Raw genomic sequence first — 57671 nt, 5'->3', positions numbered from 1 at the left:
GACATTTTGCCGGCAAATCTCGTCAAAAATTTTTGAATCGAGGGAAGCATAACACTCAAAAGCCATTGTAATACCTACAGGTACAGACGGAATCACAATGAATTTCCTTGCCAGTGCAGAATAATTGTCTGTCTTTTCTCTGAGTAACGCTATTTTTTCTATCAGCTCATCATGAGTAAGATTTTCATTATTTATCGGGGCAGATGAGAAAAAATTATACATTCCATCTCCTTTACAAGCTTTTCTTTTGATTCATGCTTTATTTCCTTGGGAATACAGACTTCCTAAAGCCTGTCCATAACAAATAGAACTGTTTCTGGTTAAATCATCCAACCACTGTATACTCTTATCAGCAAACAAAAGTACGACAGTAGATCCTAATTTGAAATAGCCCATTTCTTCGCCCTGGCGTACTGACTTTTCTTCCTGAGTGAGAGCAGTCAAATCCAGGTGATACTGGTTGCGACAACGCTTGATATCCCCATGCCACCGCGTACCGATAGCCCCCACAATGGTAGCGCCCACCAATACCATAGCCATCAAACCCGCCTTGGTGTTAAAAAAAGCAACCAGACGTTCATTCCGCGCAAACAGCTGAGGAATAACTCGCGCGGTCGCTGGCTGGACTGAAAATAATTTACCAGGAACATAAATGAGTTCTTTCAGCTTGGCATCAATAGGCATATGAATACGGTGATAATCCTTGGGCGATAAATAAAGCGTGGCAAAACAACCGTTAATAAACTTCCTGGTTAAAACCGAACCAGCCAGCAACTCATCCACCGTGTAATAGCGCCCTTTAGCCTGCAAAATCTGCCCTTTTTCTATTGTACCCAACTCACTAATCACCCCATCCACTGGTGACACAACATCGGCCTGTGCCAATGGTCTGCATTGCGGTTTTAAATGACGAATAAAAAAATCATTAAAGCAAGCGTAATTCACAGGATTCTCATCCTGTGCTTCACTCATATCTACGCCATATTTTTGAATAAAATAGTGAATGAGTCTGTTTTTAACAGCAGGCGCTTGTACATTGGCTAACAAACCAGCAATAGTAGTTACCGCTTGTTTGGGGATAATAAATTGTGGAAACGTTTTTAAATAATCTTTAAACATACTAGTCGCTATAAATAAGGAAAAACGAATAATACCGCGAAAAAACTAACATTCATATTTACTCTATTTTTTGTAAACATTCACGTAATGATCTTAACTTAAGGACAGTTTCATTACCTGATGCATATCCTGGATTCCACGAGACAAGCCGTGGAACAAGTGTCCTTCTTAAGTTGACGCCGTTGGGCTTGTTTATTAATTCTTATTTAATAGAGTCTTATGAGCTACGTTACAATTATAGCTGACATCGAGCGACTTCTAACCCTGAGCTTGATACAGTATTGGGTTGCAATTCATCTGATTCTTTCAGAACTAATTTAGCATAGTGACTTAAAGAATTCAAAAAAGGAGCACTTTTTTCATCGATTTGTGACACTACTTGCCTGGTTTTGATTTTAATAGCAGGATAATTTTTTGATTCTATATGCATATACTTAAGAACCTTCTCAAAAACAGGATCATTCGCGTTAACCATACTTTTCATTAACTCCAGGATTTTCTTGAATAGTTCTCTATTCAAAGCAGATTCGCCATTCTTTTCACTAAAAATAAGAGCAAGAATGTAAGCATTACTTCGTTCTTTATACTTTTCAGATTGAAAATAATCACGAACCAGAGGAGCTCTTACTCGTGGACTTAAAAAACTGAATAAAAGAGAAGGCTCATAACTACTTAGAACCTCCTCAACAATACTCTGAAATTTTTCCCGAACTAGCGTATTAATCCAGCTATACATACATTTATAAAATAATTCGATATTATTTTTTGAATACAAATGGGTAAAATTCACATTATTTAATACTCGATTCTGAGCACTTTTACTAAATAATTTTTTATCAAATTTTCCTGTTTGGCAGGCAAAATGAACACTCAAGAAATGCATATAATGGATGGGATCTCGTCGCTCTTGTCTCATCATGTCCAATACCATAAGGGCTATCATTCGTTCAACTAATAAAGTATTTAATGAATTGTCTTCACACCCCCCCTCACTTAAAATAAGTGCTAAACAAGTCGCATTATCTTCTTTATTAGTAAACGCTTTCAAATAGCCTTTCACTTTTTCGCTACGCCGCCCTTTATAAAGAGAAACAATAATTCCCTCAATGTAAGCAACTAATGCTTCTTTCTCAAAGTATTGATTAATCCATAGGAAAAGAGCCTCAAGACAAGTTTCTACAATAGCAGTATCAGTATGCTCAAATCGTTTTTTTAGTGGAATATTTTTAGGTACCAAGTCTTTAATGTAAGAATTTAATTTATGTATAATTTCATTAAACTGAAAAGCTGTTTCTTTATCCTGAGTTAACACAGATTCTATAATCTTCACATCCTGAGCAATTAATTTTTCAAGTCCTTCAAGATAATACCTGGTACTAGGTCGACCAGTATCTTTTTGTTCCCAGGCAGAATACGAACAGGCATAATTTCTTATTTTTTGAATAAGAATGTTTAATTGATAACAACTTTCACGAACCTGATTTTTTGATACATAGAGTGTCTTTTTTTCCGTATTAAAAATTTGCCATGAATCTTCCAACGAGGAATCATCATTTTTTATTTTTTCTTTATTATTTTTGGGAGATAAAGAAACCTCTTGTCGTTTTTCTGCCAGCTCTTCTTTTAATTGAATTAAGTCAGTAAGAATTATTGCTAAATTTGGAGTATGCGCCGTTAACCATATATTATTATAATAATGCTGCTCCATTTTTTTTAAATTATAATAGCCTTTTGGTGCAACACAATAAGCATCTACAATAGGCCAATTCGCTTTATTAGTTACATCCTGTTTTTTTTCTTTTTGAGATTCCCAGCACTCACGCATTTTTTGATTTTGTTTATCAGCCCATTGCTTAATTTTTAAATACTCTTGCGGCATGGTAGACAAAAAATAACCAAAACCCATAACAGAGACACCCTTATCATTTTTCTTACAGCCAGGATAAGAGACTGTTAGCTGATAAAACTCATTATGTTCTTGCTCCAAAACACGTACTATATGGCTAACAAACGAGTCATTATTTGTATTTTTGTTAAACAAATCAGGATATTCCTGCTCTAATTTTTTAACTTTATCAGAATCAAGAGAATGATAATTCAAGGGTAAATCACCCAGGTAGTCCTCAAGATGGACTCGTAACATATCCGTATCAAAAGTCATTAGCTTTTTTAGCAAAGCACTAAAGAATTGTTGCTGAAAAGAAACCGTTTGATCTCCAAGCTGGAAGGAAGGGTTCATTGCCAATTGTCGTATAGCTTCCACAGTATCAGCATGATAACATTTATAAAGATTAGCATTCAGCGGTCTAATGTTTGCAGGCCAATGGGTCCTTCCTTCTATGTTGGGAAAATTATCAAATTGACAAGATTTAAAACTCATAGCCTTTTTAGGCAGATCTCTTAAGTATCCATCAATTAATAAACGTCCCCCATTCATTATATGAGTAATATCGTAATGAAACATATCCAAATCAAAAAATCCGGCCAACCCAACATTATAGGGATGGGAATCATCTGCTTTTCCCCATAACAGAGCGGCTAATATTTCAACAAAATTTCCTTTTAACAACTCTAGACACGAAACGGATTCAATTAAGGGTTTAAAATCAGGAAGAGCAAACGATAACGTACCAACTATTTTATCTTCTTCATCAAAAACCAAACGCTCTTCAGCAACCCTGTTTCCTATTGCAAGACGCATATCAACACTAAAACCCACGCAGTACATAGCAAGCGTTTGAGAATAATTATTGGCCAGTTTTTTATAAAATCCTGTCTTTTTTATCCCATTCACATCTACGAATTCAACTTTTACTACTTCATGCCCGGAAGGCGTTAGTGCTCCATCTGTAACTATTTTTAACTGACCCTTATAAATAGCTTTCTTTGGCAAAGGCATATACGCCCTTAGTGTGTAACTGTAGAGAATTCATATTAAGTAAAAAACACTGATTAATTCAATAGCTTTTTAAATGTTAACTTGTTTTTCCACAAAACATGACCCCTATATATGAGTCAATATTTTAAATGGTCTGTTTGATATCAGGCGTCTCAAAATACATATCAATTAAGAATAATTTCGTGCAGAAAAAAACGTTAATGGAGAATAAGTGTTATAATTACGCAAAAAAATCAGACTCAATAAGGCTACCATATTCACAAGAAAACCGGGCAACCAAAAGACGCCCTGTTGTATCGCCTGTTCGGCTACAGGTAAACTCGCCGCCCCAAGGCTTGCGGCTAACGCCCAGACTGTTGAAACCCCACGACAACGACATTGAGCTGGTAATTGCAAATAGAGATAATAATAAAGCGAAGCACATATTAATGCATTCGCCACCGCATAACCCAATAGAGCAATCAAAACAAACAAGGGCTGTGCATGAAAGGTGAAATAAAAAAGTAATGGTGCTACGAGACTGACCAGTAGCATGCTGATCTGCATTAAGCGAAAAGCCTGATGTGGTTTGCTAAAATAAGCCATCGGTAATGCTAAAACGGCGGAAGCTAATTGGGCAAGCGACCCTGTCCATGCACATTGGGTTTTACTCCATAGTTGTTTGTCTGTAGCAAAAGAAACCCAAAATACATTGCACAGATAAACAGTCACGCTCACAAAAGCGCCAATAATTGCAATATTTAATAAACCGCGCCAATGAATCTGCCATACTTCATTAAGGCTGATGGAGTTTTGGTGAAACTCTGGTGATTCAGGCAAGCGCTTGCGTAAACGACAAACCCATAAAGAAATAGCAGCAACCAAAGCAAAAACTACTCGCCACATAGCCGATAATTCACCGTATTGTAAAAGTGCTGCCATGGCTCCTCCCATAAATAAACCTAGCGCGCCACTCGCTGCGACCAGACTACCAGCCAGCAGCGGCTTATGGGGGTGATGTTCAACCAGAAACATCGCCGAGGTGTTAATTTCTCCTCCCAAGGCTAGTCCTTGAGCCATACGTAAAACTAACAATCCCCAGGTAGCCCACACACCAATCTGCGCATAGCCTGGTAATAAACAGATACCTAAAGTAGCAACTCCCATTAATGCAGCAGAAAAAACCATCGGTTTACGTCGTCCACTTAAATCAGCTTCACGGCCAAATAACCAACCCCCTACAGGACGGGCCAAATAAGCAGCTGCAAAAAGAGCGAAGCTTAAAGTTAAACTGTAAGAAGAGGGAGGAAAAAAAAGATCCGCAAACACTGTTTTTGCCAGATAAAGATAGAGACTAAAATCTAACCACTCCAGAAAAACAAGGGCTAAAACGAGGAATAAAGCGCTTTGCTTCATAAAACATAATTTCCAATAATTCAGTAACTGATCAATACGGGTATTTTCCAGACAAGGGCCAGAACCTTACTAAAAACCAGCGAATGAAAAGCCAAAATGATTAACTCTGATGCCTCAACACAATACCCATTTTTTTATATTATCTTCTGCTGTATCTTTTGTTTCTAAATAAAGGCAAGTATTTTACCATCTCTTGATTTTTCTTTAAAATTAAAAAGTCTTTTTTTAGCAATTTAACCTTTCCAGGACTACTTTAACGTGAAAAGCCTCACTAATGATTTAAATTTATGCATTATAATCTAACTTCATACCTTCCAGGGTTAATTTTTTTGATAAAATTCGTCTTGTTACCAGAAATAGATAAGTATTTATGAATTTTAATATAATTGGTGCTGGACGCTTGGGTAAAACACTAGCCTATGCGTTGATAAATACAGGCGAAATTCGGCTACAGGCTGTCTGCAATGAACACTTTCATCAAGCCAGACTTGCTATAGAACACATTGGTGCAGGGATTGCTGTGTCTTTATTAAAAGATTTACCACCCGTTGATTTAACTTTTTTAACGGTTAACGACGATGTTATTTCTTCTCTTGCCAAACAGCTTGTTAAAGAAAAAGGCATAACGCCCGGCAGTATCGTTGCTCATTGTAGTGGAGTTTTAAGTTCCGACGCCTTAATTTCTCTGCGAAACCTGGGCTGCCAGATTGCAAGCATTCATCCTCTTAAAGCATTTAAAGCGGGTACTCTGGATAAAAATGCCTTTAAGGGATGTTTTTGCGCTGTTGAAGGGGACGAAGCTGCTGTCGATACTCTATCTCTTCTTTTTGAAAAGATTGGCGCGAAAATTATACCGATAAAACCAGAGGCTAAAACCACTTATCATGCTGCGGCTGTTATTGCCTCGAATTATTTAGTCACCTTAGCGGCTGCTGCTAGTGAGTTGTTTGAGAAAGCAGGCGTGTCTGGCGAATTATCCTCCCAAATAACTACTGACTTAATGCAAAGCAGTCTGGTTAATATACAACAAACACCGACTCTTACCGAAGCATTAACCGGACCTTTGCTGCGTGGAGATCTGAACACTCTTCGTAAACATTTGGATGCTTTGGAAGGAACATCCCTAAAAGCACTCTATTGCACAGCGGCCCTTGCTACCTTGCCCCTCACTTATTTAAGCGAAGAGCAAAAAACCAGGATACATAACCTGATAAACAGTCAAGAGGAGGAATGTTTCACGGGAAACGATTAATAGTAATAGCTCGTCCTTTCAGGGGATGACCTCAATAAAAATCACAGGAAGTGAAATAATTTCAAATAAATCAATCGCTTTTAGAAGACACTTCCAAAGCCGTCACATTTTGCAAACCACGTGGTAAACAATGACCACGCCGCCCTCGCTCACCAAGATAATGATTAAGATCAGCTGCTTTTAGCGTAAAATGACGTTTGCCGGCATGAACAGTTAGTGAATCTTCAATAGCGAGCACTTGTACATCCACAACCAACTCTTCACGCGCCTTAGCTTTTGCCGTTGGGATATTAATCAACTTGTTACCCTTTCCACGAGAAAGTTCGGGTAATTCGGTGAGAGGAAAAACCAGCAAACGTCCTGCATTAGTCACCAGAGCAAGAAAATCAGTTTCTTTTGCGTTAATTAAACGAGGAGATAACAGGCGACTATTTTCAGACAGTTTAAGGCATGCTTTACCATTGCGGTTTTTTACATACAAATCTTGTAATTTCGCTATAAAACCATAGCCAGCATCACTGCTTAACACGACCCAATCATTAGCATCGCCAGCAATAAGCGCTTCAAATAAAACACCTTCTGCCGGATTTAATTTACCGGTTAATGGCTCTCCCTGCCCTCTCGCCGAGGGGAGAACATGACAGGGCAGGGCGTAAACTTTCCCTTCGCTATCAAAAAATAATACCTGCTGATTACTACGAGCGTTGGCTTGTGCCTTAAATTCATCGCCCGCTTTATAGCTTAATTCACGACCATCAATATCATAGCCTTTCGCCGCACGAACCCAACCTTTTTGTGACAGAATCACCGTAACAGGTTCATTAGGTAAAATATCTTCTTCTTTAAGCGCTTGTGCCTCCTGACGTTCAACCAAAGGGGAGTGTCTGTTGTCGCCATATTGATCTCTATCGACAATAATTTCGCTCTTAACCAACCCTTTCAAGCGATGTTCGCTTGCCAGCGTTGATTGTAAGGAATCCCGTTCTGCGCATAATTCATCCAGCTCTCCTCGCAGTTTTATTTCTTCCAATCTGGCAAGGTGGCGCAATTTCATTTCAAGAATCGCTTCAGCCTGTCTTTCACTCAGGGAAAAATGACTGATTAATCCTTGTTTGGGACTTTCATGCTCCCGGATAATTGCAATCACTTCATCAATATTTAGATAAGCGGTAATTAATCCTTCCAAAACATGGATACGCTCCAGCACTTTATCCAAACGATACTGTAATCGTCGCTTTACCGTTGCTACACGATAGGTTAGCCACTCTTGCAAAATAGTTAACAGATTTTTTACCCGTGGTTTGCCGTCCAGACCTATCATATTGAAATTAACACGGTAACTTCGTTCCAAATCAGTAGTTGCAAATAAATGAGACATTACACCGTCTACATCAATCCGATTCGATTTGGGTACGATAACGAGGCGCGTAGGATGCTCATGATCCGATTCATCGCGTAAATCCTCAATCATCGGCAATTTCTTTTGTTGCATTTGTGCGGCGATTTGTTCAATTACCTTTGCTCCGGAAACCTGATAAGGCAAAGCAGTAATAACAATCGTATGTTTTTCCTGGCGATATAGAGCACGCATTTTCACAGAACCATGCCCTGAGCCATATAAGGTTCGAATAGCTTGACTTGGTGTAATGATTTCTGCTTCCGTAGGAAAATCAGGCCCTTTTATATAATTGCAGATAGCATCTAAATCGGCTGCTGGATTATCAAGCAAATGGATACAGGCATTAGCTACTTCAGTTAAATTGTGGGGTAAAATGTCAGAAGACATGCCAACAGCAATACCCATTGCTCCATTGAGCAGAACATTAGGCAAACGCGCAGGCAAAAGCGCGGGTTCTTTCAGTGTACCGTCAAAGTTATCAACCCATTCCACCGTGCCCTGTTGCAGTTCAGCCAAAAGTAGATCTGCATAGGAAGATAAGCGAGCTTCTGTATAACGCATAGCGGCAAATGATTTAGGATCATCCGGAGATCCCCAGTTGCCTTGACCGTCAACGAAAGGGTAGCGATAAGAAAAAGACTGGGCCATTAAAACCATTGCTTCATAACATGCTGTATCACCATGCGGATGAAATTTACCTAATACATCCCCTACTGTACGTGCAGATTTTTTATACTTGGCTGTCGCTTTAAGACCAAGCTCTGACATCGCATAGACAATACGTCGTTGCACTGGTTTTAAACCATCAGCAATATGAGGTAACGCTCTATCAAGAATGACATACATCGAGTAGTCAAGATAAGCTTTTTCAGTAAATTCAGTAAGCGGCTTACGCTCTATGGCATTGTTCATGAAATAAAAGTTCAAATTGTTATAATCAATAAGATCATCCTAGTGCAAGTAAGACTAAGAAGGCAAAATTATTTTAGCAATTAATCTGATCTGTTGTGAATAACAACAGGTTGTAATAAGTTTGTATTAATTTCTAATCTCCGGCGTGGATAGATAATTTATCTTCCTGCCATCATGAATAATTTTCATTGAATACTGACTTAAAATCAATGAAGTAACAGGTTATGAAAATTATGTCTGACATATCAACGTGCCTACCCTATTGTTACAGGTTATTTTAATGTGTCGCAATCGCTCTGGAAGATAAAAGTCGAAGCTATTTTATTTGATGCAAATCTATATTGTGCAGCAGGTATGTTTTTATTATGGAATCCGTCCGTGTTATCTATTACTGTGGAATCCAGAATGTACACCAATCCTGAACCCCACGGTAAAAGTTATTTGAGATTTTTTCTGACTTTTTTAATTGCTCTTATTTGAGCGACAGCACGGGCAAGTTCCACTGCTGCAACGGAATAATCCAGATCGGCATTTTTACTGGCTATGGCTTCTTCAGCCTGTGCTTTAGCGGCTAGTGCCGCTGCTTCATCAAGCTCTTCAGCACGCTCCACCGTATCAGCCAACACCGTCACATAGCGTGGTTGAACTTCGAGCATCCCGCCAGATACGTAATAAATTTCCTGCCCCCCTCCTTGCAAAGTCACCCGAATTTCACCCGGTTTTAAAATGGTCAGGAGAGGAGCATGGCCCGGAACAATGCCTATTTCTCCCAAGTCGCCAGTCGCCACGAGCATTTCAACAGGACCTGAAAAAATTTCCTGTTCGGCACTGACGATATCCAAGTGGGTTGTTATTGCCATGTCTGTTTGCCTCATAGAGTTTTAGCTTTCGCAACAGCTTCCTCGATACTACCCACCATGTAGAATGCCTGTTCAGGTAAATCATCATATTCACCGGCAAGAATTCCCTGGAATCCTTTGATGGTATCTTTTAAGGAAACGTATTTACCAGGCGAGCCTGTGAATACTTCAGCAACGAAAAATGGCTGAGAAAGAAAACGCTGTATTTTACGTGCGCGAGAAACAACTCTCTTATCTTCTTCAGATAACTCGTCCATACCAAGAATTGCAATAATATCTTTTAATTCTTTATAACGTTGTAAGGTTTGCTGAACCCGGCGGGCTGTATCATAGTGCTCTTGTCCGACAATTAAAGGATCTAACTGTCGTGAAGTAGAATCCAACGGATCTACTGCGGGGTAAATTCCCAATTCAGCAATTTGCCGTGATAAAACAACTGTTGCATCCAAATGGGCAAAAGTCGTAGCAGGAGACGGATCGGTTAAGTCATCAGCAGGTACATAAACCGCTTGAATTGAAGTGATCGAACCTGTTTTAGTAGAGGTAATCCGCTCTTGCAACATACCCATTTCTTCTGCCAGCGTAGGCTGGTAACCTACCGCAGAAGGCATTCGACCGAGCAATGCTGACACTTCTACACCGGCTAACGTATAACGATAAATATTATCGATGAATAACAGAACATCACGGCCTTCATCGCGGAATTTTTCAGCCATCGTCAAACCAGTTAAAGCAACACGCAAACGGTTTCCTGGTGGTTCATTCATTTGACCATAAACAAGAGATACTTTATCCAGTACATTGGAATCTTTCATTTCATGGTAGAAATCATTACCTTCACGTGTCCGCTCACCCACCCCGGCAAATACAGAATAACCTTCATGCTCATGAGCAATATTACGGATTAATTCCATCATATTAACGGTTTTACCTACACCAGCACCGCCGAAAAGACCTACTTTTCCACCCTTGGCAAAAGGACAAAGCAAATCAATTACTTTAATACCTGTTTCAAGTAACTCCTGACCGCCTGCCTGCTCTTCATAGCTGGGTGCCTGACGGTGAATAGCCCAATGTTCTTCCGCATCAATGGGGCCTGCTTCGTCTACTGGTCGCCCTAATACATCCATAATACGGCCAAGCGTTTTTTTACCTACAGGAACCTGAATTGGCTCGCCTGTGTTTTGTGCTTTTACGCCGCGACGCAAACCATCGGTAGTACCCATAGCAATGGTACGCACAATACCATCACCTAACTGCTGCTGAACCTCAAAAACCAGCTCACCTTCAACGAGCTTTAATGCATCGTTTACTTTGGGAACATTGTCACGTGGAAATTCAACGTCGACAACTGCACCAATAACCTGAACTACTGTTCCTAAACTACTCATCATCTACCCTCTTATAAAGCGTCTGCACCACCGACAATTTCAGCCAACTCTTGTGTAATGGCAGCCTGTCGGGCTTTGTTGTAAGCTAATTGAAATTCTTTAATTAAATCACCCGCATTGTCTGTTGCACTTTTCATCGCAATCATCTTTGCTGCCTGTTCACAAGCAATATTTTCAACAACAGCCTGGTAAACTTGCAGCTCAATGTAACGTTCCAACAAAGCGTCCAACAATTCTTTTGCATCGGGTTCATAAATATAATCCCAATGGTGGCCAAGATTTTTACTATCTTCTTCCGCCACAGGCAAAGGCAATAATTGTTTGACTGTTGGTTTTTGCGTCATCGTGTTAATGAATTCATTATAGACAACATGCAGCGCATCAATTTCGCCTTGATAAAACGCGTCCAACATAACCTTTATTGCACCGATAAGATCTTTAATACCAGGCTTATCACCTAGCTGATCTACTGTAGCAGTTACTCGTCCACCCACGCGCTTGAAAAATGCCTGACCTTTTCGACCAATAACGCAAAGATCTACTTCTTTACCTTCCTGTTGCCAATGATGCATGGTTCGGATAGTTTCACGTAACAAATTGGCATTCAACCCACCGCATAAACCACGATCAGAGGTCACCACAATAAGACCTATTCGCCTGGTCTCTCGATTAATCATAAAAGAATGGCGATATTCTGAAGTAGCACGAGCTATATGCCGAACTACATTATATATCTTCGTTGCATAAGGCTTTGATGCACGCATTCTATCTTGCGTTTTACGCATTTTGCTTGCAGCAACCATTTCCATCGCTCGAGTAATTTTTTGCGTGTTTTTTATACTCGCAATCTTTGAACGGATCTCTTTCGCTCCAGCCATATCTCGCTTCGCCTTTAACTAACAGGTTGCAGATTTAAAAATACAATCTGTATCATCAATTAAGCCTTTAATCGTATAAAACAATCAAAGACTCTAACTTACCAACTACCACTGTGTTTGAATTCTTCTACAGCAGCCTTTAACTGTGCTTCAATATCGCCATCATAAGCACCTGCTTCGTTAATTTTTTGTAACAAAGAAGCATGTGAAGCACGCATATAGCTATGAAGGGCATGCTCAAACGAACCCACTTCTGCAACAGGGATATCATCCAGGTAACCTTTTTCAACTATAAAAAGGGACACTCCCATTTCGGCCACTGAAAAGGGTGAGTATTGCTTTTGTTTCATTAATTCAGTAATGCGTTGCCCGCGTTCTAACTGTTTACGGGTAGCATCATCCAAATCCGAAGCAAACTGTGAAAAAGCCTCCAATTCACGGAATTGGGCAAGAGCCAAGCGTGTACCACCACCTAATTTTTTCATGATCTTCGTTTGTGCCGCGCCACCCACACGGGATACAGATAAACCCGAATTAATCGCTGGACGCACACCTGAATTGAATAGATCCACATCCAGAAAGATCTGACCATCGGTAATTGAAATAACGTTTGTTGGTACGAAAGCAGACACATCTCCTGCTTGCGTTTCAATAATTGGCAAAGCGGTAAGTGATCCCGTTTTACCTTTCACCGCACCATTAGTTAACTTTTCAACTTCTTTTGCATTAATTCTCGCTGCACGCTCTAACAAACGTGAGTGCAAATAGAAAATATCCCCAGGATACGCTTCACGTCCAGGTGGGCGGCGTAGTAATAAAGAAATCTGCCGATACGCCCAAGCCTGTTTAGTCAAATCGTCATAAACAATCAGAGCATCTTCCCCTTTCTCCATGAAATACTCGCCCATTGAACATCCGGAATAAGGGGCAATAAATTGCAGAGCAGCGGAATCAGAAGCACCCGCAACAACGACAATGGTGTGCTCCATAGCGCCATTTTCTTCTAATTTACGTACAATGGCTGCAACGGAAGACGCTTTCTGACCAACAGCAACATAAATACATTTAACGCCAGTCCCTTTTTGATTGATAATAGCGTCAATAGCAATCGCTGATTTCCCCGTTTGGCGATCGCCAATGATCAGCTCACGTTGACCTCGACCAACCGGGATCATAGCATCTACCGCTTTAAGACCAGTTTGTACAGGTTGATCGACCGATTGTCGTGCAATTACACCAGGAGCAACTTTTTCGATGGGTGACATCTTTGTAGCGTTGATCGGTCCTTTACCATCAATTGGGTTACCCAGTGCATCCACTACCCTGCCTAACAGTGCTTCCCCGACAGGTACTTCAAGAATGCGGCCTGTACATTGGCCTGTTTGACCTTCCGATAAGCTGGAATAATCTCCAAGAATTACTGCACCCACAGAATCACGTTCCAGGTTTAATGCCAAACCATAGACACCGCCAGGAAATTCAATCATTTCCCCTTGCATAACATCAGCCAGACCATGAAGACGAACAATACCGTCTTTCAAACTTACAATTGTTCCTACATTACGGGCTTCGGAAACAACACTGAACTGTTCTATTTTTTGTCTAATTAATTCACTGATTTCTGATGGGTTTAAAGCTACTTGTTCTGACATGAAATCTATCCTCTCTATTACGCGGCTAAATCGCTACTTAGCTTATTTAATTTTCCTCGCACCGAACCATCAATAACCAAATCGTCTGCATGAACAATCGCGCCCCCCAATAACGACTTGTCGATGTGAAGATCAAGTGTTATTTTGCGCTGTAATCGTTTGCTCAGTGAATTGATTAACTGGTCTTGTTGTGCTTTTGACAGTTCAGAAAAACTCGTTACTTTTACTTTTAAAGTTTTTTCTTGTTCAGCACGGAGTGCCTCAAACAAAACTTTAAGATCAGGTAATAACATTAATCGCTTGTTACTTGCCAATAAAGCTATCAGATTGTGAACTGCGAACTTTTCTTTTGATTCCGATTTTGCAAAAAGCGTCTTAAACAATTCGACCTGTTGCTCTTGCGTAGTAGCAGGATTTCTAATGAACGCCGTTACCTGGTCATTCAATACAGCAACAGCCAAAGTGTGTAAAATATCAGACCATTCACCTAATTTATTAACAGCCAATGCATGTTCAAAAATTGCTTTTGCATAAGGTCTGGCCATCGTAGTAGTATCCGCCATATTTAAATCTCTGCAATCAAATTATCGAGCAAAGCACTATTTGCCTGCGCGTCAATTTCACGATGAAGAATTTTTTCCGCACCCACAATAGCTAACTGCGCAACTTGTTTGCGTAAGTTATCTTTTGCCTGATTAATTTCCTGCAATAGTTGTTCTTGCGCAATTTTTGTCTGTCTCTGCGCTTCAAGTTTTGCTTCTTCTTTTGCTTCTTCTATCAGTTGAGCAGCACGACGATTCGCTTTCTCAATAATATCTGAAGCCTGTACTTTGGCTTGTTTCAACTCATCTTTAACGCGATGCTGGGCCAATTCTAATTCTTTGCGGCCACGCTCCGCTGCTGACAGTCCATCAGCTATTTTATCCTGACGCTCTTCCAGTGCTTTAGATAGCGGAGGCCAAACAAATTTCATGGTAAACCAGACAAATGCAGCAAAAACAAGCATTTGTACCACTAACGTTAAATTAATATCCAAGATAATATCTCCCGTAGCATGCAGGGCGCGATGCGCCCTTATCTGGTGTTATTTAAGAACCCAAGTTGCTGAGGAAGGGGTTAGCGAAAGTGAAGAACAACGCAATACCCACACCAATCATTGTTACCGCATCAAGAAGCCCTGCAACGATAAACATTTTTACTTGTAACATGGGAACCATTTCGGGTTGACGCGCAGAGCCTTCCAGAAATTTCCCCCCAAGTAAACCAAAACCAATCGCTGTACCTAAAGCCCCCAAGCCAATCAGCAGAGCGACCGCGATAACAGTCATACCTTGAACTTGAGCTATCAAATTTGCAGCTTGCATATAAATCCCCTTAATGGACAAAGATTAAATTAAAACAGATTAATGGTCTTCATGAGCCAGACTGAGATAGACAATAGTCAGCACCATAAATATAAATGCTTGCAACGTAATCACCAGAATGTGGAATATTGACCAGGCAAGCGCCAGTAAAAATTGCGCTATACTTAACGTGGCTGTTCCCATTACCGAAGAAGAGGTTGCATTCAAAGTCAGCAAGGCTATCAGAATAAAGATCAATTCGCCAGCATATAAGTTACCAAACAGCCGCAAAGCCAATGAAATGGGTTTGGCAATTAAACCTACTAGTTCTAACAATAAATTAAATGGAATAAGTGCTGGATGATTAAAAGGTTGTAACGTTAACTCCTTCACGAATCCTTTCATGCCTTTAATTTTTATACTATAAAGAATAATGAGTGCAAAAACAGATAATGCCAATGCAAAAGTAAGATTAAGATCATTGGTTGGCACAACTTTCAAATAATGAATACCCACCGACTGAGCAGCCAAAGGTAAAATATCAACAGGAATCAAGTCCATAAAGTTCATTAAAAACACCCAGGCAAAAATAGTCAGCGCTAAAGGACCAATTAATTTATTTTTACCATGGAAACAATCTTTAACCTGATTATCAGCAAATTCCAGCATTAATTCCGCAAAATTCTGTAGTTTACCGGGCACTCCTGTAGTAACCCGACGCGCCCCCATGTATAGCAATATTAAAATAAAAGAACCGGCCACTAAAGAAAAAAACAAGGTGTCCAGGTTTAGAGTCCAAAATCCATTAGAACCAAAACTCATCGTCTTGAAATTAAAAGTGAGATACGTCAGATGATGTTTAATGTATTGAGTGCTTGATACCATTTCAGTCACTTTCTGGCCTATTTTGTTTGTTAGCAAAAATTAATGGTGCGAGCCAATGGCTCATTAACACCGTAATGTAAGTGAAAAAAAATGCAAAAGGGGCTATTTTTAATTTTATAAATATTAACGTGAATAAGATAATTGACAAAAAAAATTTCTGTGCTTCCCCTAAATAAAAGCTTCGAACTATTTTTCGTGCTGACCTGGCTCCCTGGTAGTGAAACAATTTTCTCGCAAAGAAAAAAGACGGCACAATTACTACCATACCACCTAACAAGGCGGATATCGCTTCTTTTTTGCCGAAAACCAATAACAGCACCAGTGATATTAACACACTAATCATTAATTGTATTAGTAATAAACGCCTTGTACCACTAACACCAAGCCTGTCTCTCACATTTTTCACCCATCTTTTACCGCGCGGATTATAAAGTAAACAATTTGGATAAGCAACGTTAATGAACAATTATTTGTCATTTTAATGTGTTTTTTTTGCTAAACCATTAAAAAAATACACTACCCTTTGAGTAAAACAAAATTTTGGCGTATTGGTTAGCTGCTGTTCTTTCACTCTATTATTTACTCCTTCACACTTTCAATCTCTTTAATCAATCGCTTAGATATCTTTTCCCTGTTACTGCAACCAATCATCAAGCGTTTTCTTCTTACATGGGGATTTTTTACTATATAATCAACTTTATCATAAAAAATTGCCCTTAATGCACATTGCCGACTTTCGTTGACAATGCGGTACTTTTGATTTTTTGTCCGATACGAAGAATCATTTTGCCAGCATAATTATACTGGGTTCGATTTTTAATCTCTTTTCCTAAACTGGAATATCCATTAAATATTGCATATAGTTTAAATAGGTTCTGTTGTCGTTTGTTAGCTTGAACCTGGCGAGAATTGGCAACATGACCATGCAATTGACTCGCACATAAGGAATTAATATGTCTGAAAAACAACAACGCACCGCTGCCAGCATGCGGGAAAAAATGCTCAATCGTTATAGTGACGGTCTTCATCATAAACATGATAAAAATCATATTACTTATCGAAAACACTGCCGCTCACATCCAGTTCAAGGAGTAAACCATCAGAAAATAGAAGAGGACCATGAAAACTCTTCCACAGGGATACTTCGAGCAATAAAATTAAGAAAAATTCGCAAACGACTAGATAAAGGTCGTTTCCATTGATAAAGTAAAAGAATCCTCCAGGTTAGCCACTTCCTGGGTGGGAGCGGTGCAAAGTGGCCTGAAAATATTCAGGCCACAGTCTAAAACACCAATATCTTATTCTACTTCATAGATTTTCTTATTAAACATCATCATTGTAATTTAAATACGTTACTAAATACGTTACTAATTGACAAAAATAAATTCTTTAAGTAAAATTTATGCACATTAATTGTAACGTCGAGAAAAATTTAATGCTATCTTATAAATTTCACACTTACCTTTGCGATCAAAAAAAAATTACTTACGTGTCTCACAAGTTAGACGACGAATCAAAACACGGCTCAGTAGAAATCAAAACATCTTTTCGTGTAAAACCAGGCATATATCAGCATATTTTAAAAGACACGACTAATAATGAAGAACTTTATATTATCAATGATAATCGAGTTTTTGCCATGGAAGATCATCTCTTTAAATTGCTCGACAATAACAGCATTGAGGAAATTAGAAATAAACACGAATTCTACTTTTATGCTTATACAATTGCTCTTAGAAAACTAGAACATATCCAAATTGATAACTCTGCTTTAAAAAACACTATAAATAGTCTAATAAGTGAAGTGAAATCAGCCAATCACTACACTTATTACTCCACTCTTCATGAAATATTGAGTCAAACCTATCATATTGTAATAGAAAGGGATCCCATCAAACGAATGGAAGCTCTCAATGAATATCAAGAATTAATTAAATCTGTTGAAGAAAGAAAAGGATTAAAAAAATTGGGGATGATTATGCTAGGACTTTCTTTAGCAGTAATGGCGATGAGTCTTGCTGTTGTTCTACCACCACTCGCACTACCAATAAGTATTGCTATTATAACAACGCTTTTGTGCACACCGCTTGCAATTTATAGTAGTCTATTTTTCACTACCGGATCGAAATACCAGTCACTTGCTCATAAAATGCAAGATGTTAAGACTTCCCACGCTTTGATAGACTCATCTATGGGACATTCTTAAGTTAACATCAGTTCTTGATAAGCGTCCTTTCTTTTGCCGATCTGTCCTCTCTCCATTAATTACGTTGGTGATACAAATGACAGAACGGCTACTTCCCTCATCCAACTGTTCTTTTCCCGCCTAATTATCCCCAACAACTTTCGTGCTGAGATAATAATATTTGAATAATTTCACTACTCGCTTTACACCTTCAGTGTTTCGAGCCAGAGAAATAACTTTTGTCGCTTGTTGGGGTCTGACATCTCCCATCAGATAAACTATCTGGTCTACAGTAATTACTTTAAAAACATTCGGATCAATGGTTGAATCAGCAAAAATCTGGCTCCGTATTTTTGCAGTAATCCAGCTATCTTGTAGTCCGTTGCCAGGAGCTTTACTTATATTCAATTGATTGAACAACCGCCGATACCCGGTTAACCTTGAAATACGTTCTATAGCATTCTGCCGCAAATCCAACGTGGGGACATGCCCCGCTAATAAAATATCCCCGTTAAAAACAGCTACATCAATAGCACACCCTTCCTGCCTGAATCTTGCATCATTATAAAGCAGCCGATGAATATCCGCCGATAATTGATAATCGCTTAATTTTTTATAAACATTATGGCGATCGTAAATTAATGTTGCGCCAGTCCATAACTCACTGTAACAACCTGTCAGAAGGCAAGGAGAAGTCCAAAGCAGAATAAAAAAAACATATCCCTGTTTTTTCATATCAAATCATAATTAAACTCAACAAGTTCGCTGGAATAGTCCCTCATGAACTATAGCTTTCAATTAATGTAGTTTTCCTGCTACTCATGCATGCATGCGCCTGCTGATGTTCAGCAGGCAATTTCAACCTGGCAACTATAATTAATTGAAAATCATATCTTCGATAATAGATCGTTTAAACAATATATTGAAAGACTTTAACAACTTTTCTTACTCCATTAATTTGTCGTGCAACACTAACCGCCAGATTGGCTTGTTCATGTGTAGCAATACCCATTAAATAGACAACACCATTTTCAGTCACTATCCGAATTGAACCTGACTCCAATCCTTTTTTAGTAAGCATCTGGCTACGAACCTGACTGGTAATCCAGCTATCTTTGGTTCTCTGCGTTATAAGGAGAGGATAATCAACCGTTATTTCATCGTAAACACGTCTTACATAAGGTGTGCTTTGTGCAATTTTCTCAGCCAGAACACGCAGGGAAGCTGTAGGAGTTTGGCCAACCAACAAAACAACCTGATTAAAACTGACAACAATAATACGAGAATTATAAAAACGAGGATCTTTCACTATTGCGGTATGTATTTTATGAAAAATACGTGCATCGCTTTCCAAAGAGGCGACACTGCGACGATCGTAAACAACCAGTCCGGCAGCAGCAGCTCCTGCGACTACCGCCGCTACACAACTCGTAAGCAAACCACAAATTAGCAAAATAACTATCAGACGAAATTTCATAAATTACCCCAACATTTGACCAAACAATGATTGTTCAATCAATTCACAAAAACAATGCAAGATGAATAAATGAGTTTCACGAATCCGTGCCGCATTATCTCCTTGAACTCGTAATTCAATATCTTCAGGTCCCAAATGATTGGCGAGTACACCACCATCACGACCACTTAAAGCAATAGTATCCATTCCCCGATCATTTGCTGCATTTACTGCGTGTAAAATACTATCAGCATTACCAGAAGTAGAAATAACAATCAGCACATCTCCTTCCTGCCCGAAAGCCTGTATTTGGCGTGCAAAACATTGATCATAATGACTATCATTTGCAATAGAGGTCAAAGAGGCCATATCCGTAGTTAAAGCGATAACAGGAAGGGAGGGACGCTCTATATCAAAATGATTCACCATGGCTGTAGTAAAATGTAAACAGTTAGCAGCAGATCCACCATTTCCACATAATAAAATTTTACCATCATTGAGCAAACAATTTGCTAAACGCAATCCTGCTTTCGCTATCACTGCAGATAATGTGTCAGCAACTGCAATTTTTGTTTCAATACTATTCCCAAAAAGCTGTCTGACTCTATCTTCGCTTGGTGTCATAATTCTTGAATCCTGATTCTTTATCCTATTCATAATATCATTTATAAATACGGCGAATTTATATTAATCAATTAAAGAGAGAGCGAAAAGGCATTATTGTATTAAAAATTCAGTCCAAATGCATTCTGTATCCAATCAACCTGAGAGTCTGGACCTTGCAAACCTATTACATCGAAGCGAACAGGTTGTTTATCCTGGATTTTTTTTAACATTAAATAATGCGAAGCTGTTTTTAGAAGTTTTTGCTGCTTGCCAAAAGTCACACTGGCAAGTGCTCCCCCAAAAGAAGAGGAAAGACGCGCACGCACTTCAATGAAAACCAGACAAGTTTTATCTTTCATAATCAAATCTATTTCGCCCCAACGACAACGATAATTGCTTTCCAACCACTTTAATCCTTGCGAAACAAGATAAGCTCGCGCTTGCTGCTCTGCTGCGAAACCGGTCTTTAGTGACATATTCATCCCTTATAAAGCGAGGTAAATTAAAAACTATCTTCACGAATTAAGAAGAGTTGCCATCCCTCCTTTAAATTGCCCCCAAGTAGGAACTCTTGCTATCTGTTGGGCTTTGTTTAAATAAAGAACACCACTTTTTTCATCAATTCCCATTGCAGGGAAAAGCAACAATTGATTCAATTGACTAATTAATGCAAAGCTGTCCATACCTAAAGCATATAATCGGTTATAACTATTTAATTGCTCTGGCCAGTTTTTATGCCCCATTTGATGAGTGAAAACCCAGGGCATATCACTAAAAATAATACCCTCGAGATCTTTGTCTTTCATACTATCAGGGGTACCGGCATACACTGAAGAAGTAGCATAAACAGGAACATTTCCGGCAAAATAATATTTTAATAAAGGCATTATTTGTCGTGCTTTGGAAGGATAAGCCAACAAAAATATCATGTCAAAATCCTGACGACGACCCGGTATAGCCTGAATATTGCGACCTAACAACTGTTTTATCTGCTTCTCACGAAGCTGACTATTTGAAACGTGAAGGAAATCACGAACGCTAACGGTTAAGTCTTCATTATTACTATAAGCCAGTTTATCGGCAATAATGCCTCCTTTAGCTCGCCATCGAGATGTAAAAGCAGAAACAATTTCTTCACCCCAACTCCCTGCCGGCGCAATAATTAATGCTCGTTTATAGCCTTTTTTACTGGCTCTTTCTGCCACTTGCTTCGCCTCATGAGCCGGCGACAGGCCAAAACGATAAATATTACCTTTATGCGATACATCAATATCATTAAGTAATAAAGTGGGCACAGGATGTTCCATTTTAGCGACCACTGCAACCTCGGTTTTACTGAGAGGTCCGATTACATAATCCGCACCATCGACCAACGCTTGTTGATATAATGCTGAGACATCACCCGTCGCTGTATTATATAAACGCGTTTTTATTGCCGAACTGGCAGCAGCAGCCATAAAACCATCGCGAATGGCTTCACCAGGACCTGCCAGGGGTCCACTCAAAGGTAGCAGCAGAGCTACCTGATGAGGTGTGTTATATAAGTAAGGTTTAACGGCCGCAAGGGAAGAAGGTAATAACTGATTGGCCGGGTGATCAGGATAGTCTCTTCGCCATTGTTCAATTTGTGCAACGATCGATTGACTGTTTCTGTTATTTTTTCTTGGAATAAGTGCTAATTTCAACCATCCCTGTAACTCCGGATTATCTGTTGTTTCGGCAGCCAATGTATTAAGTTCAGGTTCAGGCAAGCGGGTCAAAATTAACCATAAAATACGACGGTTATTACGCCGGCTCGCTTCATCAGCAAGCAAATGTTCCAATTTAATCCGTTCAACGATAGATTCAGAAGGATTATTTGCGGACTCGTAAGCCGAAGCAAGAATTTCATGATATTGAACTTGATAAAAAGAAGACAATCTGGTAATTTCACGCACGGATGCCAATTTGGCAATTGCAGCACGGGGCTGCTCACGAATCAAATCGGTTTTTGCAAGCAATATATTTTTTAAACTGGTCTGTTCACCCGATAGTTGACTGGTTGTAGCCAACGTATGTACACCATCACGCCATTGGCCATTATAAATGAAGCGCCCCGCAGCCATGATTAATAAATTTTGTTTTTCTTCACCCGTTTTATTTTTGGCTAAAGCAAGATAAGCAGTGGCAGGCATAGTAAAAGGCGATTTTACAGCTTTTTGTTGGTTACTTGTCATGGAATTGACCTGAATTTCAGTAACTTTTGTACATTGCGAAAGAAAGTTAACTGAAATAGCCAGTAAAATTACTTTTAAAATAAGCGAATTTGGTAACATTGAAATATGTCCGAAACGCAGGAACGCAATAGGATAAACTATGGTAAAAAGTTCAGCAACCTCTGTAGGTACACTTTACATCGTTGCCACTCCTATCGGCAACCGGGATGATATTAGTTTGCGCGCTTTGGAAACGCTTAAATCAGTCGACACAATTCTTGCTGAAGATACGCGTCATTCCGCCCAACTGTTGACTTCGTTTGGGATACACAAGCCTTTATTATCCTTGCACGCGCACAATGAAAACGATAAAAGTGAGTCCATAATTTCTGCTTTGCAACAAGGTCTTTCATTTGCCTTGATTAGCGATGCAGGAACTCCTCTAATCAGTGATCCTGGTTTTCCTCTCGTGCACCTCGCCCGAGAAAAACAAATTCCTGTAGTTCCTGTTCCTGGTGCCTGTGCATTAATAACCGCTCTTTGTGCCGCAGGTGTAGCCTGTGACACGTTCACTTTCGCAGGTTTTCTTCCAGCCAAGCAAACAGCCAGAGTTGCTAAACTTGAAACATTAAAAGCAAACGAGCATACGCTTGTTTTTTATGAATCGACCCATCGTATTATTGATTCCCTTGATGATGTCATACAAGTCTATGGACAAACTTACGAGTTGGTTTTAGCGAAAGAATTAACCAAAACGTTCGAACGTTTTATTAGTGGTACAGGACAATCCATCAAAGATTGGTTAATGCTTGATCCAACACACCGTAAAGGTGAATTTGTTCTTATTTTACCCGCCAGGCCCGAAGAAAAATCCACTTTTGAGAAAGAGCGTGAAACCCTTACTCTTCTATTGGATGAATTGCCTTTGAAACAGGCAGTAAAATTGACTTGTTTACTTACGAAAGCTAATAAAAATGAAATGTACAAATTAGCTCTCGAAATAATTGCTGAAAAAAAGTAACTGTAATGCTTTATTTAAATTAATAAGGAGTTTACCTATAATAATTTTATTAGCCTATCTACAATTAAAGTAGATTCAGTATAAAATTTAATTTGGTCTCGCTTAATAAGGATATTAATCGTGCCCTCTATTTCTAGATTATCCGTTTTTTTGCCTTTTCTTTTTATTTATTTTCCCTGCACGACAGCTACTGCCAATCAGATTGATATCATTGATCCCCTTTACGGTAAGCGTACTATTATTTATGAACAAATTAACGATTTTGCCGTTGTAGAAGGTGATATTCTTCTGGCAAAAATTGATGATCTGGAAAGAAAAAGCGCACTATTTCGCCTTAAAACTGGAGGTAGCCGCTGGAAAAATGGTGTGGTACCGTTTGAGATAAAAGAAGAATTACCTTTTATTAATAAACTTGCTGTCTTCCAAGCCATTGCTCACTGGCAAAAAAGAACACATGTGGAGTTTATTGAATTAACTGATAAAAACCGCTCTTTTTATAATGATTATATTTCTTTTTTGCCGGCTGTAGGTACAACTTGTTCTTCCTATGTAGGAAGGCAGGGGGGTAAACAGGAAATTAATTTAGCGCCACGATGCACTACTATGCACGTTATGCACGAAATTGGCCATGCATTAGGTTTATGGCATGAGCAATCACGAAGTGATAGAGATAATTTTATTCGAATAATCTGGGAGAACATTGCGGAAAATCATGTTGCTAATTTTACTCAACAATTAACAGATGGGATCGATTTTGGCGACTATGATTATCAGTCAATCATGCATTACAGTGCCTATGCTTTTTCAAAAAACGGTAAAAAAACGATCATTCCTTTAATTGATGGAATGAAAATAGGACAGAGAGAAAAATTAAGTGAAAAAGATATTGCTGCAATTAATGCCATGTATCCGGCTTCTTAAATATCGTTCACAAGGATATTCGAAACTACTTAGTGTTTAACGATAATTGTGTTTTGATAAAAGCGCATGTTGAAACTCTTTCTGGTTGTGGTGCAGACCAGCGAGGTGCAAAATATAATCTAAAACATCTTCTGGTAAACAATGCAAATAATTATCCTTATCGTTTTGCACTAACGCTTTAACTTGCTCTTTTGAAGGAAAAAATATCCTTTTACTAACAGGTCGAATTCTATCTATTGAACGTTCAGATAAATTGGTTTCTTTTAACAGTGTTAATTCTTGTAAAGTGTAATTGAATTGAGGAAGAGCAATGAGTGCTTCAATACTCTTTTTATCTAAAAGATAAAATCTATCTATTTCTAAAGTTTTTAAAGTTTGGTTCTGTTTTAAAGAGTCAATAACGTTGAAACACGTCAGCGCTGCACCATTATCGCTTATATAAAAACTTAATTTTTCCAAACCAGTGTTATGAGGAAGCATTGAAATAAGAGCAAGAAGATGTTTGTGATAAGCATCTGTAGATATCTCAAGTGATAAATTTTTCACTTGAGAATTACTTTTTAATGCTTCAATCACATATTCCATGCCGTTTGGAAAACCATACCCACTTACTGTGATAGAGATAACACTAGTGTTATGAAGAAGTTCTTTTGCAAGTGATTGAAAATAGCGCGGACAATTTTTTTCTCTGTATGAATAATCACCAAACTTTTTTATTAATTCTTTATTTATAGCAATATGAGTAAGGGTATTATTTTTTACTCCCTCTAAAATTTTTTTAAGCTCATTAGGAATATACCAATTAAAAAATCGTTGGAAGGCCATCATAAAGTTTTTGATCCAATAAATTTAAAGCTTAATTATATTAGGCTATTTTTGAAAGGTGAAAAAGAGTTGCCCAAAATAGCTTGCGGATTAACTAAACAGATAACCCCATTTATTATCCATTTGTACAGCACTGTTTTTCTCTTCTGTGTACTTACTATAAGCACATCCTAACTGATAACCCATGTAAATTACAGCCAGTACTAAAGCCGCTTGCCAACAAATAGCAATTGTCGCAATAAGCACGGTAGGCATCAGCGTATTTTTAGCCATTGTTAAAATAAACTCATTCCGTGCTGTCTGGTATTTATTTTTTTCTATCCGGACAATTTCATCATTGAGATTATCCTTAACAGGCTTTTTTAACATCAACCTTTTTTCCTTGTATGTAGTGTAAGAGCCTTCTGAAAGATACATGGCAGCAGCCAATGTACAGACAACATAACAACCCAAAATCATCACCGGCGGTGTCAAGATCATTGATGCTGAAAAACCCGCCATTAATAATAGGGCCGCTGCACTATTGAACCAGAAGGTCGAGTTTTTAGCTTGCCAACGGTTCTCATGTATACGAAGTTGCTGCTTTAACATGTCGAGATGTTTTTGTTCTTGATCAGAAAGATTTTCTGTCACACATTTATTTTCATAAGCTTTAATCTCATCGTCATATTGTGCTTTTTTAATTTGGTATTCTTCTTCAGCCAAATGACGATTCCACATAATCAAACAGAAATCAAAAATCATAAAGCCTGAAATTATCCAACCAGCTATTGGTGCAGAAATATGAAGTACTTTACTGTTGATCACTAAATTCACTATGCCCCAAACCAGGTCATTTAAAAATTGACCTTGCCGTTTTTTAATTTCATAAGTGAAGCGCTCTTTTCTATTTAATTTTTTTTCTTCCTTTGATGGGACAAATGTATGTTTAAGAACCATTGCAGCATTAATAGTAAAACGCATTATAGGAAAACCAAAACTCAAAACACTAAAGACCGCGTTTGGTTTTTCCAGAATAGAGATGAGCTTGTCAATGTTAATTTCTTTACCTAGTATATTACCTAGTTTTTCCCAACTTTTTAGTTCATTTACCAGTTGAAAGGTTATGGTAATAGCGGTACGACAAAAATACCAATACATACGGTTTAAATTTGCACTAGAAATTACATCTTTGATTTGCGCTAAATGAAATGGTGTTTGAATAATTTCTTTTAAACTTTTATAAATCGCTTTAAATAAATAAATTAAAAAAGAATCATTATGTTGTTCCAACGCACCTTCTTCATAATAGGTTTTTATACGTGTTTTTATTTTTGTAAATTTGCTTGCTTTGTTATTTTGTCCATAAGCAATATAATAATTTTCTAGCAAAATACAGCAGTAGTAGCAATAAAATAAATAAATATCGTAAAACGTATCGTCAACTTGAGCTTCCTGAACTGTTTTAAGAGATGCCGATAAATTCTCAAATTCCTGTGTAATAAGCTGTATATGGAGCGCTATAAAGCCATAATCGGCAAATTCTGCGTGTTGGTCTGCATCGTAAATTGTTTTTACATCAGTGAAAAATCTGTGTTTGTCCGCATCGAAAGATCCGACCATAATTAATCCATACAATAAATACAGCTCGAACCTAAATCTACAACCCTTTCTCTTAAGGCACAAGTAGTTTTAATATTAAACCTATTTGATCTTTTTATGTATTTTTATAAAAATTTATCTCTATAACCGCGACCTACTTATTCTGAACTTTGATCTTTTTAAAATGATACAACATGTTGTTTTTGCGAACGAAGTAAAATGCGGACTTATTTACCAATACAAAAACTGGAAAAAATTCTACCAAGCAAATCATCAGAAGAAAATTCACCTGTGATTTCACACAAAGCTTGATGAGCCAAGCGTAAATCTTCAGCGAGCAATTCGCCAGCACGTTGGGTTGCTAATTGATGTTGACCACACTCCAATAATTCTTTTGCAAGATCCAACGCTTGTAAATGACGTCTTCTTGCCAGAAACTGCCCTTCTGCGGGTTGATAACCTACAACTTCCTTAATTTTTTCTTTTAGTAAATGAATACCTTCACCTGATTTTGCTGATAAATAAATTTTTTGTTTTTCTATTTTAGGCACAAGAGCCTGCGTATCAATTTTATTAATAATTTGAATAACAGGGACTGCTGGAGGAAGAGTGGAACGAATAGTATCACTTAACTCAACATCACCGGTGTGATCATTAATGTCAGTAACTAATAATAAACAATCTGCGCGGCTAACTTCCTGCCAGGCTCGCTTGATTCCTTCTATTTCAACAATATCATGACTTTCACGAAGCCCAGCGGTATCAACAAGATGCATGGGTAGGTCATCCAGCAAAATGTGTTCACGCACCACATCACGCGTTGTTCCTGCAATATCAGTGACGATGGCTATTTCTCGTCCAGACAGGCAATTAATTAATGTTGACTTACCTGCGTTAGGTTTACCGGCAATAACGATAGATAAGCCCTCGCGTATAATGGCTCCTTGCGCAGCATTTTTACGAATATCAATTAGATTTTGCAGAATTTCCTCTAACATTAATGCAACTTTACCATCATTTAGAAAATCAATTTCTTCTTCTGGAAAATCAATCGCTGCTTCAACAAAAAGGCGTAAATGAATAAGTTTTTCGTTAAGATTATTAATTCGTTTAGAGAAATCCCCTTGTAAAGATTTAACCGCCATGCGTGCTGCTGTTTGTGAACTGGCATGGATAAGATCAGCAATAGCCTCAGCTTGGGTTAAATCGATTTTATCATTGAGAAACGCACGTTCAGAAAACTCACCAGGTTTAGCTAACCTTGCCCCTAAAGTCACACACTCTGTAAGCAAATGATCTAAAATAAAAGGAGAACCATGCCCTTGAAATTCAACAATATCTTCACCCGTAAAAGAATGAGGAGCTTTGAAATAAAGCAGCAATCCTTTATCAATAACCTCACCTTGATGAGAAATAAAAGAACAATAGTGAGCTACTCGGGGAGTTAAAACTTTTGTATCACTAAGCTGTAGAGCTATGCGGGATGCAAGTGGACCTGAAAGACGAACAATTGCCACGCCTCCACGGCCAGGAGGTGTGGCAATTGCTGCAATTGTCTCTGTTTCTCGCATTATTTTACTGCGGTAATTGTTTTCTTGGGTTTATCCTCACTGTATTTGCGAGTGATATACCATTGCTGCAAAATAGACAAGGTATTATTAACTATCCAATACAATACCAAACCTGAAGGAAAATTCCAGAATAAAGCCGTAAATAGAATAGGCAAAAACATCATGACCTTAGCCTGCATAGGATCAGGAGGCGCAGGATTAAGACGTTGCTGAATCAGCATTGTAGCACCCATTATAACGGGCAAAACATGGAAAGGATCTGCGGCGGCCAAATCTTTTATCCAGAAAATAAAAGGGGCTTGCCTTAATTCAACACTTTCCAGCAATACCCAATATAGAGCAATAAAAACCGGAATTTGAATGATAATAGGCAGGCACCCACCAAGCGGATTTACTTTCTCCTGACGATATAATTCCATGGTGGCCTGGCTCATTTTCGCCTTATCATCGCCATAACGTTCTCGTAAAGCCTGCAATTTAGGTTGTAGCTTGCGCATTCCAGCCATGGATTTATAGCTAGTCGCTGACAAACGGAAAAAAGCCAGCTTGATAAGGACAGTGACTAAGACAATAGCCCAACCCCAATTGCCTATTACTGAATAAATGGCTTTCATTAAAGAAAACAACAACGAAGAAAGAAACCATAACCAGCCATAATCAACAGTCAAATCGAGGCCGGGGGCAATATTTTTTAATACGGAAGTGATCTCAGGCCCAATGTATAAGTTTGAACCTATTTCCTGCTGCGTACCAGGGGCCACAGTGACAGGCTGACTCACAGCGCCTATGGTATAATCCTCGTTAACCGCTCTGGTATAAAATTTATTATTGCTATTACTTTCCGGTATCCAGGCACTAACAAAATAATGTTGTTGCATCGCAATCCAACCACCTTGGGTATCTACGTCAAGGTTTGATTTTGTCATGTCTTTAAAGCTGATTTTTTGGTAACGACTTTTCCCTGGATTAGAATAGGAGGCTCCTGTATATGAACCTATATGAAACATACTTGACTTATCTTCCTGAGGTGATCTACGAAGTAGTTGAGTATTCATATACCCTTTCCAAGGCGTTTCTCCCTGATTCTCTATCAGGTAATTGACTTGAATTAAATAACTGTTCTGGGTAAAAATAAATTCTTTCTTTACCTGTAATCCATCAGATGTTTTTCCATTCAAAGTTACCGTTAATTTTTTTTCACCAGGAGTTAACTTATAACTGGATTGAGGACTGGTAAAATTAATATCCACATTTTTTACTGTCTGATCTGAACTGGTAAGCAAACTGCTATTGGCTACATAACGTGCATCTGACTTGTTTTGTAACAGAGTAATAGGCTTGTCTTTTTCCTCAACGCTCACAGGATAATCCAGCAATTGAGCATTCACGATATCGCCCTGACGTAAATCAATATCCAAATCCAGGACATCCGTTTTCACATGAATAGAGGACGATTGAAAAGCCGAGTCCAGATCATCATTTCTATGGACCATACTGTTCTCAGGAGAACTAGTAGTCACCTGAGGCAACAAATGGTTGGTATTTGTTGTCTGGCTGGCTGTAGAAGGAAGCTGTTGCAGATTTGTTGGATAATCATGTTGCCAACTTGTCCACAAAGAATAAACTATCAGCGTTAATATTGCATACAAAACTACACGTCGTATATCCATTAGCGTTTCTCTTTGTTAGGTAATACAGGATCGTAACCACCCTTCGCCCAAGGATGGCAACGTAATAATCGGTACAATGTTAACCCTAAGCCTTTTAAAACACCGAATCGCTTTATAGCTAAAAGAGCATATTGCGAACAGCTGGGATAATAGCGACAACAAGGTCTTATGAAAGGGCTAAGTACACATTGATATAAAATAATGGGACAACAAACTAAGCGCCGTATAAAGTGACTAATTTTTTCCATGTTGTACTCAACCTGGCAAGAACTATTCTATTTTCCACCTTTGCTGCGCCATGCTTTGCTAAAAAGATTATATCAACGGCCGGTAACGGGGTGGTTCGAAAAGCTTCACGCAACAAGCGCTTCAAACGATTTCGATCATGAGCTTTGGGAATCATTTTTTTTGATAACGCCAACCCAAGCCTCGATTTACCCAAAGAATTTGCACAATGTAATATGACAAATTCCGGGGTAACCATTTTTTTTGCTTGGGCAAAGACGCAATCATAATCGCTTTTTTTCAGCAACCGCTGCGTTTTATCAAAACAATTCACTTAAGCTGATAAACGTTTGCGTCCTTTTGCACGACGTCGCTTTAGAACTAAACGACCTCCGCGTGTTGCCATACGCTGACGAAAACCGTGATCACGTTTGCGTTTCAAGTTACTGGGTTGAAAGGTGCGTTTCATGATGAGCCTGTTATTAATTAAATTTTAAGGCTGGCAATGATAGAAAACTTTACACCTTCTGTCAAATAGCGCCCTTCTTCTGGATTAAATTGTTTGCGCTGACAATAATTATTAAAAACTTAGTTAATTCTTTTTTGTTTATTATTAGTCTTTTAATAGCTGTTAGTTGTTTTAAAAATTATATTAAATACAAATAGTTATGATTTTTTATGGTTGTTAGTACTGGTTACATAAAGCGTGGATGAGAGGTTGATTAGAATCAAGCGAATGGAATTTAAGGAATTTACTCACGGTTTGTAAACCACCTAACGTTCTACTTATACACGTATTTTAAACGAAAAATAATCGATTATTTTTGATAAATAATTGCACATCAATTAAAAATGAAAATTTATCCCAATAATAAAAATTATTTATTTATATTTTATATGATATTTATTATATAGGTCTTTTTATCTGTGGGTTTTTACTTAAATGTATTTAAATACAATAAGTTATGTGTTTTTTTAAAGTGTAGATAACCCCTGCTTTTATCTACTCATAAACTCAGTATAATTTATCTTTTATCCAATCAGGTGTTATTAATCCCTAAGTTACTCCCTATTTTTTGCCAGCTTATCCATAACTATCAAGGTTGAATCTGAGTGGTACTTTTTATTTCCCATGTTATTTTTATGATGACTCGTATGTTATCGGGTAATTCAGGTCTTGATAGAGACAAGTTTAGTCAAGGTACACAGATTTTTTCTTAAGAATTGTGGATAACTCTGTTTTTTTGTTCATGTCTGAGTATAATTGATCTCCTATTATTTAATTTGTGTTGATGATTCAACGCTTTTCTTAAGCCTATTTGAGAAACTTATAACAGAAGTTTCTCTGCGCTTATTCCCAGGATTTAGCAGAGATTCTGGAATATTGTTTGTTTTTTGGTTATGTTGGCTTTTTGTGAGTCAATTTAGCCTCAAGGCTATTCCTAATAACTTGTTTTTTACCTGTATGAGGAGTTTTTGTGTCTGAAGACGTTTGGAAGAAATGTAGAGAGCTTCTTGAAGATGAATACCCTCCGCAACAATTCAATACCTGGCTAAGACCTTTGCAGGCTGAAATTCAAGATGATGGTCTTGTTTTACTTGCTCCTAATCGTTTTGTTGTTGATTGGGTGAAGAAAAATTTTTATCAACGATTAAAGGAAATTGTCAGTCAGATTGGTGGAGAAGCTTTTTCTTTGTTAAGTATCAGTATTGGTAGCAAGGTTAGTGAACCTGTAGCAGAAAATTCATCATCTACGAAAGCTGAAGCACCTGTTAATAAAATTATACCTAAAAAAACGGCTGATTATAAAAACAGTTACCTTAACAGGAAATTCTTATTTGACAGTTTTGTTGAAGGCAATTCTAACCAATTGGCAAGAGCTGCGTCTTTACAGGTCGCTGAACGTCCAGGTGATGCCTATAATCCTTTATTTATCTATGGAGGAGTTGGATTAGGTAAAACGCATTTGATGCATGCCATTGGCAATACTATTTTAAAAAATAATCCTGAGGCTAAAGTTCTTTATCTCCATTCTGAACGATTTGTTGCTGATATGGTCAAGGCTTTACAGACTAATTCAATCAATGAGTTTAAACGATTTTATCGTTCGCTTAATGCGCTTCTTATTGACGATATTCAATTTTTTGCAGGAAAGGATCGTTCGCAAGAAGAGTTTTTTCATACGTTTAATGCGTTACTGGAGGGACAACAACAAATTATTCTTACCAGTGATCGCTATCCGAAAGAAATTGAGGGTATGGAAGAACGTCTTAAATCCCGTTTTGGTTGGGGATTAACCGTTGCGGTAGAACCTCCTGAATTGGAAACGCGGGTTGCCATTTTGATTAGTAAAGCTGAACAATCGAATATTGAACTACCTTATGAAGTTGCTTTTTTTATTGCAAAACGCATTCGTTCAAATGTGCGTGAACTTGAAGGTGCCTTGCGAAGGGTTATTGCCAATGCTCATTTTACAGGTAAACCTATTACTATTGATTTTGTGCACGAAGCTTTACGGGATTTACTTGCTCTACAGGATAAATTAGTTACTATTGAAAATATTCAAAAAACGGTGGCTGAATATTATAAGGTCAAAGTTGCTGATTTATTATCAAAGCGGCGCAGCCGATCTATTGCCCGCCCTCGTCAGATGGCTATGGCTTTAGCGAAAGAATTAACGAATCATAGTTTGCCTGAGATTGGCGATCATTTTGGTGGAAGGGATCACACCACCGTTATACACGCATGCCGTAAAGTAAAAGAATTAATTCAGGACGAAAATGACTTTGCCGAGGATCATAAAAACCTGATGCGAACTTTATCTTCTTGATATGGAATTTAACATGTTTGATTTAACCTTTACTAAAGCCCAATTACTCGCTCCTCTTCTTACTGTTGCGGGAGCTGTTGATAAGAAACAGACTTTGACTATTTTGTCTAATATTTTACTCAGCTTTTCCCATAATCAACTCTTATTAACCGCAACGGATTTGGAAATTGAAATAACCGCGCGCGTGAATTGTGATGTTAACCAAACTGGAAAAATAACTGTTCCGGCAAAAAAATTTGTAGATATTATTCGTTCTTTAGACGATGATGCTACAGCTAGTATTAGTTTGAAATCCAATGGCGTTGTTATTAAAGCCGGGCGTAGTCAATTTAAATTAGCCACGCTATCCGCAGAAGATTTTCCCTGTAATGACAATGAGCCTAATGAGGTAGAGTTTTCAGTAGCGAGAACAGATTTTGTTCATCTTTTACAAGCCACTCATTTTTCCATGTCGCAGCATGATGTCAGAATTTTTCTAAATGGCTTACTTCTTGAATTAGACGCAGATACAATTAAAACGGTTGCTACTGACGGCCATCGTATGGCTGTATGTAAGTTACCCTGTCAATTAGCTCTCCCTCATCAACGCTTTCTTTTACCTAAAAAAGGTGTTCAGGAGATGCTTCGTTTATTAAATAGTGTTACCGATGAGACAATTGCTATTGCTGCAGGCCGAGGTCATTTTACTTTAACTACTCAGGAATATACCTTTCAATCAAAATTAATTGAAGCTCGCTTTCCTCCTTATGCCAAAGCTATTCCCCGAGAACAAGACAAATTTGTCTTGTTGGATCGAGACTTACTTAAACGTGCTCTTGCCCGAATTGTTATTCTTGCTCATGAAAAATCACGTGCTGTTATGTTACATGTTCAACCTGCTTCATTAACACTCATTGCTAATAATCAGGAACAGGAAGAAGCTATGGAGTCGTTAGAAGCTCATACCGAAGGTAACGAGTTAAAAATAGGTATTAATGCCAGTTATCTTCTTGATGTTTTAAATTTTGTTTCCGAAGGGCTTATTCGATTATCTATGTCAACTACAGATAGCAGTATTTTAGTGGAGTCTTTGCAGGATGAAAATTATCAATACATTATTATGCCTATGAAATTATGAGCATTACGCTTTTGCAAATACAGAACCTGCGTAATATTAAATCTGCAAAACTTCATTTTCATCCTCACTTAAATGTAATTATTGGCAACAATGGTTCAGGTAAAACGTCCCTTTTAGAAGCAATTTATCTTCTGGGCAGTGGTCATTCCTTTCGAACCCGTGAAATTTCACCTCTTATTAACTATACCGAGGATTGTTTGACTGTTTTTGCTCGGATGGACGATGAACAAACTATTAGTATTCAAAAGTCAGCCTATAAACCCACACAGGTTCGTTTAAACAGTTATCCTTGTTTAAGCAGTAGCGAATTAGCGTATTTTTTGCCTTGTCAGATTTTTTATCAGAATCTTTTTCAAATTATTGATGCAGGTCCAACCGTTCGACGTAATTTGTTGGATTGGGGGTTGTTTCACGTGAAACAAAATTATCTTTCCCTGTGGAAAGATTATAAGCGGGCATTAAAACAGAGAAATAGTCTGCTAAAACAAAGCAAAAACCAGCAACAGTTACATCCATGGCACCTCATTCTTGATGATTTAGCTAATCAGCTAGATGCATTGCGTATGGATTATTTTGAGCAATTAGATTACGAGTTTCAACAAATTCTTCCCCAGTTAACTAACCTTGAGTGCTCCTTATTTTATTATAAAGGTTGGGATAGAAAAAATAGTGGTAAGCCTCTAGCCACTATTTTAGCTGAAAACTACGCTTCGGATTGCTTACGCCAATTTACCCAATACGGTGCGCACCAGGCTGATTTAATTGTTCAAACGAATGAATTGAAAGCTAAACAATATTTATCACGAGGACAACAAAAGATTATTCTTTTTGCTTTAAAACTTGCTCAAGCTCGACTTGTTGCCAAACCTTGTGTTTTTTTGTGCGATGATATGCCCTCTGAATTGGATGAAGATCATTTAAGCCGTTTGCTAAATTTTATTTCCAGAATGAACGGGCAATTTTTTATTACTGCGATTAATTTTACCTCATTGCCTGATCAAATTAACGATATGTCTTTTACTGTTCATACCATGCATCATGGTGCTATCATTCCTTAATGACTTGTAGCATTTATTTCAAAGTCTGCACTTATTTCCCTGCTTTCCACGATTATCAGGTGGAGGTGATGTTTCACGTGAAACATCACCCATTAGCAAAATCAGAAGCATATAAAACAAGGCCAGATAGTGATACACTATTCCCCTATTGATAAAGCCATTAGGTAAGAGGATTCCGCATGAGCGTTGGTGCTAATTATGATTCATCGAACATCAAAGTTTTGAAAGGCTTGGATGCAGTCAGAAAACGCCCTGGTATGTACATTGGTGACACAGATGATGGTACAGGGTTGCACCACATGGTTTTTGAGGTCGTAGATAATTCTATTGATGAAGCACTTGCCGGTTATTGCCATGAAATACAGGTAATCATCCATGTTGATGAATCAATTACCGTTAAAGATGACGGTCGCGGAATCCCTGTTGACATTCATAAAGAAGAAGGTCGTTCTGCAGCTGAAGTTATTATGACAATTTTACATGCAGGCGGAAAATTTGATGATAATTCTTATAAAGTTTCCGGTGGACTACATGGAGTAGGGGTATCTGTGGTTAATGCACTTTCAGAAGAATTGCATTTGGTTATTCGTCGGAATGATAAAGTGTATGAACAGCATTATCACGGTGGAGTCCCCGATGCGCCTTTAGCCGTGACGGGAGAAGCGACTACCACCGGTACCCAGGTCTGGTTTAAACCCAGTGCGGATACTTTTTCTAATATTGAATTTCATTACGATATTCTGGCCAAACGTTTACGCGAGTTATCTTTCTTAAATTCGGGAGTTCGCATTCATTTATATGATGAACGTAATCAAAAAGAGGATACTTTTTGTTATGAAGGAGGTATTCAGGCATTTGTTGAACATCTTAATCGCAATAAAACTCCTATCATGCCTGTTGTTTTTTCTTTTTCCAGTGAAAAAGATAATATTGCTGTAGAGTTGTCATTGCAGTGGAATGATTCTTTTCAGGAAACCATATTTTGCTTTACTAATAACATTCCTCAGCGTGATGGAGGAACTCATCTGGCTGGATTTAGAGCAGCACTTACCCGTACACTTAATTCTTATATCGAGAATGAAGGCTTTGCTAAAAAGGCAAAAATAGCAACGACCGGTGATGATGCACGAGAAGGTTTAACCGCAGTTTTGTCTGTAAAAGTTCCGGACCCCAAGTTTTCCTCTCAAACAAAGGATAAATTAGTATCCTCCGAGGTAAAAGCGGTGGTTGAGTCGTTGGTTTCTGAAAAATTAAATGATTTTCTTTTAGAAAACCCTGCTATTGCGAAATCAATTGTAGGTAAAATAATTGACGCTGCTCGTGCCAGGGAGGCAGCACGTCGTGCTCGTGAGATGACTCGTCGCAAAGGTGCTCTTGATATTGCTGGATTGCCTGGTAAACTTGCAGATTGTCAAGAAAAAGATCCGGCTCTTTCAGAATTATACATTGTAGAGGGAGACTCAGCGGGTGGCTCAGCTAAACAAGGACGCGATAGAAAATTCCAGGCTATTTTACCTTTAAAGGGTAAAATTCTTAATGTTGAAAAGGCACGCTTCGATAAGATGTTATCTTCTCAGGAAGTTGCTACGTTAATTACCGCTCTTGGTTGTGGAATAGGTCCTGATGAGTATGATCCGGATAAAATTCGTTATCATCGTATTATTATCATGACCGATGCTGATGTGGATGGCTCACATATTCGAACCTTGTTACTTACTTTCTTTTATCGCCAGACGCCAGAATTAATTGAACGAGGTTATATTTATATTGCTCAACCTCCTCTTTATAAAGTGAAGCGTGGCAAGCAAGAGCAATATGTTAAAGATGATGAAGCTTTATATGATTATTTAACACAAAGCGCTCTTGATGGCGCGGAATTGTTTCCTGCAAAAGAAGTTCCACCCATCTCTGCGCTCGCCTTGGAAGAGCTTGTTTTACAGTATCGCCGGGTAGAGAAAATTATTAAACGTCACTCCAGACGCTATAATGAAGAAATTCTTAATAAAATAAGATACTTACCTGTTATTCAAGCGGAAGATTTTAAAAATCAGGAACAAATAAGCAATTGGATACAACGATTGCATGCAAGTTTACAGGGAAGCGCAAATACAACGCAGCAGTATCATGTTGATTTTATGTATAATAAGGAAAACGACCTTTATCTTCCGCGAGTAATTATTAAGCAACATGGCAGTGAGCAGACAATTGTACTTAATCCGGAGTTTTTTTCGTCTAAAGATTATAAAGAAATGACAAGTTTGGGAGCAAGACTCGCAACATTACTGGAAGAAGGTGCAATAATAAAACGTGCAGAGAAGAAACAGCCGGTTGAAACTTTTGAACAGGCACTTGGCTGGTTACTTGAAGAAGCCAAGCGTGGACAAACTATTCAACGCTATAAAGGTCTTGGTGAAATGAACCCAGAGCAATTATGGGAAACAACGATGGATCCGGAAGTTCGACGCATGTTACAGGTAAATATTGAAGATGCTGTAGCAGCTGACGAAATATTTACTACATTAATGGGTGATCATGTCGAACCAAGAAGAGATTTTATTGAAAGCTATGCATTAGAAGCAGAGAACATCGATATTTAAGAGTCTTTTTGACAACCGTTGACTGCAAATTGATTGTAAATAAAGCCGCATCCTTGCGGCGAAGTACAGTCCTTTGTGCTTGTCCCTTGACTGACATCCTGTCAGACAATTCCCTGTCATCCTTTATGAATTAAGTATATCTTCTTTATAGCGCTTGTCATTGTCGTATCAACTGCCTAATCTATAAGAAATATCTCGAATAATGGGTGACTTTTTCTTCAATAAGTTATTATCCGGTGGAAATGTTTATTATTGAACTTCATGATTTAAAAAAATACTTTTTGGTTTTAATTATGAATTGTTGCCTTAAAATTATTACTAGTGTAAAACATAAAGTTTTGTTGGTTCAGGACGATTACATAGATGAAGCAGTTGCCTGAAAAATAATAATAAGGAGTGGGCAATGTTTAAAAATAAACTCTTGCAAGATCCTTTTCTTAATGAATTACGTAAAGAAAAGATTCCGGTTTCTGTATTTTTAGTTAATGGGATTAAACTACATGGTGTAGTTGATGCGTTTGATCAATATGTAGTGATGTTAAAAAACTCGGTGACTCAAATGGTGTATAAACATGCTATTTCCACCATAGTGCCGTCTCGAATGGTTAGCCTGCCCTCTGGTGAGGAAGAAGGAACTGTGGCAGACTAATGACTTTTCTTTTATTGGAATGCTGTTTTGTTTGAACGTCCGCAAGGTGGTGAACGAGCTATTTTGGTTCAATTAGCTCTTCCCGGGATTAACGCAGAAAGAGCTCTTGCTGAGTTTAAAGAGTTGGCTCTTTCTGCTCAGGCAGAAGTAATAGATTATGTGTTGGGTACACGCTCTAGCCCTGAGGCTAAATATTACATTGGACTGGGTAAAGCAGAAGAAATTCACCAATTAGTTCTGGCTCACAAGGCAGAGCTCGTCTTAATTAATCATGAGTTGTCTCCTTCACAAGAACGCAATTTAGAGCGATTATTTCAATGCCGCGTGGTTGATCGAAGTGGTTTAATCCTTGATATTTTCGCTCAGCGGGCGCGTACGTTTGAAGGCAAGCTACAGGTAGAGTTGGCACAATTACAGCATATATCAACCCGCCTTGTTCGAGGGTGGACTCATTTAGAGCGGCAAAAAGGAGGTATAGGATTAAGAGGGCCGGGTGAAACCCAATTAGAAACTGATCGACGACTTTTGCGAGAACGTATTAAATCTATTAATAAACGCCTGGAAAAGGTGAGACGTAGTCGAGATCAAAACAGACGTGCCAGACGCAAAGCCTCTTTATTAACGGTGTCTTTGGTAGGTTATACCAACGCGGGTAAATCAACAATATTTAATGCACTAACAGGTGAGCGTAGTTATGTGGCTAATCAATTGTTTGCCACGCTAGATCCTACTATGCGCAAACTGGAATTACCGGGAGGCACTGCGGTAATATTAACCGATACCGTAGGTTTTATTCGCGAGTTACCTCACCAACTGGTTGAGGCGTTTCGTGCGACTCTCGAAGAAACGATAGAAGCAGACTTATTGTTGCATGTAATAGATATTGCTGATCCGGAGTGGCGCGACCATGTTTTTGCAGTGCAGCAAGTATTGGCAGATATCGGTGTGGATAATATACCGATAATTCAAGTACTCAATAAAATTGATCAACAGGAAGGCTGGGCGCCTAAGATTGACCACCACGAAGAAAGCTGTAAAGTATGGGTTTCGGCTAAAACAGGCGCCGGTTTGGATTTATTGCGGGAAGCGATTGCTACTCAATTACATGGGGCAATCAGAGAAGAAGAAATTTTTATTTCGCTTTCTCAAGCTAAATTACGCGCCAAACTGTATCAAATGGATGTGGTAGTTAAAGAAGTAGTTTGTAATGAAGGCGGGTGGTTGTTAACCATAAAGTTAACCGAGACCCAACGGCTCAGCGAAATCTTTAACGAAGTCAATTAACCTGTCCGCAGTTTGCTTTTAAGCCGTTTCAATAATGGTTCATTCGATGCGTTCGTTTATGAGCTGACACCTCAACAGATTTTCTTTTCCGTACGCTTTGTACCAGACAAAAATGGCCATTGACGCCAAATTTCGGAGCAGTTTATATAGTAGATAAACCCTTTGAAAACCCGCGAATAAATCAGATTTGTCAAATATTATAAATCCAGACTTAATTGGTGAAGGCGCGACAATTTATTATAACTTTTTGATAATATAATATTGTATTCGATAATTTTTGGGGCAGATATTGGGTAGATTTATTAGGATTAAGCACTCTTTCGATCTTCAAAATCATTTGGCATAACAGACAAGTGAAATCCCAATGCATTTAAAATCTCATTTGTATTTCTTAAATAAGGATTTCCTTTACCTGAAATTGTTTTATATAAACTATTTCTACCCTTAGAAGCTTTTTCTGATAACTTGGTCATGCCTCCGTGTGCCTCTACAACATTGCGTAATGCTTCTAAAAAACCATCAATATCACCATCATCGAGCGCTGCATTTAAATATCCTGCAGCCTCAGAAGGATCTTTTAAGGATTCAATTAAATAATCATGATAATCGATACTCTTAGCCATGATTCTCTCCTTCTAAATAATCATTTAAATATTCTTTTGCTAGTTTCATGTCTTTGCTTTGTGTTTTTTTATCTCCAGCACAGAGCAAAAGCACAATCACATCATCTCGCTCATTATAATAAATACGGTAACCTGAACCGAATTTAAACTTTAATTCACTTATCCCATTACCTAGAATTTTATACTCGCCTAAATTTCCAATAGCCACTCTAGCTAAACGAGATTGAATGCGATGACGAATCACAGCATCCAAGGATTCAAGCCATGAGATAAATGGGCAATCTCCATTATTTTTTTGGTAAATTTTTATTGTTTTTCTTTTTATTTCTTTCATATATTAGATTGTATCTCATAAGATACATAAAAACAAAATTTGAGTGATTACATCGAAATTCATCCACAAGCCATAATTTTCCATCCTGGTTATAAGTCTTAATAGTGCCAATGGTAATAAAACAAGCTCTGGTGAAGCTCACACAACCCCCATTGCAGAGAATCCCTGCCATTTCTTCCCAAAACCGCGAGTCCCCATACCTTCTTCCGGTTTAAATCCCCATACCTATGCTCAAGGCCATGCCAAGAAAAGAAAATGGATACCTTCGCTTGTGGATAAGCGTTAACCGCCGTGCTTATAAGCAATTTCTTAAGCACTAAACCGCCAATGACTGGATGTATTAATCCCTTCCAGCAACTACACTTACTGACTTGGGAGTTGCAAATGACGAACAATGGACTGTTCTTCAGGTAAATTTATCGCAGGATGTGATTAAAAAACTCAGTCTTTGCAACTTACCAAACCAATTCTTTTTATATCCTACGTGTTACACACCGATTAATCCTGCAAATATAAATCAAGCAGTTTCATGTCTATAGAATGAAAACGGGCCTTAAGACGCCATTGCGTGAATACCTTACCTGACTCTCTATTGTTAGAATAAGTAGAAAGTTATTTAGAAAAAAGGATCTGATTTAAACTTACCGCTGTTTGACCACCATATAAAGTGTTAGTTAATTTTCCTTCGGGGTTAAAAATAAAAGTAACGGGCACTCCGCGAATATCACCTAATTGTAATTGAGAGCCTGGATTCTCCAGACTGGGATAATTAATGTTATATTTCTTAATGAGCGCTAATTGGCGTGATAAAGGGAGCCTATCGTAATTCACTGCAAATAAAATAACGTTGTCCTTCTTTTTTTTATTAAATTGATTTAATTCACCAATTTCATCGAGGCAAGGTTGACACCAGCTTGCCCAATAATTAATAAGAACCCATTTTCCTTTTAAACTGCTAAAAGGAATCGTTTGACCTGTGATGTTTTTAAGCACGACATGAGTAGTGGAACTATGACAGTAATTCATTAGGATTGAGCAAATTATAAGAACGAATAAATTTAAACGCTGCATGATATTATCTCGTCAGACAAATTTATATTATTCTAACATAGCCTTGAAAAGAAACCCGATTGCTACTAACGCTAAAACGGGTTTAAATAGTTTGAATGGTTTTTAATTCAGGAGAAAAAATGGCAAAGGTATTGGTTCTTTATTATTCCAGTTATGGACATGTGGAAGCCATGGCTGAAGAAGTGGTTCAAGGTGCCTCAGAAGTTAAAGGGGTGGACGTTTTTCTGAAAAGAGTTCCGGAAACCATGCCCGAGGAGGTGGCCAAAAAAGCAGGTGTTAAATTAAATCAAAAAGCAGAAATAGCAACTCCAGGAGAGCTCTCTCGTTATGATGCTATTATCTTTGGAACCCCTACGCGCTTTGGTAATATGGCAGCACAGATGCGCAATTTTCTCGATCAAACGGGAGGAATGTGGGTGAATGGTGAGCTAATTGGCAAGATTGGCAGTGTGTTTGTTTCTACTGGCACAGGAGGGGGTAATGAGTCAACTATCTTGTCATTTTGGAATACTTTAATACATCATGGCATGATTTTGGTAGGAGTACCTTACTCTGAAAAATCATTAACTGATATCAATGAAGTTCGAGGTGGTTCTCCGTATGGGGCAGGAACCATTGCAGGAGCCGATGGTAGCCGTATGCCCAGCGCTCTTGAACTTAAAATAGCACGTTTTCAAGGCAAGCATGTAGCAGAAATTACCAAACGGCTAGTTGGTTGAACACGAAATTTCTGACCGGTAATTTGTCGGTGGGCTATTGGTCATACTTATATTATGACCAAAAAGATTAAATATCGGTCTTTTTGCTGTTTGCTGGGCAAGATAATTAATGTATAATCATCATTTGTTTTCTCTAACTTCATGGGACAAGACGTTTCTCTATTTTATGTCGCTTTTACAATAACCTTATAAACGAGCATCCGATGACCATCTTTTTAATAACCAGTGGAATATTAATTTTAAGCTTTATTTGTGCTCTTGCTATGTTTTATCGACTTAAACAACAATCGGCTGTGCATGTATCTCCTCTGGACTATTTAAAGTTAATAATAAGTGGCGTCCTGGCGTTTATTGCAGACACTCTGGGCATCGGTAGTTTTGCAGTAAATGTCGCATTGGCAAAAGTGTTAGGAACTTTTTCTGACGAAGAATTACCTGCTGTTAATAATGGTGCTCAGGTAATTCCCGGTATGATTGAAGCCCTTTTTTTCATGCAATTGATTGATGTGGATTTAACTACTTTATTAACGTTAGTGGGTGGCACCTGTTTAGGTGGGTTAATTGGTGGAGCAGTAGTTAGCCGTTTAAACAAACAGGCAATTCGTTTGGCTATGATGGTCTGTTTTATGGCGGTTATTACGTTGTTGATCAGTCATCAATTGCATTTAATGCCCATGGGAGGAAATGTAATGGCATTACATTCCTGGAAACTTATTGCAGGGTTTTTTGCCATGGTTTTTTGTGGTGCTTTGACTTCTGTCGGTGTTGGTCTTTTTGTGATGGTGCAAAGTGTGTTATTTTTGCTTAATGTTTCTCCCGTAGTCGCCTTCCCTATTATGACTACTGCGGGGGCAATGCAGCAGCCTTTAACTACGCTGGTTTTCGTCCAACAAAATAAAATTCCTTTGAAAAAAACCTTAATTCTTAGTCTGGCAGGTTGCCTTGGGGTTTTAATTACCTTATCTTTTTTCTCTTATTTAACAGTAACCTGGCTACATTCTTTATTACTGGCTATTTTAATTTATAATCTTTTTGCGATTAGTCGTGCTTACATTCGCACGCGATTCAACTACTCTGCTCAGGTGGTTGCACCGCCTTTTGCTACGATTGATTAAGAGACGGTTTTTCTAATTGTTGCACCAAAAATTGCCACTTTGACAGACGAAATACAGGTAGCTTTAATTGTTTTTAAGAAAAAACACTATACTTTTCTCTTGTGTTGCTGTTAATGTTCGCTGCTACGTTTAAAAGGTTATGTGAATGGAAGAGCCAAAAAGTAAATCACAAAAAAAGCGTGATGCGGATGCCTTGCGCAAAACAGGTGCCAAATTTGTTGCTTTAAGCGAAACAAAACTTGATGCATTACCTCTGCCCACTAATTTGCGTCAGGCCATTGCCGAGGCAAAATCGATAAAAAGCCATGGGGCATTAAGACGCCAGATTCAATTGATTGGCAAGCTACTACGAGAAGCTGATAGCGAGGCCATATTGGCGGCTTATGAATCAGTTTTAGCGGATGATAATGCACAAACGGCCAATTTTCATGAGTTAGAGCAGTGGCGAGAACGACTACTGAATGAAGGGAAAGAAGCGTTGACAGCATTTATTCAACAATATCAACCTGATGTACAGCAGCTACGCCAACTTATTAAAAAAGCGATAGAGGAACAACATACCGGGCAGCGGAAAGACGCCGCCAGAATGTTGTTTCGTTATATAAGGTCTTGTATATCATGAATTATTCCCTTTTTATCAGTTGTCCCAAGGGACTGGAATACCTTTTGGAAGAGGAAACGAAAGCTTTAGGTTTAAACCAGATCCGTGTGAGTCCTCAAGGTGTATATGGTGAAGGAGACCTGGCGGTGATTTATCATCTTTGCTTATGGTCACGTTTAGCCAACCGTGTACACCTTATATTATTTAGTGGTGAAGCTCATAATGAAAGGACTCTTTACCAGATCTGTAATCAATTTCCCTGGCAAACAGTATTTACTGTAGATAAGACCTTAGCTATTGATTTTCATGGTTCGTCCACCCACATACGCAACTCAATGTTTGGGGCGCAAGTTGTGAAAGATGGCCTAGTTGATCATTTTCGTCAGCTTAAAGGGATGCGGCCCACTATAGAGCGTGGTAAGCCAGATATTCGTTTACACGCTCATTTAAAAGAGGATAAAGTCACTGTTAGTCTGGATTTAACCGGTTATAGTTTACATCAACGTGGTTATCGCACCCAGGCTGGTGACGCGCCACTGAAAGAAAATTTGGCCGCTGCCATGCTTATTCGAGCAAAATGGCCTCAATTGGCGGCAGATGGTTATGCTTTGCATGATCCTTTCTGTGGTGCGGGAACTCTGGTGATTGAAGCAGCCATGATGGCAGGTCATATTGCGCCAGGGTTACTGCGCCATGATCAAGCCTTTATCCATTGGGTACAACATCAACCTTCATTGTGGGAAAAAATGAGATTACTTGCCTTACAACAAGTAAGGCCCATTCAAGTAAAATTAAAAGGTACCGATAACAACCCGCAATCAATTCGGCTAGCTCAAGCGAATGCAGAACGGGCCGGCGTTTTACCTTTGGTGGATTTTTCGACTTTGTCAGTAAAAGATTGTCAACCTGATTATCCTCAAGGATTGGTGATTTGTAATCCCCCTTATGGCGAACGTTTAAGTGATACAATCTGCCTGGTGCCGCTTTATCAACAATTAGGACAGGTTTTACATCGCCATTATCAAGGGTGGCAAGCGGTTATTTTGACCTCTGATTCCATGCTTGCCAAGGCGATTGGTTTGCGAGCTAACAAACAATATTCATTATTTAATGGTGCTTTAGAGTGTAAATTATATTGTATTGCAGTAAATGCGGAAAATCAGTTCAAGAGTAGTGAAAAAAATGAACTTTCTGCCAACGCTCGAATGTTGGCAAATCGTTTACATAAAAATCATAGTCATTTACGGAAATGGGCTAAACGAAATCATATTACCTGTTATCGTGTGTATGATGCAGATTTACCGGAATATGCTTACGCTATTGATATTTATAATGATTATGCGGTTTTGCAAGAATATGCAGCGCCAGCAAGTATTGCTTCTTATAAAGCCGAGAAACGAAGCCTTGAAGTGCTTCAGGTTACTCCCGAAGCATTAGGTATTTCTGCAGATAAGTTAGTCGTAAAGCAACGTAAGCAACAGAAAGGTAACAATCAATATCAAAAAATAGATCATACAAAGCGTAAGTTAATTGTGGTTGAGGGAAGTGCAAAGTTTAAAGTCAATTTATATGATTATTTGGACACCGGATTATTTTTAGATCATCGCCCTCTGCGTCAGCGCTTTGCTCAATTAAAATCAGGTTCTCGTTTTCTTAACTGTTTTTGCTATACTGCTAGTGCGAGTGTTCATGCGGCTCTAGCCGGGGCAATTACTACTAATGTGGATTTATCCAGAACTTATCTTGCTTGGGCTGAGGATAATTTTCGTCTAAATGGATTGGATTTATCTCGCCACCAGTTTGTGCAGTTTGATTGCCTGGAATGGCTAAAAATGTGCCGAGATCGCTTTGATGTTATTTTTCTTGACCCGCCCAGTTTTTCTAATTCAAAACGAATGACAAAAACCTTGGATATTCAACGCGATCAAGCGTTTTTAGTTGATGCTGCCATACGTTTATTAGCCCCGGAAGGTGTTTTGTATTTTTCTACCAATTTTCGTCATTTTAAGCTTTCACCTCAAATTAGTGCCAAATACAATGTGCGTGATATCACTGCCGAAACGATTGATATTGATTTTAAACGAAGTAAAAATATTCACCATTGCTTTATGATAACCGCATTGTAATATTATATTTAAAAAAGAACCGCTACAGCGGAGTAGTTAAATCCATATCTTCGCCGGGAATTTTTCTGGTTTCACTCGCCCACTCACCTAAATCAATAAGTTTACAGCGATTGGAACAGAAAGGTTTAAAAGAATTTTCCGGAAGCCACGTATTTTGTTTACCACATATAGGGCATTTTATTTTTTGTGAATTAGTAGTCATAATCACTTGATTCTAATATTAATTGCAATGAAACAAACCAATCACGCTTATCTATTTATACACAAGGTTATCCACATATTGGCAGGATAAGTCAGCTTAGGTGTAGTTAAAAAAGGCTTATAAAATAAGGATATTAACCTATATTAACTATTTTTCTGAAGTAATTGGCTGGTTAATTTGTGAATTTATCCACAGGAAGCAATGAAGCGTTTACAACAATGTATTATATAGAAAGAAAAGAAAAAAAGTAGTCTTGACTTTTTATTATTTATTATCCAGTAATTCTTCACTGAGTCAGCGTTATGCCGGGTAAAACATGTTGGTATTTCTACCCACTGGAAAGATATAAAAAAATTAACAATAAAAAGCATAACCGCTTTACTGATTGGAAAAATAAACTCTATAAAGGTTTAAATAAGTATTATCCTTTTCCATTCGTTGTAAATAGTTATTGATTTGATTAATCAAATTTTCATTTTTTGGCGTTGTCATTATTGCCAGTCCTTTACCTAAGGTCACAACAGGGCCTAAAGACTGAAATACATTTCCGCTATTATGGTTCCAGTAATTTACGTCAGAGCGGTAGAGAAAGACTGCGGATATTGTATTGTTGCTCAAAGCGGAAAGCATGTCCTCTACATTATCATATTGAGTAATTTTAAACTTTCCTTGAAAGTTATTGTTTAAATAGGAATAAAGGACTCCGCCACTAAGGGTATCTTTAATAACCCCTACCGTAGTGCCATTTAAATCATCAACTGATTGAAGGCCACTTTTCTTTAAGGTCATAAACTGCCCTTGGCTCAACATATAAGGTAGACTGAAAAGAAAATTCTTTTCACGGGATGAGGAAATAGTAATACCCGATAAAGCCAGGTCTACTTGTCCGCTTTTTAGAGCGTCATATAATGCTTGAGAATTTTGGAAAAAAATAAATTGACAGGAGAGTTTTAAATCAATACAAAGGATGCGGGATAAATCCACATCAAAGCCTTCTTTAGGTGAGATTACATAAGGAGGATCATACAGCAGCATACCAATTTTAGTAGCGCCATAACCAAGTGTGGAGAAGAAAAAACAACTGAGTAATAGAAATATATTCCTTATATGTTTCATTTGAATCCTTTAGCAAACAAAGTAGAATTTTCGTCTTTAAGATTATACTATCATAATAGCAATTCTTTTATATAAACCTCTCACGTGAACCGGCTTGAAAAAATTCTCGATAATGCTTGAGATTTTTAATAGGCACTTGCCCGATTTACCTCTAGTTCTGATCTTGTTAATTTTGTCTTAATCAGGTGTCTATAATTAAAATTAATATATTAGTATTCGAGGTATAAAATGGATAATGTTACAGATAAAGTATTATTTGATCAGGCAAAGCGATTATTTATTCTTGATACGCTTGCTCTCTGGTGGCCGGAATGAGGTCATAAAATCATGCCATTTACCTGACTATCCCACAATTTTTTAAAATACCCTTGCTCATTATTAATTAATTGATTAAACGTTCCTTCTTCGATAATATTTCCTCCTTCCATAACAACAATTCTGTCCATATGCCGAATAGTCGATAAGCGATGGGCAATAGCGATAACTGTGGCATTGTTTTCTTCCAGAATCAAATTAATGGATTGTTGAATTTCCTGCTCGGTAATACTATCCAGACTCGAGGTTGCCTCATCAAGTATTACAATGGGAGCATTTTTTAAAATGGCGCGGGCAATAGCGATTCGTTGGCGCTGTCCGCCAGATAACTTAACACCTCGCTCACCGACCAGAGTGTTATATTTTTCAGGGAGTAATTCAATAAATTCATGAATATTGGCGAGCTTTGCGGCCTGTTTAATTTCATCCGGAGATGCATTATCTTTTGCGTAACCAATGTTTTCGCCGATGGAACGATGGAACAGCATAATGTCTTGTGGGATTAAGGCAATTTGTTGCCGCAAAGAGTCTGAAGTAATGTCATTAATAGATTGGTTATCGATTAAAATATCGCCCTTATTTGGCTTGAAGTTTTTTAAAAGTAACGAAATTAAAGTGGATTTTCCTGCTCCTGAATGGCCAATTAATCCTATTTTTTCACCCGATTTTATTGATAAATTTAATTGAGTAAAGACTGGATTGCCTTCTCCGTAAGTGAAACATAGATCCTGAAATACAATATTGCCTTTCTGGATAGTATAGTTGACGGCCTCCGGCGCATCGATTTCAGAGTGTGGGGCGGCCAGGATAGAAAATGAGGATTTAAAATCACCAACTTCTTTCATAAAGTTACACAACCCTGTCATAAAACTCCATAGGTCGAAGGAGATAGCAATGGTCGTTAACATGACGAACAAAAAATCACCCGTAGAAATTTTAGCGTTTTTGCGCAAATAAACCATAAAGAGAAAAACGCTAATTAACATTATCCAATATAAAACAGAACCAATAACGTTGAATTTAAAATCATATTTATAGAGTTTTACCTGGCTGGGAACGTAGTACTTTGACATTAGGAAATCAGCACGCTTTAGCTCGATTTGACGTTTTGCAAAATAAAACAATGAAAAGATATTCGTGATGTTATCCGCGAAAAAGCCCATAATTTCATGCTTTCGTTCCGCAGTATCATTGGATAATCGATTAAGTTTTAATGCCATAGGCATCATAATGACGATAAATAAAATACACCAAATCAACATAAAGAAAAAAACGGTCGTATTGACTATCCATAACACAAAAATTGAAATAAATACAACGCAAAAATGTTTTCCTACAATGTGATGGAGATTGGCAAAAACTGTATCATAGCCATCCAGAATACCTTTTAGTTTACTAATAATAGTGCCGCTTGGTGTATTCTGAAAATAACTGTAAGAATGATATTGCACATAGTCATAGGCAATGCTGAGCAGTTTACGGCGGGCGAAAGGCTCACATTTCCATTCTGCAAAATTACTGATTCGCCAGATAACATCCAAAGCGACTTGTGCGGTAATGAATAAAGTAATCGGAAATGTCAATTGACTATATTGGACAGTCGATTCGATTGAAAATACATCCACAAGTAATTTTAAAGAATAATTATTAGCAAAAATATAAAAAGCGGTGAGAGCAGGCGCTTGTAGCATTAAAAGATACCACCAGCGATAAGGTTTAATAATCTGCCACAAAAATTGCCAAACGGTTGGAGGCATCGTGTTGGTATGTTGCATTGGTATAGGTAAGTCTGGACTAAATAATCATTATTATATCGTCAGATGTGGATTTTATGAAAGGTAACGCGACCTTAATAGCCGCTTAAAGGGATAGGCAGATAATTCATATAAAGTTGTATTTAAAATACATCTTTATTATAATAGGCGGTGTAACTTACCGTCGAGGAGTATGTCATGTCAGCAACGCATAAACCTGCCAAAGCGATTAGTGATAAAATTGCTTTTAGCCTTGTGAAGTTTTTTCGATTTTTTGCTGATACTTTTTTTCAAAAACGGTATGGAAATCGCGCTATAGTCCTTGAAACGGTAGCAGCCGTACCCGGTATGGTTGGGGCAGCTTTACTGCATTTACGCTGCTTAAGAAAAATAAAAAATGATGAGGGCTGGATTAAAATTTTATTGGATGAAGCAGAAAATGAACGAATGCATTTGATTACTTTTATGCATATTGCCAGGCCCAATTGGTTTGAGCGCCTTATTATCTTTATCGCACAAGCTATTTTTGTAGTTCTGTATTTATTAATGTATGTGCTTTCCTCAAAAACAGCTCATCGTTTTGTTGGCTATCTTGAAGAAGAAGCAGTGATTAGTTATACCCACTATTTACAGGAATTGGATGAGGGACGTATTGAAAATAGTCCGGCTCCTGAAATAGCTAAAGCTTACTGGGGATTAACCGATGGTGCACGCTTACGGGAGGTATTGTTAGCGGTGCGTGAGGATGAGGAAGAACACCGGGATGTGAACCATAAGCTTGCTGACAAGCTGGCCAAAGAGCGTACTCTTTTAACCAGGTTAGAGCCAGAAAGTGCCAAGGATAAAACCAATAGCTAACCCAATAACTATCCGCTAGTCGGAGATAAAAAGGATGCATTATGATATTGGAATACAAAGAATTAATGTGTTATCAGCACACTGAAATTCATAGTCAAGGCAAATTGAAATTTTTCCTTGAGAAACACAGTACTAAAGAAGGAACCTGGGGACGGCTTTTATTACAGGAAGGAATAATTGATTTTGTCTTCCTGGATGGCCAAGGGCAGGAGCTGATACGTAGTCGAATCAATGAAGGGAATTGTCAATTAGTTATTCCTCCTGCGGCATGGCATAAAATTATTCCCGTCAGTACCTCTTTTAAAGCAGCCCTTGAATTTTATTGCATGCCTCAACGTTATTTCAGTAAAAAATATGGTTTGAATGCTGTACATAGTGATCTGGTTTATATCTATCAAACTTATTTACGTCATTTGCAAAATGCATCAATTCTTGATGTGGGTTGCGGTTCAGGCAGAAATTTACTGTATTTGGCTAAAATGGGGCATAAGGTTTTGGGAATCGATCATAATCAGTTCGCACTGGATACCCTTAGAGAGATAGCCCGGAAGGAAGCCTTGTCTGGAGCCGAGGTGCAATTGCGAGATTTAAATCAGCCCTTGAATCCTGAGCCTGACTGTTACGATTTAATAGTTTCTACCGTAACGTTGCAATTTTTAAATCCTCAACATATACCCGCGTTAATTAAGGCGTTGCAAGGGGCTACAAAGAAAAAAGGTTATCATTTTCTGGTATTCCCTATCCAATCAGACAGTTATCCATTACCTGCCTTTTTTACCTTTTTACCGCAAAAAGAGGAGCTTTATAAAATGTATCAAGACAGCGGATGGTCTATACTCGAGTATAAAGAGTCGACAGGTCATTTGCATAAGCAAGATGAAAGAGGCCAGCAGATATCAGGTGTGTTTGGTATTTTGCTTGCGCAGAAAACAATATAATTTTCTCTCAGGGAAGGAACATTATGACTCTCGCATCTCCTTACAGGATTCATATCTGCCGTGTTTATACTCCCCCAAAGGCTAAAGAAGGGACATGGATTTTGGTCGATAAACTGTGGCCGCGAGGTCTTAAAAAAGAAACACTCGATTTTGATTTGTGGTTAAAAGATATTACGCCAAGCACCCGATTAAGACAATGGTTTCATGAACATCCCAAAGAACGGTGGGATGAATTTGCAGCTCAATATATTAAAGAGTTAAAAAGTAAAGGTTCACTAATAGAACAAATTCAAACCATGGCAAAACAACATCCTGTTACTTTATTTTATGCAGCCAAAGACACTGAACATAATCATGCAATCATTCTAAAAGAAGTCCTTTGCTCTTGGCCAAACCTTCCAGACAAGTCCTCTTTTCGCTAATCTTTGATCGGTATTCCGACATTTAATAAAGCAGATAACTCATTGGGATTATGTAATACATCAGCTAAAGAATAGTGTTGCAAAACTGCCATAAAAGCAGTTTGAGCTTGATGCAATATCCCTTTCAATTTGCACACGGGTGCAATACAACAGTTGGCTTTCGCCGTATTAAAACAAGGCACTAAATCAAAATGAGGTTCCAGCTGAGTAATTAACTGGCCTAAGTTAATAGTTTCAGGTTGAACCGCCATTAAAATACCGCCATTTTTACCGCGGATGGTTTTAATCAATCCAAGTTTAGAGAGATTATGAATGATTTTAATCAAGTGGTTGTTTGAAATGGCATAGGCTTCAGTAATATCTTTGATGGTGCAAGAGTTTTTTCTAAGGGCAATGTAAATTAAAGCCCGTAATGAGTAATCAGTAAATTGAGTGAGTTGCATGATTAAATCCGGATTGTTAATTGACTCCGATTATTTCTTTTTATAAGATGTATTGCAAATACATCTTATAAAGGGGTCATTATGTCTGAATTATTATTCGAGCGTTTAGGAGGCCAAAAGGCAGTAAATACGGCTGTTGATATTTTCTATCGAAAAATGCTGATGGATGAACGCGTGAGTCATTTTTTTGATGACGTTGACATGGATCGGCAAATTTTAAAGCAAAAAGGATTTTTAATGATGGTTTTTGGAGGCCCTAATCACTATAGTGGAAAAAACATGCGTGATGGCCATGCTCATTTACTCAAGCGAGGATTAAATGACACGCATGTGGATATTGTGATTGAGCATTTAGGTGCGACCCTTAAGGAGTTAGGTGCTTTAGCAGAAGATATTGCAAAAGTAGTGGCTATTGCCAATAGTGTTCGCGGTGAAGTGTTGGGGCGATAATGAATATCATAGACTTTAACAATCAACGCCTTACTTTAGCTCCGCAGGAAAATGTATTGCAATGTCTTTTACGTCATAACATCAATTATCCCCACTCGTGCCAGGCTGGTATTTGTCAGTCCTGTTTGATTAAAGCCAAAGATGGCCCGGTTCATTCATCCTGGCAGGAAGGGCTACCTGAAACACTTAAATCGCAAGGCTATTTTCTAGCTTGTCTAGCGCAGCCAGAAGCAGCACTTCAAGTGGTTGCACCCGAAAGTGTTGAATGTGAAGTAGAAGCACAAATAATGGAGCTTAAAGCGCTTGGCTATAATGTGATGCAAATTAAGCTTGATGTGGGTGATTTGAAAATCTGGAAGCCTGGCCAATATCTTAATCTAATTAACCCTGAAGGTACTATACGAAGCTATTCCATAGCTAATCTACCTATGCAGGAAGGGTTTATTGAATTACACGTTAAAACGTATCCGGACGGGAACATGGGCCAATGGTTAGTCAACAAAGCAGCAAAATATACCAAGGTCAGGCTTAGAGGTCCTTTTGGGCGTTGTTTCTATTATAATCCGGATCAATTAACTTTTGACATGTTATTGGCAGGAACAGGCACGGGGCTTGCGCCACTTGTAGCTATTATTAAAAGTGCACTAAGCCAGAATCATCAAGGACGTATCACCTTGATTCACGGAGGGCTTACTGATGAAGATATTTATTATCGAGAAGAGCTGGAAACGTTAGCCGCATTTTTTAGCTCTTTTGTTTATGACCCTTGTGTATTGAAGAGTCAAGGATTGTATCCCGAAGCGTCCGTAGAAAAACGGGCATTAATCCATTTAAATCATCCGCAAGAAACACGGGCATATGTCTGTGGTCCAAAAGCAACAACCGATAAATTGAAAAAGCAGATTTTCCTTGCAGGCGTGCCTTCCAAGGCTATTTTAAGTGACGTGTTTTTATGATCAAATGAGTAAAGTGTTCCCATAAGTCGTCCGGTCTTGGGAGGGTTATGTTGATCAATAAGTCTCTATTGTTCTCTACAATTATATGCTGTTCTCAGCCGAGAAGTTGTTGAAATGATTGGATCAGAGGAAGATTCGAAGAACAATCATTTAGACAATTACGAAACGCTTTTTTTCTATAAAGAAGCCTCAGGCGTTTTTGCAAGGTATGAAAAAGAACTTCATGAAAAATACTTTATTGTCCAGATTATTTGGAGTATGAGGAAGATTTGGAGAATAACCGGTTTATTCCCACTTGCTTTTTTACCAAGTTTACCAAGGCCTCCCTCACGCTGGAGAAAACATATTATCGTTTCTGAAGAGAACATGGGTTTGGATGAAAAAACATCTGCCTCAGGAAAATTTTCTGGAATGGGGTCAAAGAATTGAGCCGAACATTTAGCAATATAGCGTTTGCAGGGTTCATCTAATGCCGCTGCCCCAACAGAGTAACCATTCAGTTTGGGTGGAATTTTTTGTTGCGGCAACTAAGTAAACTTTTAATTGCCGCCAGAATCAGATGTCGCTGATTAGTCTGAGAGGAAATTAACATCCATCGCTGTTCAGTTCGCCATTAGGCATAACAGTGCATTCGATGCTTTTAACTTGTTTTAGTTGCTCTTGGCTTAAATTTGCCCCTATCAAAATTGAGTTGCGTATAGTCACATTATTCAAATTTGCATTGGCAAAATTTACCCCGGAAAAATTGGCTCGATCCCAATCTGAATTATTTAGGTTTACATCGCTGAAATTTGCACCGCTTAAATCGGTGTTATTAAAACTGGAATAGCTCAAATTTACTTTATCAAAACTTGCTTCTTGTATTTTTAAAACACTAAAATAGCCCCCAGAAAACTTTGAATAATTCATGATGCTTCCCGAAAAATTCATTCTAAACAATGAGCCTACAAATTCGGTTTTTATAGCGTATGAACCAAGTAAAGATCCGTTGTCATGAGCCTCATATATTTTTGCACCACTTAAATCACATCCCTGACAAAAATTCGTATCAGCAAATACTTTCAAATCTTCTGCATCAGCTAATACTCTGGACTGAGTAGAAAAAGATAATCCCATTAAAATAAACATCATTACTAATTTATAATTTTTCATCATTCCCTCTTGAGAAAGCTCAACCAATTACTTGCAATTAAATTCGCCATTATTTGTGTACACATCGCCATTTGGAAGCGTGGCGCACTTATATGTTTTTGCTTTCGAAAGCTGCTCTTCGGTAATATTTGAACTCATTAAAACTGCATAACTTAAATCAGCATTATCGAAGAATACATTTTCAACATTCACCCGGCTCAAATCAGCATTTTTTAGCTTGGCACCTGAAAAATTAACATCTATCATTTTTGCCTTTGAGAAAGAAGCGCCCTCCAGATCTGACTCAGTAAAATCAATTTTATTGAATAAACAAGAAGACCATGTTCCATCCATTGAAACATGGGAAAAATTGACATTTTTAAAGGTCGACCTAATAAATTTCACATTAGTCAAGTGCGAATGAGAAAAGTTCGCCTTTTGGAATATTGAATTGGTAAATTCATTATTTTGCAATGTTGATTTTACAAAGTTGGTATCAACAAAACTGGAATCGATTATTTTATAACCAGATAACGTGAAGTTAGTAAAAAATGTTCCGTCAAATGCACCACCTGATTTCTCTATTTTTTCCCAACCAGATGAAAAAGAGCTTCCGGTAAGGTTGCATCGAATACAATCCGTATCATTTTTAAAACGACTGACATCAGCTGGAATATATGCATAAGATTGGAAGCTTGAGCAAATAATTCCAATGAAAAAAGCGGTTAGAATAATTTTTTTCATTATATTTCCCTTTATGAACAGGCTCGGAATTCTACATTTCCAAGCGAATTAACGCAATTGACGAAACTAAGTTTGTCCCGCGTATTTTCACAACTGTTGTGAGGTTGTTTCATTTTATGACAATTTCCGTCTTACTCGAAAAATGTTCCGTCGCACATGGTTATCAGGTTTGAGTTTTTGCCGCTCCAGCTGATCATGTGCATGATCCGACAATAACACTTTACTTCCTCTGGTGAGCTGAACCACATCGAGTTGGGACAGGTCTCGCAGGCCGTTTTGATTTTCGGCCGGCGCGCCACAGCTAGTGTGGTAAGGGTTGGGCTTTGTTCTTGTTTTTCCCCACTTTCTTCGGCCTCCTGTCCTAGTAGCTTCATCGTTTCCAAAAGTTCTTCTTCCATTACCATATCGGTTTCGTTTTGCATGTTCATTGTTGGTCTCCTGTTTCAGTTTAGTTCGTTGGGCCTCCATATCCGGATCAGTAAAGGTGATTGGCAAGTTATTTTGAATCACGATTTGCAGGATGATTTTTTTAAATAGCGGTGAGCCATTGACGCGAATACAATTGCCGTATTGCCGCTGCGCCATTTCCAGCACCTTTATTAATGTGTCAATCGAACCGCCTTTAGAAATTTTTGATCTCATGGCCATTATTTCTGATGACGGCTTTATCAAATTTGTATATTTCTGTGCCTTCTTTGGTGATTGAGTCAAGGATATTGAGATCGGTTGGGGATGTATCTGCTCTGCCCCCGGACAGAGAGTATTTGCCTTTGTTCTTTCGATTTTGAAAACGCAGTGCAGTTAAAGCATCCCCGTCACCATTCTCTGCCTTAAAATTAAGCCAATCTGCCCAAGTTCGATTCTGATGGCCTTCAATCTGCTGTTGGCGTTGGGCGGTATACTTATTGCGGATTCTCTCAATTTCATCCAGGAGGGTCTTGCTGATTTGCCCATACAACAGTTTTTTCTGAATGCTGGGCATTTTCATCAACCTCAATGCCTTTCTTTTTAACCTGGCTTTTTGTTTGGCTTTCTCAATGGCACATGTCTTGGCTGTTCGTAGCACCTTGAGCTTATCGGCATGGTTTAGGAATTCCGCCCACCTCTATTCCATTAACAGTTATAGATATAACAAATGGGATTTTGTCTAATTTACCAATAGCGTTAGCTGGGATATTAATAGTTATTATATTAAAAATGTTGTTTAGTTTTTCCAGCGATATAAATCAAGATTCTAAAAATCCTGAGGAACAAATTCATTTTCATACCATTGATATTGTTTACCCAATATTTTTATTTATTATTTTCTTTACACTTTTATCAATTATTGCGTTTAAGGGTTTCAATTTATTGATTTCTATTTTTGCGTTTCTCTCCTTTTTAAGTTTCATAAAATCGTTACCTATTGTTCCAGTAATATTAAAAATAATTATTAATACAATGGTTATTGTATATGCTTTGGGCTTTATGTCTGAATATTTCAAGTACTACAATAATGAAAATTTTGAGCATATAACTTTAACAAACAAGCAAATTTATGAATCTAAAATATTAGCTAATCTTGCAACAGGAGTGCTGGTTAAAAATAATGGACATATAGTATTTATTAATAGCTTGTAATCCCCCCTTATAATTGTCCCACTCAAAATTAGAGTTCTCCGTGTATAATCATGACCCGAGGAGAAGAAGATGAAGAAATGGAGATATAGCGAAAGCCAGATAATTAGTATTTTGAAAGCAGTAGAAACAGGGAGACTAGTAAAGGACGTTTGCCGGGAATACGGTATTTCCGATGCTACTTATTACAATTGGAAGGCAAAGTACGGTGGAATGGAAGCCTCGGACATCAAACGAATGAAGGATTTGGAAGAAGAAAACCGGCGCTTAAAACAGATGTTTGCCAACCTCAGTCTAGAGCATACGATTCTCAAAGATATTATAGAAAAAAAGCTTTAAAGCCAGCCGCAAAGCGAGAG

General features: G+C 38.1%; 59 protein-coding genes and 1 pseudogene (1 of these 60 running past the window's edge). 23 read left to right on the top strand and 37 right to left on the bottom strand.

All coding sequences use genetic code 11. From position 1 onward, the window contains the following. The 4 genes from T345_RS0111115 to T345_RS14660 form a co-directional block, all read right to left on the bottom strand. Positions 1-222 carry the 5' portion of a hypothetical protein gene (locus T345_RS0111115; RefSeq protein WP_028389399.1) on the bottom strand. 156 nt of this gene lie to the left of the window's left edge, so only the first 222 of its 378 coding nucleotides appear in the window; the start codon lies at positions 220-222; its stop codon lies beyond the left edge, outside the window. 30 nt (positions 223-252) lie between these two features. Then, positions 253-1119 (bottom strand): archaetidylserine decarboxylase, encoded by an 867-nt coding sequence (gene asd, locus T345_RS0111110; RefSeq protein WP_028389398.1) that lies wholly within the window; start codon positions 1117-1119, stop codon positions 253-255. 235 nt (positions 1120-1354) lie between these two features. After that, positions 1355-4018 carry a hypothetical protein gene (locus tag T345_RS0111105; protein ID WP_028389397.1) on the bottom strand — a complete coding sequence of 888 codons (2664 nt, stop codon included), beginning with the start codon at positions 4016-4018 and terminating at the stop codon, positions 1355-1357. Between the two features lie 168 nt (positions 4019-4186). Then, positions 4187-5413: an MFS transporter gene (locus T345_RS14660; protein WP_051555251.1), complete on the bottom strand. Its 1227-nt coding sequence runs from the start codon at positions 5411-5413 to the stop codon at positions 4187-4189. A gap of 370 nt (positions 5414-5783) precedes the next feature. Between T345_RS14660 and T345_RS0111095 the strand changes: the two genes are divergently transcribed. Then, the gene (locus T345_RS0111095; protein ID WP_028389396.1) at positions 5784-6665 is read left to right on the top strand and encodes a Rossmann-like and DUF2520 domain-containing protein; all 882 of its coding nucleotides are present in this window, start codon (positions 5784-5786) and stop codon (positions 6663-6665) included. A 70-nt stretch (positions 6666-6735) separates the two neighbouring features. Here T345_RS0111095 and parC read toward each other — a convergent pair whose 3' ends face one another. From parC to T345_RS0111045, 10 genes are all read right to left on the bottom strand, one after another. Then, complete coding sequence (gene parC / locus T345_RS0111090) at positions 6736-8976, bottom strand: DNA topoisomerase IV subunit A (RefSeq protein ID WP_028389395.1); 2241 nt, start codon at positions 8974-8976, stop codon at positions 6736-6738. Between the two features lie 437 nt (positions 8977-9413). After that, a complete protein-coding gene (locus T345_RS0111085; RefSeq protein ID WP_028389394.1) occupies positions 9414-9836 on the bottom strand; it encodes a F0F1 ATP synthase subunit epsilon in 423 nt (140 codons plus the stop codon). Between the two features lie 11 nt (positions 9837-9847). Further along, entirely contained in the window at positions 9848-11230 is a 1383-nt protein-coding gene (gene atpD / locus T345_RS0111080) for a F0F1 ATP synthase subunit beta (protein ID WP_242604534.1), read from the bottom strand. Between the two features lie 8 nt (positions 11231-11238). Further along, positions 11239-12105: a F0F1 ATP synthase subunit gamma gene (atpG, locus tag T345_RS0111075; protein ID WP_028389392.1), complete on the bottom strand. Its 867-nt coding sequence runs from the start codon at positions 12103-12105 to the stop codon at positions 11239-11241. 98 nt (positions 12106-12203) lie between these two features. Further along, entirely contained in the window at positions 12204-13757 is a 1554-nt protein-coding gene (atpA, locus tag T345_RS0111070; RefSeq protein WP_028389391.1) for a F0F1 ATP synthase subunit alpha, read from the bottom strand. 17 nt (positions 13758-13774) lie between these two features. Next, complete coding sequence (locus tag T345_RS0111065) at positions 13775-14320, bottom strand: F0F1 ATP synthase subunit delta (RefSeq protein WP_028389390.1); 546 nt, start codon at positions 14318-14320, stop codon at positions 13775-13777. A 2-nt stretch (positions 14321-14322) separates the two neighbouring features. Further along, the gene (locus T345_RS0111060; RefSeq protein WP_028389389.1) at positions 14323-14793 is read right to left on the bottom strand and encodes a F0F1 ATP synthase subunit B; all 471 of its coding nucleotides are present in this window, start codon (positions 14791-14793) and stop codon (positions 14323-14325) included. A 52-nt stretch (positions 14794-14845) separates the two neighbouring features. After that, the gene (atpE, locus tag T345_RS0111055; RefSeq protein WP_028385819.1) at positions 14846-15121 is read right to left on the bottom strand and encodes a F0F1 ATP synthase subunit C; all 276 of its coding nucleotides are present in this window, start codon (positions 15119-15121) and stop codon (positions 14846-14848) included. 39 nt (positions 15122-15160) lie between these two features. Beyond that, a complete protein-coding gene (atpB, locus tag T345_RS0111050) occupies positions 15161-15985 on the bottom strand; it encodes a F0F1 ATP synthase subunit A (protein ID WP_028389388.1) in 825 nt (274 codons plus the stop codon). A gap of 1 nt (position 15986) precedes the next feature. After that, positions 15987-16382 (bottom strand): ATP synthase subunit I, encoded by a 396-nt coding sequence (locus T345_RS0111045; RefSeq protein ID WP_028389387.1) that lies wholly within the window; start codon positions 16380-16382, stop codon positions 15987-15989. A 556-nt stretch (positions 16383-16938) separates the two neighbouring features. Between T345_RS0111045 and T345_RS0111035 the strand changes: the two genes are divergently transcribed. Together T345_RS0111035 and T345_RS0111030 are read left to right on the top strand one after the other, a co-directional pair. Next, complete coding sequence (locus T345_RS0111035) at positions 16939-17187, top strand: hypothetical protein (protein WP_028389385.1); 249 nt, start codon at positions 16939-16941, stop codon at positions 17185-17187. Between the two features lie 233 nt (positions 17188-17420). Beyond that, positions 17421-18191 (top strand): hypothetical protein, encoded by a 771-nt coding sequence (locus tag T345_RS0111030; RefSeq protein WP_131777675.1) that lies wholly within the window; start codon positions 17421-17423, stop codon positions 18189-18191. A gap of 120 nt (positions 18192-18311) precedes the next feature. Here T345_RS0111030 and T345_RS0111025 read toward each other — a convergent pair whose 3' ends face one another. From T345_RS0111025 to T345_RS0111005, 5 genes are all read right to left on the bottom strand, one after another. Beyond that, positions 18312-18905, bottom strand: a complete 594-nt coding sequence (locus tag T345_RS0111025; protein WP_028389383.1) for a BON domain-containing protein — start codon at positions 18903-18905, stop codon at positions 18312-18314. A 175-nt stretch (positions 18906-19080) separates the two neighbouring features. Then, the gene (locus T345_RS0111020) at positions 19081-19647 is read right to left on the bottom strand and encodes a BON domain-containing protein (protein ID WP_028389382.1); all 567 of its coding nucleotides are present in this window, start codon (positions 19645-19647) and stop codon (positions 19081-19083) included. A 3-nt stretch (positions 19648-19650) separates the two neighbouring features. After that, on the bottom strand, positions 19651-20250 hold the full coding sequence (locus T345_RS0111015) for a D-sedoheptulose-7-phosphate isomerase (RefSeq protein WP_028389381.1): 600 nt from the start codon (positions 20248-20250) through the stop codon (positions 19651-19653). 101 nt (positions 20251-20351) lie between these two features. Beyond that, entirely contained in the window at positions 20352-20708 is a 357-nt protein-coding gene (locus T345_RS0111010) for a YraN family protein (protein ID WP_028389380.1), read from the bottom strand. Between the two features lie 39 nt (positions 20709-20747). Continuing rightward, positions 20748-22547 (bottom strand): penicillin-binding protein activator, encoded by a 1800-nt coding sequence (locus T345_RS0111005; RefSeq protein ID WP_028389379.1) that lies wholly within the window; start codon positions 22545-22547, stop codon positions 20748-20750. A 40-nt stretch (positions 22548-22587) separates the two neighbouring features. On the opposite strand from T345_RS0111005, the gene rsmI reads away from it, so the two are divergent. Together rsmI and legP are read left to right on the top strand one after the other, a co-directional pair. Further along, on the top strand, positions 22588-23448 hold the full coding sequence (gene rsmI / locus T345_RS0111000; protein ID WP_028389378.1) for a 16S rRNA (cytidine(1402)-2'-O)-methyltransferase: 861 nt from the start codon (positions 22588-22590) through the stop codon (positions 23446-23448). 120 nt (positions 23449-23568) lie between these two features. Continuing rightward, the gene (gene legP, locus T345_RS0110995) at positions 23569-24369 is read left to right on the top strand and encodes a Dot/Icm T4SS effector Zinc-dependent metalloprotease LegP (RefSeq protein WP_131777676.1); all 801 of its coding nucleotides are present in this window, start codon (positions 23569-23571) and stop codon (positions 24367-24369) included. 36 nt (positions 24370-24405) lie between these two features. Here the strand turns inward: legP and T345_RS0110990 are convergent, their stop codons facing one another. The 7 genes from T345_RS0110990 to rpmH form a co-directional block, all read right to left on the bottom strand. After that, the gene (locus T345_RS0110990; protein WP_028389376.1) at positions 24406-25197 is read right to left on the bottom strand and encodes a leucine-rich repeat domain-containing protein; all 792 of its coding nucleotides are present in this window, start codon (positions 25195-25197) and stop codon (positions 24406-24408) included. An 87-nt stretch (positions 25198-25284) separates the two neighbouring features. Then, the gene (locus tag T345_RS0110985) at positions 25285-26796 is read right to left on the bottom strand and encodes a hypothetical protein (protein ID WP_028389375.1); all 1512 of its coding nucleotides are present in this window, start codon (positions 26794-26796) and stop codon (positions 25285-25287) included. 206 nt (positions 26797-27002) lie between these two features. Further along, entirely contained in the window at positions 27003-28346 is a 1344-nt protein-coding gene (gene mnmE, locus T345_RS0110980) for a tRNA uridine-5-carboxymethylaminomethyl(34) synthesis GTPase MnmE (RefSeq protein ID WP_028389374.1), read from the bottom strand. Beyond that, positions 28346-30016: a membrane protein insertase YidC gene (gene yidC / locus T345_RS0110975; RefSeq protein ID WP_028389373.1), complete on the bottom strand. Its 1671-nt coding sequence runs from the start codon at positions 30014-30016 to the stop codon at positions 28346-28348. Before yidC ends, mnmE begins: the two co-directional genes overlap by 1 nt. Then, positions 30016-30264, bottom strand: coding sequence for a membrane protein insertion efficiency factor YidD (gene yidD / locus T345_RS14890; RefSeq protein WP_084273802.1), 249 nt, complete (start codon positions 30262-30264; stop codon positions 30016-30018). The genes yidC and yidD overlap by 1 nt, the downstream gene beginning before the upstream one ends. After that, entirely contained in the window at positions 30231-30575 is a 345-nt protein-coding gene (rnpA, locus tag T345_RS0110970) for a ribonuclease P protein component (RefSeq protein WP_035918950.1), read from the bottom strand. The genes yidD and rnpA overlap by 34 nt, the downstream gene beginning before the upstream one ends. Beyond that, positions 30576-30710, bottom strand: a complete 135-nt coding sequence (rpmH, locus tag T345_RS0110965) for a 50S ribosomal protein L34 (RefSeq protein WP_019215662.1) — start codon at positions 30708-30710, stop codon at positions 30576-30578. A 1009-nt stretch (positions 30711-31719) separates the two neighbouring features. Between rpmH and dnaA the strand changes: the two genes are divergently transcribed. From dnaA to hflX, 6 genes are all read left to right on the top strand, one after another. After that, a complete protein-coding gene (dnaA, locus tag T345_RS0110960; protein WP_028389371.1) occupies positions 31720-33072 on the top strand; it encodes a chromosomal replication initiator protein DnaA in 1353 nt (450 codons plus the stop codon). 13 nt (positions 33073-33085) lie between these two features. Next, a complete protein-coding gene (gene dnaN / locus T345_RS0110955; protein WP_028389370.1) occupies positions 33086-34189 on the top strand; it encodes a DNA polymerase III subunit beta in 1104 nt (367 codons plus the stop codon). After that, the gene (gene recF, locus T345_RS0110950; RefSeq protein ID WP_028389369.1) at positions 34186-35247 is read left to right on the top strand and encodes a DNA replication/repair protein RecF; all 1062 of its coding nucleotides are present in this window, start codon (positions 34186-34188) and stop codon (positions 35245-35247) included. Before dnaN ends, recF begins: the two co-directional genes overlap by 4 nt. A gap of 179 nt (positions 35248-35426) precedes the next feature. After that, the gene (gene gyrB / locus T345_RS0110945; RefSeq protein ID WP_028389368.1) at positions 35427-37844 is read left to right on the top strand and encodes a DNA topoisomerase (ATP-hydrolyzing) subunit B; all 2418 of its coding nucleotides are present in this window, start codon (positions 35427-35429) and stop codon (positions 37842-37844) included. Positions 37845-38247: 403 nt separating this feature from the next. Further along, the gene (gene hfq / locus T345_RS0110935; RefSeq protein ID WP_028389367.1) at positions 38248-38493 is read left to right on the top strand and encodes an RNA chaperone Hfq; all 246 of its coding nucleotides are present in this window, start codon (positions 38248-38250) and stop codon (positions 38491-38493) included. Positions 38494-38520: 27 nt separating this feature from the next. Further along, positions 38521-39777 carry a ribosome rescue GTPase HflX gene (gene hflX / locus T345_RS0110930; protein ID WP_028389366.1) on the top strand — a complete coding sequence of 419 codons (1257 nt, stop codon included), beginning with the start codon at positions 38521-38523 and terminating at the stop codon, positions 39775-39777. A gap of 308 nt (positions 39778-40085) precedes the next feature. Here the strand turns inward: hflX and T345_RS0110925 are convergent, their stop codons facing one another. From T345_RS0110925 to T345_RS0110915, 3 genes are all read right to left on the bottom strand, one after another. After that, complete coding sequence (locus tag T345_RS0110925; protein ID WP_028389365.1) at positions 40086-40400, bottom strand: addiction module antidote protein; 315 nt, start codon at positions 40398-40400, stop codon at positions 40086-40088. Next, positions 40393-40734 carry a type II toxin-antitoxin system RelE/ParE family toxin gene (locus tag T345_RS0110920; RefSeq protein WP_028389364.1) on the bottom strand — a complete coding sequence of 114 codons (342 nt, stop codon included), beginning with the start codon at positions 40732-40734 and terminating at the stop codon, positions 40393-40395. Before T345_RS0110920 ends, T345_RS0110925 begins: the two co-directional genes overlap by 8 nt. A 612-nt stretch (positions 40735-41346) precedes the next feature. Continuing rightward, a complete protein-coding gene (locus tag T345_RS0110915) occupies positions 41347-41760 on the bottom strand; it encodes a TlpA disulfide reductase family protein (RefSeq protein WP_242604536.1) in 414 nt (137 codons plus the stop codon). A gap of 164 nt (positions 41761-41924) precedes the next feature. On the opposite strand from T345_RS0110915, the gene wrbA reads away from it, so the two are divergent. The 4 genes from wrbA to rlmKL all read left to right on the top strand — a co-directional run bounded on the left by wrbA (position 41925) and on the right by rlmKL (position 46366). Continuing rightward, positions 41925-42524 carry an NAD(P)H:quinone oxidoreductase gene (gene wrbA, locus T345_RS0110910; protein WP_028389362.1) on the top strand — a complete coding sequence of 200 codons (600 nt, stop codon included), beginning with the start codon at positions 41925-41927 and terminating at the stop codon, positions 42522-42524. A 203-nt stretch (positions 42525-42727) separates the two neighbouring features. Further along, the gene (locus T345_RS0110905) at positions 42728-43639 is read left to right on the top strand and encodes a TSUP family transporter (RefSeq protein ID WP_028389361.1); all 912 of its coding nucleotides are present in this window, start codon (positions 42728-42730) and stop codon (positions 43637-43639) included. A 145-nt stretch (positions 43640-43784) separates the two neighbouring features. Beyond that, positions 43785-44261, top strand: a complete 477-nt coding sequence (yjgA, locus tag T345_RS0110900; protein WP_028389360.1) for a ribosome biogenesis factor YjgA — start codon at positions 43785-43787, stop codon at positions 44259-44261. Beyond that, on the top strand, positions 44258-46366 hold the full coding sequence (rlmKL, locus tag T345_RS0110895; protein WP_028389359.1) for a bifunctional 23S rRNA (guanine(2069)-N(7))-methyltransferase RlmK/23S rRNA (guanine(2445)-N(2))-methyltransferase RlmL: 2109 nt from the start codon (positions 44258-44260) through the stop codon (positions 46364-46366). Before yjgA ends, rlmKL begins: the two co-directional genes overlap by 4 nt. Positions 46367-46388: 22 nt before the next feature. On the opposite strand, the gene T345_RS0110890 is transcribed toward rlmKL, so the two are convergent. From T345_RS0110890 to T345_RS0110875, 3 genes are all read right to left on the bottom strand, one after another. Beyond that, positions 46389-46568 carry a DNA gyrase inhibitor YacG gene (locus T345_RS0110890; protein ID WP_028389358.1) on the bottom strand — a complete coding sequence of 60 codons (180 nt, stop codon included), beginning with the start codon at positions 46566-46568 and terminating at the stop codon, positions 46389-46391. Positions 46569-46946: 378 nt separating this feature from the next. After that, a complete protein-coding gene (locus T345_RS0110885) occupies positions 46947-47684 on the bottom strand; it encodes a transporter substrate-binding domain-containing protein (protein ID WP_028389357.1) in 738 nt (245 codons plus the stop codon). Positions 47685-48001: 317 nt separating this feature from the next. After that, positions 48002-49774, bottom strand: coding sequence for an ABC transporter ATP-binding protein (locus T345_RS0110875; RefSeq protein WP_028389356.1), 1773 nt, complete (start codon positions 49772-49774; stop codon positions 48002-48004). Between the two features lie 177 nt (positions 49775-49951). Here T345_RS0110875 and T345_RS0110870 point away from each other — a divergent pair, with 177 nt between their 5' ends. The 3 genes from T345_RS0110870 to T345_RS0110860 are packed head-to-tail and all read left to right on the top strand — an operon-like array spanning position 49952 to position 51971. Further along, a complete protein-coding gene (locus T345_RS0110870; RefSeq protein ID WP_028389355.1) occupies positions 49952-50611 on the top strand; it encodes an alternative oxidase in 660 nt (219 codons plus the stop codon). Positions 50612-50652: 41 nt separating this feature from the next. Beyond that, complete coding sequence (gene tehB / locus T345_RS0110865) at positions 50653-51549, top strand: SAM-dependent methyltransferase TehB (protein ID WP_028389354.1); 897 nt, start codon at positions 50653-50655, stop codon at positions 51547-51549. A 23-nt stretch (positions 51550-51572) separates the two neighbouring features. Further along, on the top strand, positions 51573-51971 hold the full coding sequence (locus tag T345_RS0110860; RefSeq protein ID WP_028389353.1) for a DUF488 domain-containing protein: 399 nt from the start codon (positions 51573-51575) through the stop codon (positions 51969-51971). Here the strand turns inward: T345_RS0110860 and T345_RS0110855 are convergent. Further along, positions 51968-52414: an Rrf2 family transcriptional regulator gene (locus T345_RS0110855; RefSeq protein ID WP_028389352.1), complete on the bottom strand. Its 447-nt coding sequence runs from the start codon at positions 52412-52414 to the stop codon at positions 51968-51970. The two genes, T345_RS0110860 and T345_RS0110855, sit on opposite strands and share 4 nt — an antisense overlap. A gap of 81 nt (positions 52415-52495) precedes the next feature. On the opposite strand from T345_RS0110855, the gene T345_RS0110850 reads away from it, so the two are divergent. The 3 genes from T345_RS0110850 to T345_RS0110840 all read left to right on the top strand — a co-directional run bounded on the left by T345_RS0110850 (position 52496) and on the right by T345_RS0110840 (position 54249). Continuing rightward, positions 52496-52864: a group I truncated hemoglobin gene (locus T345_RS0110850; protein WP_028389351.1), complete on the top strand. Its 369-nt coding sequence runs from the start codon at positions 52496-52498 to the stop codon at positions 52862-52864. Further along, a complete protein-coding gene (locus T345_RS0110845) occupies positions 52864-53820 on the top strand; it encodes an FAD-binding oxidoreductase (RefSeq protein ID WP_028389350.1) in 957 nt (318 codons plus the stop codon). Before T345_RS0110850 ends, T345_RS0110845 begins: the two co-directional genes overlap by 1 nt. Positions 53821-53934: 114 nt before the next feature. Further along, a complete protein-coding gene (locus tag T345_RS0110840; RefSeq protein WP_028389349.1) occupies positions 53935-54249 on the top strand; it encodes a hypothetical protein in 315 nt (104 codons plus the stop codon). 156 nt (positions 54250-54405) lie between these two features. Here T345_RS0110840 and T345_RS0110835 read toward each other — a convergent pair whose 3' ends face one another. From T345_RS0110835 to T345_RS14650, 4 genes are all read right to left on the bottom strand, one after another. Then, positions 54406-54975 carry a pentapeptide repeat-containing protein gene (locus T345_RS0110835; protein ID WP_084273801.1) on the bottom strand — a complete coding sequence of 190 codons (570 nt, stop codon included), beginning with the start codon at positions 54973-54975 and terminating at the stop codon, positions 54406-54408. Between the two features lie 24 nt (positions 54976-54999). Continuing rightward, positions 55000-55695, bottom strand: coding sequence for a pentapeptide repeat-containing protein (locus tag T345_RS0110830; RefSeq protein WP_028389347.1), 696 nt, complete (start codon positions 55693-55695; stop codon positions 55000-55002). A gap of 114 nt (positions 55696-55809) precedes the next feature. After that, a complete protein-coding gene (locus T345_RS14655) occupies positions 55810-56337 on the bottom strand; it encodes an LPD7 domain-containing protein (RefSeq protein WP_131777678.1) in 528 nt (175 codons plus the stop codon). Further along, complete coding sequence (locus tag T345_RS14650; RefSeq protein ID WP_131777679.1) at positions 56318-56683, bottom strand: hypothetical protein; 366 nt, start codon at positions 56681-56683, stop codon at positions 56318-56320. The genes T345_RS14655 and T345_RS14650 overlap by 20 nt, the downstream gene beginning before the upstream one ends. 155 nt (positions 56684-56838) lie before the next feature. On the opposite strand from T345_RS14650, the gene T345_RS0110815 reads away from it, so the two are divergent. Next, positions 56839-57315, top strand: coding sequence for a hypothetical protein (locus T345_RS0110815; RefSeq protein WP_131777680.1), 477 nt, complete (start codon positions 56839-56841; stop codon positions 57313-57315). Positions 57316-57384: 69 nt separating this feature from the next. Further along, positions 57385-57671, top strand: a pseudogene (locus T345_RS0110810) (transposase); the annotation flags it as partial.

The sequence above is a fragment of the Legionella fairfieldensis ATCC 49588 genome (assembly GCF_000621525.1).
Classification (GTDB): domain Bacteria; phylum Pseudomonadota; class Gammaproteobacteria; order Legionellales; family Legionellaceae; genus Tatlockia; species Tatlockia fairfieldensis.
Note: the sequence above shows the minus strand (reverse complement) of the source record. Positions and strands in the feature narration are given on the sequence as shown.

Excerpts from the sequence above, each read along its gene's own strand:
- T345_RS0110875 (WP_028389356.1), bottom strand. The coding sequence starts at position 49,774 with ATGCAACATACCAACACGATGCCTCCAACCGTTTGGCAATTTTTGTGG.
- T345_RS0110845 (WP_028389350.1), top strand. The coding sequence starts at position 52,864 with ATGAATATCATAGACTTTAACAATCAACGCCTTACTTTAGCTCCGCAG.
- atpA (WP_028389391.1), bottom strand. The coding sequence starts at position 13,757 with ATGTCAGAACAAGTAGCTTTAAACCCATCAGAAATCAGTGAATTAATT.
- T345_RS0111085 (WP_028389394.1), bottom strand. The coding sequence starts at position 9,836 with ATGGCAATAACAACCCACTTGGATATCGTCAGTGCCGAACAGGAAATT.
- gyrB (WP_028389368.1), top strand. The coding sequence starts at position 35,427 with ATGAGCGTTGGTGCTAATTATGATTCATCGAACATCAAAGTTTTGAAA.
- T345_RS14655 (WP_131777678.1), bottom strand. The coding sequence starts at position 56,337 with ATGAGATCAAAAATTTCTAAAGGCGGTTCGATTGACACATTAATAAAG.
- T345_RS0111030 (WP_131777675.1), top strand. The coding sequence starts at position 17,421 with ATGCTATCTTATAAATTTCACACTTACCTTTGCGATCAAAAAAAAATT.
- T345_RS0110990 (WP_028389376.1), bottom strand. The coding sequence starts at position 25,197 with ATGATGGCCTTCCAACGATTTTTTAATTGGTATATTCCTAATGAGCTT.
- asd (WP_028389398.1), bottom strand. The coding sequence starts at position 1,119 with ATGTTTAAAGATTATTTAAAAACGTTTCCACAATTTATTATCCCCAAA.
- atpB (WP_028389388.1), bottom strand. The coding sequence starts at position 15,985 with ATGGTATCAAGCACTCAATACATTAAACATCATCTGACGTATCTCACT.
- T345_RS0110915 (WP_242604536.1), bottom strand. The coding sequence starts at position 41,760 with ATGAATTACTGTCATAGTTCCACTACTCATGTCGTGCTTAAAAACATC.
- rpmH (WP_019215662.1), bottom strand. The coding sequence starts at position 30,710 with ATGAAACGCACCTTTCAACCCAGTAACTTGAAACGCAAACGTGATCAC.
- T345_RS0111015 (WP_028389381.1), bottom strand. The coding sequence starts at position 20,250 with ATGACACCAAGCGAAGATAGAGTCAGACAGCTTTTTGGGAATAGTATT.
- mnmE (WP_028389374.1), bottom strand. The coding sequence starts at position 28,346 with ATGCGAGAAACAGAGACAATTGCAGCAATTGCCACACCTCCTGGCCGT.
- T345_RS0111095 (WP_028389396.1), top strand. The coding sequence starts at position 5,784 with ATGAATTTTAATATAATTGGTGCTGGACGCTTGGGTAAAACACTAGCC.
- atpE (WP_028385819.1), bottom strand. The coding sequence starts at position 15,121 with ATGCAAGCTGCAAATTTGATAGCTCAAGTTCAAGGTATGACTGTTATC.
- T345_RS0110855 (WP_028389352.1), bottom strand. The coding sequence starts at position 52,414 with ATGCAACTCACTCAATTTACTGATTACTCATTACGGGCTTTAATTTAC.
- T345_RS0110925 (WP_028389365.1), bottom strand. The coding sequence starts at position 40,400 with ATGGCTAAGAGTATCGATTATCATGATTATTTAATTGAATCCTTAAAA.
- T345_RS0110985 (WP_028389375.1), bottom strand. The coding sequence starts at position 26,796 with ATGGTCGGATCTTTCGATGCGGACAAACACAGATTTTTCACTGATGTA.
- T345_RS0110920 (WP_028389364.1), bottom strand. The coding sequence starts at position 40,734 with ATGAAAGAAATAAAAAGAAAAACAATAAAAATTTACCAAAAAAATAAT.
- yidC (WP_028389373.1), bottom strand. The coding sequence starts at position 30,016 with ATGGATATACGACGTGTAGTTTTGTATGCAATATTAACGCTGATAGTT.
- T345_RS0110860 (WP_028389353.1), top strand. The coding sequence starts at position 51,573 with ATGACTCTCGCATCTCCTTACAGGATTCATATCTGCCGTGTTTATACT.
- T345_RS0110830 (WP_028389347.1), bottom strand. The coding sequence starts at position 55,695 with ATGAAAAAAATTATTCTAACCGCTTTTTTCATTGGAATTATTTGCTCA.
- T345_RS14650 (WP_131777679.1), bottom strand. The coding sequence starts at position 56,683 with ATGAAAATGCCCAGCATTCAGAAAAAACTGTTGTATGGGCAAATCAGC.
- parC (WP_028389395.1), bottom strand. The coding sequence starts at position 8,976 with ATGAACAATGCCATAGAGCGTAAGCCGCTTACTGAATTTACTGAAAAA.
- rsmI (WP_028389378.1), top strand. The coding sequence starts at position 22,588 with ATGGTAAAAAGTTCAGCAACCTCTGTAGGTACACTTTACATCGTTGCC.
- yidD (WP_084273802.1), bottom strand. The coding sequence starts at position 30,264 with ATGGAAAAAATTAGTCACTTTATACGGCGCTTAGTTTGTTGTCCCATT.
- atpD (WP_242604534.1), bottom strand. The coding sequence starts at position 11,230 with ATGATGAGTAGTTTAGGAACAGTAGTTCAGGTTATTGGTGCAGTTGTC.
- T345_RS0111005 (WP_028389379.1), bottom strand. The coding sequence starts at position 22,547 with ATGTTACCAAATTCGCTTATTTTAAAAGTAATTTTACTGGCTATTTCA.
- T345_RS0110850 (WP_028389351.1), top strand. The coding sequence starts at position 52,496 with ATGTCTGAATTATTATTCGAGCGTTTAGGAGGCCAAAAGGCAGTAAAT.
- T345_RS0110890 (WP_028389358.1), bottom strand. The coding sequence starts at position 46,568 with ATGACTACTAATTCACAAAAAATAAAATGCCCTATATGTGGTAAACAA.
- wrbA (WP_028389362.1), top strand. The coding sequence starts at position 41,925 with ATGGCAAAGGTATTGGTTCTTTATTATTCCAGTTATGGACATGTGGAA.
- T345_RS0111010 (WP_028389380.1), bottom strand. The coding sequence starts at position 20,708 with ATGTCACTAAAGACCGGTTTCGCAGCAGAGCAGCAAGCGCGAGCTTAT.
- atpG (WP_028389392.1), bottom strand. The coding sequence starts at position 12,105 with ATGGCTGGAGCGAAAGAGATCCGTTCAAAGATTGCGAGTATAAAAAAC.
- T345_RS0110885 (WP_028389357.1), bottom strand. The coding sequence starts at position 47,684 with ATGAAACATATAAGGAATATATTTCTATTACTCAGTTGTTTTTTCTTC.
- T345_RS0110870 (WP_028389355.1), top strand. The coding sequence starts at position 49,952 with ATGTCAGCAACGCATAAACCTGCCAAAGCGATTAGTGATAAAATTGCT.
- dnaN (WP_028389370.1), top strand. The coding sequence starts at position 33,086 with ATGTTTGATTTAACCTTTACTAAAGCCCAATTACTCGCTCCTCTTCTT.
- yjgA (WP_028389360.1), top strand. The coding sequence starts at position 43,785 with ATGGAAGAGCCAAAAAGTAAATCACAAAAAAAGCGTGATGCGGATGCC.
- T345_RS0111065 (WP_028389390.1), bottom strand. The coding sequence starts at position 14,320 with ATGGCGGATACTACTACGATGGCCAGACCTTATGCAAAAGCAATTTTT.
- T345_RS0111025 (WP_028389383.1), bottom strand. The coding sequence starts at position 18,905 with ATGAAAAAACAGGGATATGTTTTTTTTATTCTGCTTTGGACTTCTCCT.
- hfq (WP_028389367.1), top strand. The coding sequence starts at position 38,248 with ATGTTTAAAAATAAACTCTTGCAAGATCCTTTTCTTAATGAATTACGT.
- T345_RS0110840 (WP_028389349.1), top strand. The coding sequence starts at position 53,935 with ATGATTGGATCAGAGGAAGATTCGAAGAACAATCATTTAGACAATTAC.
- T345_RS0111105 (WP_028389397.1), bottom strand. The coding sequence starts at position 4,018 with ATGCCTTTGCCAAAGAAAGCTATTTATAAGGGTCAGTTAAAAATAGTT.
- T345_RS0111020 (WP_028389382.1), bottom strand. The coding sequence starts at position 19,647 with ATGAAATTTCGTCTGATAGTTATTTTGCTAATTTGTGGTTTGCTTACG.
- T345_RS0111035 (WP_028389385.1), top strand. The coding sequence starts at position 16,939 with ATGTCTGAAAAACAACAACGCACCGCTGCCAGCATGCGGGAAAAAATG.
- T345_RS0110835 (WP_084273801.1), bottom strand. The coding sequence starts at position 54,975 with ATGATGAAAAATTATAAATTAGTAATGATGTTTATTTTAATGGGATTA.
- rlmKL (WP_028389359.1), top strand. The coding sequence starts at position 44,258 with ATGAATTATTCCCTTTTTATCAGTTGTCCCAAGGGACTGGAATACCTT.
- tehB (WP_028389354.1), top strand. The coding sequence starts at position 50,653 with ATGATATTGGAATACAAAGAATTAATGTGTTATCAGCACACTGAAATT.
- T345_RS14660 (WP_051555251.1), bottom strand. The coding sequence starts at position 5,413 with ATGAAGCAAAGCGCTTTATTCCTCGTTTTAGCCCTTGTTTTTCTGGAG.
- T345_RS0110905 (WP_028389361.1), top strand. The coding sequence starts at position 42,728 with ATGACCATCTTTTTAATAACCAGTGGAATATTAATTTTAAGCTTTATT.
- recF (WP_028389369.1), top strand. The coding sequence starts at position 34,186 with ATGAGCATTACGCTTTTGCAAATACAGAACCTGCGTAATATTAAATCT.